At 54.3% G+C, this 57,671-nt stretch carries 45 protein-coding genes and 1 riboswitch (2 of these 46 only partly in view); of the genes, 21 read left to right on the top strand and 24 right to left on the bottom strand.

Annotation, left to right across the window (positions count from 1 at the left end; translation table 11 throughout):
- The 5 genes from ACPXSQ_RS09445 to metG all read right to left on the bottom strand — a co-directional run.
- On the bottom strand, positions 1 to 1,211 hold the 5' portion of the coding sequence (locus tag ACPXSQ_RS09445) for an NAD-dependent malic enzyme (RefSeq protein ID WP_014594107.1). It extends 487 nt beyond the left edge of the window; only the first 1,211 of its 1,698 coding nucleotides appear in the window; the start codon lies at positions 1,209 to 1,211; its stop codon lies beyond the left edge, outside the window.
- Between the two features lie 168 nt (positions 1,212 to 1,379).
- A complete protein-coding gene (cdd, locus tag ACPXSQ_RS09440) occupies positions 1,380 to 2,270 on the bottom strand; it encodes a cytidine deaminase (RefSeq protein WP_041457725.1) in 891 nt (296 codons plus the stop codon).
- Positions 2,271 to 2,389: 119 nt separating this feature from the next.
- Entirely contained in the window at positions 2,390 to 3,082 is a 693-nt protein-coding gene (locus ACPXSQ_RS09435; RefSeq protein ID WP_014594105.1) for a CidB/LrgB family autolysis modulator, read from the bottom strand.
- Positions 3,075 to 3,467: a CidA/LrgA family protein gene (locus ACPXSQ_RS09430; RefSeq protein WP_013026413.1), complete on the bottom strand. Its 393-nt coding sequence runs from the start codon at positions 3,465 to 3,467 to the stop codon at positions 3,075 to 3,077. Before ACPXSQ_RS09430 ends, ACPXSQ_RS09435 begins: the two co-directional genes overlap by 8 nt.
- A 119-nt stretch (positions 3,468 to 3,586) precedes the next feature.
- Entirely contained in the window at positions 3,587 to 5,620 is a 2,034-nt protein-coding gene (gene metG / locus ACPXSQ_RS09425) for a methionine--tRNA ligase (RefSeq protein WP_013026412.1), read from the bottom strand.
- 176 nt (positions 5,621 to 5,796) lie between these two features.
- Here metG and apbC point away from each other — a divergent pair, with 176 nt between their 5' ends.
- Positions 5,797 to 6,909: an iron-sulfur cluster carrier protein ApbC gene (gene apbC, locus ACPXSQ_RS09420; RefSeq protein WP_015699915.1), complete on the top strand. Its 1,113-nt coding sequence runs from the start codon at positions 5,797 to 5,799 to the stop codon at positions 6,907 to 6,909.
- On the opposite strand, the gene ACPXSQ_RS09415 is transcribed toward apbC, so the two are convergent.
- Positions 6,906 to 7,373 carry a GNAT family N-acetyltransferase gene (locus ACPXSQ_RS09415; protein WP_014594101.1) on the bottom strand — a complete coding sequence of 156 codons (468 nt, stop codon included), beginning with the start codon at positions 7,371 to 7,373 and terminating at the stop codon, positions 6,906 to 6,908. The two genes, apbC and ACPXSQ_RS09415, sit on opposite strands and share 4 nt — an antisense overlap.
- A 322-nt stretch (positions 7,374 to 7,695) precedes the next feature.
- On the opposite strand from ACPXSQ_RS09415, the gene ahpC reads away from it, so the two are divergent.
- Together ahpC and ahpF are read left to right on the top strand one after the other, a co-directional pair.
- A complete protein-coding gene (gene ahpC, locus ACPXSQ_RS09410; protein ID WP_013026408.1) occupies positions 7,696 to 8,259 on the top strand; it encodes an alkyl hydroperoxide reductase subunit C in 564 nt (187 codons plus the stop codon).
- Positions 8,260 to 8,330: 71 nt separating this feature from the next.
- Complete coding sequence (gene ahpF / locus ACPXSQ_RS09405; RefSeq protein WP_014594100.1) at positions 8,331 to 9,899, top strand: alkyl hydroperoxide reductase subunit F; 1,569 nt, start codon at positions 8,331 to 8,333, stop codon at positions 9,897 to 9,899.
- 47 nt (positions 9,900 to 9,946) lie between these two features.
- On the opposite strand, the gene ACPXSQ_RS09400 is transcribed toward ahpF, so the two are convergent.
- The 4 genes from ACPXSQ_RS09400 to ACPXSQ_RS09385 form a co-directional block, all read right to left on the bottom strand.
- Positions 9,947 to 10,906: an AEC family transporter gene (locus ACPXSQ_RS09400; RefSeq protein WP_014605433.1), complete on the bottom strand. Its 960-nt coding sequence runs from the start codon at positions 10,904 to 10,906 to the stop codon at positions 9,947 to 9,949.
- 92 nt (positions 10,907 to 10,998) lie between these two features.
- Complete coding sequence (locus ACPXSQ_RS09395; RefSeq protein ID WP_072138160.1) at positions 10,999 to 11,196, bottom strand: hypothetical protein; 198 nt, start codon at positions 11,194 to 11,196, stop codon at positions 10,999 to 11,001.
- 362 nt (positions 11,197 to 11,558) lie between these two features.
- Positions 11,559 to 11,963 carry a hypothetical protein gene (locus ACPXSQ_RS09390; protein ID WP_228225630.1) on the bottom strand — a complete coding sequence of 135 codons (405 nt, stop codon included), beginning with the start codon at positions 11,961 to 11,963 and terminating at the stop codon, positions 11,559 to 11,561.
- 91 nt (positions 11,964 to 12,054) lie between these two features.
- Positions 12,055 to 13,125: a lysozyme inhibitor LprI family protein gene (locus ACPXSQ_RS09385; protein WP_024471933.1), complete on the bottom strand. Its 1,071-nt coding sequence runs from the start codon at positions 13,123 to 13,125 to the stop codon at positions 12,055 to 12,057.
- Positions 13,126 to 13,276: 151 nt separating this feature from the next.
- A riboswitch (TPP riboswitch) is annotated at positions 13,277 to 13,373 on the top strand.
- 31 nt (positions 13,374 to 13,404) lie between these two features.
- Here ACPXSQ_RS09385 and thiM point away from each other — a divergent pair.
- Both thiM and thiD read left to right on the top strand, forming a co-directional pair.
- Positions 13,405 to 14,205: a hydroxyethylthiazole kinase gene (gene thiM, locus ACPXSQ_RS09380; protein WP_238493190.1), complete on the top strand. Its 801-nt coding sequence runs from the start codon at positions 13,405 to 13,407 to the stop codon at positions 14,203 to 14,205.
- On the top strand, positions 14,192 to 14,992 hold the full coding sequence (gene thiD, locus ACPXSQ_RS09375) for a bifunctional hydroxymethylpyrimidine kinase/phosphomethylpyrimidine kinase (RefSeq protein WP_426143493.1): 801 nt from the start codon (positions 14,192 to 14,194) through the stop codon (positions 14,990 to 14,992). Before thiM ends, thiD begins: the two co-directional genes overlap by 14 nt.
- A 34-nt stretch (positions 14,993 to 15,026) precedes the next feature.
- Here the strand turns inward: thiD and ACPXSQ_RS09370 are convergent, their stop codons facing one another.
- The 3 genes from ACPXSQ_RS09370 to yegS form a co-directional block, all read right to left on the bottom strand.
- Positions 15,027 to 15,713 carry a GntR family transcriptional regulator gene (locus ACPXSQ_RS09370; RefSeq protein WP_015699924.1) on the bottom strand — a complete coding sequence of 229 codons (687 nt, stop codon included), beginning with the start codon at positions 15,711 to 15,713 and terminating at the stop codon, positions 15,027 to 15,029.
- A gap of 43 nt (positions 15,714 to 15,756) precedes the next feature.
- Positions 15,757 to 17,223, bottom strand: coding sequence for a mannitol dehydrogenase family protein (locus tag ACPXSQ_RS09365; protein WP_105087433.1), 1,467 nt, complete (start codon positions 17,221 to 17,223; stop codon positions 15,757 to 15,759).
- 156 nt (positions 17,224 to 17,379) lie between these two features.
- Positions 17,380 to 18,282: a lipid kinase YegS gene (gene yegS / locus ACPXSQ_RS09360; RefSeq protein ID WP_014594093.1), complete on the bottom strand. Its 903-nt coding sequence runs from the start codon at positions 18,280 to 18,282 to the stop codon at positions 17,380 to 17,382.
- A gap of 60 nt (positions 18,283 to 18,342) precedes the next feature.
- Between yegS and ACPXSQ_RS09355 the strand changes: the two genes are divergently transcribed.
- Positions 18,343 to 18,474: a hypothetical protein gene (locus tag ACPXSQ_RS09355; RefSeq protein ID WP_019106532.1), complete on the top strand. Its 132-nt coding sequence runs from the start codon at positions 18,343 to 18,345 to the stop codon at positions 18,472 to 18,474.
- A 38-nt stretch (positions 18,475 to 18,512) separates the two neighbouring features.
- Here ACPXSQ_RS09355 and yegQ read toward each other — a convergent pair whose 3' ends face one another.
- From yegQ to ACPXSQ_RS09305, 10 genes are all read right to left on the bottom strand, one after another.
- Entirely contained in the window at positions 18,513 to 19,889 is a 1,377-nt protein-coding gene (gene yegQ, locus ACPXSQ_RS09350) for a tRNA 5-hydroxyuridine modification protein YegQ (protein ID WP_026021076.1), read from the bottom strand.
- Between the two features lie 116 nt (positions 19,890 to 20,005).
- A complete protein-coding gene (gene baeR, locus ACPXSQ_RS09345; protein ID WP_013026399.1) occupies positions 20,006 to 20,713 on the bottom strand; it encodes a two-component system response regulator BaeR in 708 nt (235 codons plus the stop codon).
- A 6-nt stretch (positions 20,714 to 20,719) separates the two neighbouring features.
- On the bottom strand, positions 20,720 to 22,108 hold the full coding sequence (gene baeS, locus ACPXSQ_RS09340; protein ID WP_014594091.1) for a two-component system sensor histidine kinase BaeS: 1,389 nt from the start codon (positions 22,106 to 22,108) through the stop codon (positions 20,720 to 20,722).
- On the bottom strand, positions 22,105 to 23,505 hold the full coding sequence (locus tag ACPXSQ_RS09335) for an MFS transporter (RefSeq protein ID WP_300964300.1): 1,401 nt from the start codon (positions 23,503 to 23,505) through the stop codon (positions 22,105 to 22,107). The genes baeS and ACPXSQ_RS09335 overlap by 4 nt, the downstream gene beginning before the upstream one ends.
- 12 nt (positions 23,506 to 23,517) lie before the next feature.
- Positions 23,518 to 26,595: a multidrug efflux RND transporter permease subunit MdtC gene (gene mdtC / locus ACPXSQ_RS09330; protein WP_013026396.1), complete on the bottom strand. Its 3,078-nt coding sequence runs from the start codon at positions 26,593 to 26,595 to the stop codon at positions 23,518 to 23,520.
- Positions 26,592 to 29,714: an MdtB/MuxB family multidrug efflux RND transporter permease subunit gene (locus ACPXSQ_RS09325; protein WP_426143489.1), complete on the bottom strand. Its 3,123-nt coding sequence runs from the start codon at positions 29,712 to 29,714 to the stop codon at positions 26,592 to 26,594. The genes mdtC and ACPXSQ_RS09325 overlap by 4 nt, the downstream gene beginning before the upstream one ends.
- Positions 29,714 to 30,946 carry an MdtA/MuxA family multidrug efflux RND transporter periplasmic adaptor subunit gene (locus ACPXSQ_RS09320; protein ID WP_013026394.1) on the bottom strand — a complete coding sequence of 411 codons (1,233 nt, stop codon included), beginning with the start codon at positions 30,944 to 30,946 and terminating at the stop codon, positions 29,714 to 29,716. The genes ACPXSQ_RS09325 and ACPXSQ_RS09320 overlap by 1 nt, the downstream gene beginning before the upstream one ends.
- A 401-nt stretch (positions 30,947 to 31,347) precedes the next feature.
- On the bottom strand, positions 31,348 to 32,700 hold the full coding sequence (gene yegD, locus ACPXSQ_RS09315; protein ID WP_014605443.1) for a molecular chaperone: 1,353 nt from the start codon (positions 32,698 to 32,700) through the stop codon (positions 31,348 to 31,350).
- 76 nt (positions 32,701 to 32,776) lie between these two features.
- Entirely contained in the window at positions 32,777 to 36,115 is a 3,339-nt protein-coding gene (locus tag ACPXSQ_RS09310; protein WP_426143486.1) for a diguanylate cyclase, read from the bottom strand.
- A 163-nt stretch (positions 36,116 to 36,278) separates the two neighbouring features.
- Positions 36,279 to 36,893 (bottom strand): phosphatase PAP2 family protein, encoded by a 615-nt coding sequence (locus ACPXSQ_RS09305; protein WP_028715327.1) that lies wholly within the window; start codon positions 36,891 to 36,893, stop codon positions 36,279 to 36,281.
- Between the two features lie 280 nt (positions 36,894 to 37,173).
- Here ACPXSQ_RS09305 and udk point away from each other — a divergent pair, with 280 nt between their 5' ends.
- The 3 genes from udk to asmA all read left to right on the top strand — a co-directional run bounded on the left by udk (position 37,174) and on the right by asmA (position 40,319).
- Positions 37,174 to 37,815 (top strand): uridine kinase, encoded by a 642-nt coding sequence (udk, locus tag ACPXSQ_RS09300; protein ID WP_013026389.1) that lies wholly within the window; start codon positions 37,174 to 37,176, stop codon positions 37,813 to 37,815.
- A gap of 84 nt (positions 37,816 to 37,899) precedes the next feature.
- Positions 37,900 to 38,481 carry a dCTP deaminase gene (gene dcd / locus ACPXSQ_RS09295; protein WP_013026388.1) on the top strand — a complete coding sequence of 194 codons (582 nt, stop codon included), beginning with the start codon at positions 37,900 to 37,902 and terminating at the stop codon, positions 38,479 to 38,481.
- A gap of 14 nt (positions 38,482 to 38,495) precedes the next feature.
- Positions 38,496 to 40,319 carry an outer membrane assembly protein AsmA gene (asmA, locus tag ACPXSQ_RS09290; RefSeq protein WP_028715326.1) on the top strand — a complete coding sequence of 608 codons (1,824 nt, stop codon included), beginning with the start codon at positions 38,496 to 38,498 and terminating at the stop codon, positions 40,317 to 40,319.
- On the opposite strand, the gene ACPXSQ_RS09285 is transcribed toward asmA, so the two are convergent.
- Complete coding sequence (locus ACPXSQ_RS09285; protein ID WP_014605448.1) at positions 40,316 to 41,893, bottom strand: TerC family protein; 1,578 nt, start codon at positions 41,891 to 41,893, stop codon at positions 40,316 to 40,318. The two genes, asmA and ACPXSQ_RS09285, sit on opposite strands and share 4 nt — an antisense overlap.
- Positions 41,894 to 42,670: 777 nt before the next feature.
- Here ACPXSQ_RS09285 and wbaP point away from each other — a divergent pair.
- The 12 genes from wbaP to ACPXSQ_RS09225 all read left to right on the top strand — a co-directional run.
- On the top strand, positions 42,671 to 44,104 hold the full coding sequence (gene wbaP / locus ACPXSQ_RS09280; protein WP_013026385.1) for an undecaprenyl-phosphate galactose phosphotransferase WbaP: 1,434 nt from the start codon (positions 42,671 to 42,673) through the stop codon (positions 44,102 to 44,104).
- Between the two features lie 273 nt (positions 44,105 to 44,377).
- Positions 44,378 to 45,517: a polysaccharide export protein gene (locus tag ACPXSQ_RS09275; RefSeq protein ID WP_013026384.1), complete on the top strand. Its 1,140-nt coding sequence runs from the start codon at positions 44,378 to 44,380 to the stop codon at positions 45,515 to 45,517.
- 9 nt (positions 45,518 to 45,526) lie between these two features.
- Complete coding sequence (locus ACPXSQ_RS09270) at positions 45,527 to 45,961, top strand: protein-tyrosine-phosphatase (protein WP_013026383.1); 435 nt, start codon at positions 45,527 to 45,529, stop codon at positions 45,959 to 45,961.
- Positions 45,962 to 45,973: 12 nt separating this feature from the next.
- Positions 45,974 to 48,151 (top strand): tyrosine-protein kinase Wzc, encoded by a 2,178-nt coding sequence (gene wzc, locus ACPXSQ_RS09265; RefSeq protein WP_014594083.1) that lies wholly within the window; start codon positions 45,974 to 45,976, stop codon positions 48,149 to 48,151.
- 255 nt (positions 48,152 to 48,406) lie between these two features.
- Positions 48,407 to 49,543 carry an EpsG family protein gene (locus ACPXSQ_RS09260; RefSeq protein WP_014594082.1) on the top strand — a complete coding sequence of 379 codons (1,137 nt, stop codon included), beginning with the start codon at positions 48,407 to 48,409 and terminating at the stop codon, positions 49,541 to 49,543.
- A 129-nt stretch (positions 49,544 to 49,672) separates the two neighbouring features.
- A complete protein-coding gene (locus tag ACPXSQ_RS09255; RefSeq protein WP_014594081.1) occupies positions 49,673 to 50,590 on the top strand; it encodes a glycosyltransferase family 2 protein in 918 nt (305 codons plus the stop codon).
- A gap of 81 nt (positions 50,591 to 50,671) precedes the next feature.
- Positions 50,672 to 51,424, top strand: coding sequence for a glycosyltransferase family 2 protein (locus tag ACPXSQ_RS09250; protein ID WP_014605450.1), 753 nt, complete (start codon positions 50,672 to 50,674; stop codon positions 51,422 to 51,424).
- Positions 51,425 to 51,469: 45 nt separating this feature from the next.
- Complete coding sequence (locus tag ACPXSQ_RS09245; protein ID WP_014605451.1) at positions 51,470 to 52,504, top strand: glycosyltransferase family 4 protein; 1,035 nt, start codon at positions 51,470 to 51,472, stop codon at positions 52,502 to 52,504.
- An 86-nt stretch (positions 52,505 to 52,590) separates the two neighbouring features.
- Positions 52,591 to 54,801: a phage tailspike protein gene (locus ACPXSQ_RS09240; RefSeq protein ID WP_029570273.1), complete on the top strand. Its 2,211-nt coding sequence runs from the start codon at positions 52,591 to 52,593 to the stop codon at positions 54,799 to 54,801.
- A gap of 150 nt (positions 54,802 to 54,951) precedes the next feature.
- Entirely contained in the window at positions 54,952 to 56,214 is a 1,263-nt protein-coding gene (gene wcaK, locus ACPXSQ_RS09235) for a colanic acid biosynthesis pyruvyl transferase WcaK (RefSeq protein WP_013026376.1), read from the top strand.
- A 4-nt stretch (positions 56,215 to 56,218) separates the two neighbouring features.
- Positions 56,219 to 57,442: a glycosyltransferase gene (locus ACPXSQ_RS09230; protein WP_014594078.1), complete on the top strand. Its 1,224-nt coding sequence runs from the start codon at positions 56,219 to 56,221 to the stop codon at positions 57,440 to 57,442.
- A protein-coding gene (locus tag ACPXSQ_RS09225) for a lipopolysaccharide biosynthesis protein (protein ID WP_013026374.1) crosses the window boundary here: on the top strand, positions 57,439 to 57,671 show its start. The gene runs 1,108 nt beyond the window's last position; the window shows 233 of its 1,341 coding nt (coding positions 1-233); the start codon lies at positions 57,439 to 57,441; its stop codon lies off the right edge, out of view. The genes ACPXSQ_RS09230 and ACPXSQ_RS09225 overlap by 4 nt, the downstream gene beginning before the upstream one ends.

Genomic DNA, 57,671 nt, shown 5'->3' with positions numbered 1-57,671 from the left:
ATCTCACGGATGATTTCTTCTGTGAACAGCCCAGGCTGACCTGACACACCGATTAAGATGTCTGGCTGTGCGTTACGCACCACGTCCAGCAGTGAGATCGCATCATTTGAGGTATCCCAGTCTTTCAGGTTGTCGCTTTTCTGCACCAGCTTGCTCTGGAAATCGAGCAGGTTAGGCAGTTTGTCGGTCAGCAAACCAAAGCGATCCACCATCATGACGCGACGACGGGCTTCGTCGTCGCTCAGACCTTCCGATTTCATCTGTGCGATGATCTGTTCGGCAATACCACAACCGGCTGAACCCGCGCCCAGGAAGACAACCTTCTGCTCGCACAGGCGGCTGCCTGCTGCACGGCTCGCGGCAATCAGGGTGCCAACGGTGACCGCAGCGGTACCCTGAATGTCATCATTGAAGCAGCACACTTCGTCACGATAGCGCTCCAGCAGTGGCATGGCGTTTTTCTGTGCAAAATCTTCGAACTGCAACAGCACTTTTGGCCAGCGGCGTTTCACGGCCTGAATAAACTCGTTTACAAACTCGTCATATTCTTCGCCCGTGATACGGGGATGGCGCCAGCCCATGTACAGCGGATCGTTGAGCAGCTGCTGGTTATTGGTGCCCACATCCAGCACCACCGGCAGGGTATAAGCCGGGCTGATGCCGCCACAGGCGGTGTACAGTGACAGCTTACCGATTGGAATGCCCATGCCACCGATGCCCTGATCGCCCAGGCCAAGGATGCGCTCACCGTCAGTGACCACAATCACTTTCACATTTTGTTTGGTGGCGTTTTGCAGCATGTCTTCGATGTGCGCACGGTTGGGATAGGAGATGAACACGCCACGCGCGCGGCGATAAATTTCTGAGAAGTGTTCGCAGGCGGCACCGACGGTTGGCGTGTAGATAATCGGCATCATCTCTTCGAGATGGTTGTCCAGCAAACGATAAAACAGCGTTTCGTTGGTATCCTGAATGTTGCGCAGGTAGACATGTTTATCGTTGTTGTTTTTGAAGTCCTGAAACTGACGCCATGCGCGTTTTGCCTGCTCTTCGATGGATTCTACCGCTTCTGGCAGTAAGCCATTGAGGTTAAATTCATTGCGCTCTTCGATGCTGAAGGCACTGCCTTTATTCAGCAGCGGAAATTCCAGCAATATAGGGCCAGCATAAGGAATATATAGCGGGCGTTTACTTTCGTATTCGAGTTCCATGCAGTCATGCTCCGGTTGCAAGTTTTCCTGGCGCAATAATCAAAGAGTAGGGTGACGCCAGTTTTATTGTGATGACGAAGACCTGGCGCCAGATCCTATGAAATTTCTGGCCGATGTACAGCTTTTGTAAATAAAAGATTTAGAAACTGTTTAAAACCGTGCCTCACCTTACGCTTTTGCCAGCGTAAGGTGCGTCAGGTTATCGCAACCCAGGGCGTGCAGGGTGGCCTGAGTTGCAGAGAACTGATCCAGGGCTGGCTGCGGCGTCTGGGCTAATGCGGCGGCCTGAATATCGTGGCAGGATTCCCCCGCCATATTCAGTAGAATCAGCGCGGCCTGCAAAGGGGGCAGGCTGGGATTGAAGGCGGCGTTTTCTGCATAGCGTCCGCTGAAAATCCGGCCGGAGGCGGTCTGTAACGCCACCCCGCTGAACGCCCGACTGTAAGGCGCATGGCTGCGATTAGCCGCCTTAACGGCGGCCTGAGACAGCGCATCTCCCGTTGCAACATAACCCTGGTCCACATCATCCATCAGGCGTTCGGTGATATTCAGATCGCCTGGGCCGAATGCGTCAGGCAGATAGTGCGCCAACGTATGCACCGCGCGCTGCGGCAGGCTAATGCGAATATCTGTGCCGCTGTTAAGTTCATTCATAAACTGGCGACAGTGACCGCAGGGGGTGTAATTGACAGTAATGGTCTCCAGACGGGATTCACCGCGCAGCCAGGCATGGGTGACGGCGCTCTGTTCAGCATGAACGGTTTGCTGCATGGTCGCGCCGACAAATTCCATATTGGCGCCGAAATACCAGTTGCCGCTGACGCCGCGCGCAATCGCGCCGACGTTAAAATGTGAAAGCGTGGCAACCGCGCAGGCAGCGGCAACCGGCAGCAGCGCCAGCGCCAGCGCATCGGCATCCAGTTGAGTTTGCTCTTGCAACAAGGTGACCTGATCGGCCTGCAGCATCGCGTCAAATCCCGGCTCGCTCAGCACCGGACGCAGCGCGGTTTGCAGAGTGGCTGGAAGTACTTCAAAGGCAGAGTGGAAACGTGGATGCATGGAAGCCTCATTCAATCATCAGGGCAATGTGCCAGACATCGGTTTATATGTGATCTCTGTCTCTCTGACAATGCAACATGTCTTACAGTTTTCAACTTTGCGAGATCTCTCCCAAAGTTTTAGCCAAACCAGTGCAGCAGCAGCGGGAAAATAAAGGGGGCGAGCAACGAGGTGATGATGCCGCAGATCACCAGCGCCAGCGAGCTGAAGGCACCTTCCTGAAAATCAAGTTCCGCTGCCCTGGCCGTTCCCAACGCATGCGAGGCATTGCCAATCGCCAGCCCGCGTGCGGCTTTGCTTTTCACTCCCAGCAGATTAAGCAACATATGACCAAACACGGCGCCCAGCACGCCCGCAATCAGGACACAAATTGCGCTGATGGCGGGAATGCCGTGCAGTGAGGCTGAAACCGCCATGGCGATCGGCGTGGTAACTGATTTCGGCAAAATCGTGGCGGCGATTTCTGGTGTGGCGCCCATCCACAGCGCGATGGCGGTGCCTGAAATCATCGCCGTCAGGCTGCCGATCACGCAGACGCCAATAATGGATTTCCAGCGGGCGCGAATTTGATGCATCTGCTCATACAGCGGCAGTGCCAGGGCCACGACGGCGGGCTGCAACAGTTGATTCAGTATCTCGCTGCCTGCGAAGTAGCGGGCATAAGGCATGTGCAGTAACAGCAGAAGGGGAATAATCACCGCCATGGAGACCAGAAGCGGGTTCAGCAAGGGAATTTTCAGCGTTGCCGCCAGCTTGCGCGCCAGCAAAAAAGCCCCGACAGTGAGGGGCAATGACCACCAGATATCACTCATCGTTGCCCCCTTTGATCACGGGGCGCGAATGCAGCTTATGCGCGCTTAACCCTACAATGGCCAGGACAGAGAAGGTACTGACAAGACAGGAGACCACAACAGGACCGAACTGCGCGGTAAGAATATCGGTGTAATTCATGACGCCAACGCTGATGGGCACAAACAGCAGCGCCATATAGCGAATAATCAGATGGCAACCCGGTTTGACCCAACGCACGGGCAGGATTTGCGATGCAAGCAGCGCAAACAGAATCAGCATGCCAATAATGCTGCCGGGCAGGGTGATGGGCAGCAGCAGGGCCACGCCGTTTCCGGCATATAAGCAAAGATAGATAATGATAAAAGCGCGCAGATAACGCCAACTCATCGTTAGCACGGTGTGCATGACAGGCTCCTGTTTTTAACGGGGTTTATCATACGCACTAACGGTCAGGCCCGCCAGCAATCAGCGGTGTGGCTGAAGCCGCCATCCTCGGCGGTAAACTGCAGAGGATGGCCAACGGACTATTTCACCGGCATGCCGGGCACCGCGCCGCTGTCTACGGACAGGACAAACAGATCTTTGCCGCCGGGACCGGCAGACAGCACCATGCCTTCTGACACGCCAAACCGCATTTTACGCGGCGCAAGGTTAGCCACGATAATGGTCATTTTGCCAACCAGTACCGCCGGATCGGGATAGGCCGCACGAATACCGGAGAAAATCTGGCGCTTCTCGCCGCCCAGATCCAGTTCAAGACGCAGCAGCTTGTCCGAGCCTTCGACGAATTCCGCTTTCTCAATCAGCGCCACGCGCATATCGACTTTGGCAAAATCATCAATGGTAATGGTATCGCCAATCGGCGCATCGGCCAGCGGGCCGGTCGCCGCGGGTTTATTGGCGTCTGCCGCATCCGCTTTTGACGCCTCAATCAGGCCGTCGACCTTCGCCATTTCGATTCGGCCATACAGGGCCTTGAACGGCGCAACCTGATGGTTCAGCAGCGGTTGCTGAATGGCATCCCAGTGCAGCTCAGTGTTCAGGAACGCTTCGGCGCGCGCGCTCAGCGAAGGCATGACCGGTTTCAGCCAGGTCATCAGCACCCGGAACAGGTTAATGCCCATCGAGCAAATGGCCTGCAGGTCTGCATCGCGGCCTTCCTGCTTCGCCACCACCCACGGCGCCTGCTCATCCACATAGCGGTTAGCCAGATCGGCCAACGCCATGATTTCACGAATGGCACGGCCAAATTCACGGCTGGCCCAGGCCTCACCAATCTTCTCAGATGCGTCCAGGAAGGTTTGATACAGCGCCGGATCGGCCAGCTCAGCTGACAGCTTGCCGTCAAAGCGTTTGGTGATAAAACCGGCATTACGTGAGGCCAGGTTGACGACTTTGTTAACAATGTCGGCGTTAACGCGCTGAACAAAATCTTCCAGATTCAGGTCGATGTCATCAATGCGTGAAGAGAGCTTGGCCGCATAGTAGTAGCGCAGGCTGTCGGCATCCAGGTGCTGTAACCAGGTGCTGGCTTTGATAAAGGTTCCACGCGACTTCGACATTTTTGCACCGTTGACGGTGACGTAGCCGTGCACGAACAGGTTAGTCGGCTTGCGGAAACCGCTGCCTTCCAGCATGGCCGGCCAGAACAGGCTGTGGAAGTAGACAATGTCTTTACCGATGAAGTGATACAGCTCCGTGGTGGAATCCTGCTGCCAGAATTCGTCAAAGTTAATATCGCCACGTTTGTCACACAGGTTCTTAAAGGATCCCATGTAGCCGATAGGCGCATCCAGCCAGACGTAGAAATATTTGCCCGGCGCGCCAGGGATTTCGAAGCCAAAATACGGCGCATCGCGCGAGATATCCCACTGTTGCAAACCGGATTCGAACCACTCCTGCATTTTGTTCGCGACCTGCTCCTGCAGTGCGCCAGAACGGGTCCAGGCACGCAACATCTCACTGAACGAGGGGAGATCGAAGAAGAAATGCTCGGAATCACGCAGCACGGGTGTTGCACCCGACACCACAGATTTCGGATCGATCAGTTCAGTCGGGCTGTAGGTCGCGCTGCACACTTCGCAGTTATCGCCGTACTGGTCAGGTGACTTACATTTTGGGCAGGTTCCCTTAACAAAACGGTCAGGCAGGAACATGCCTTTTTCCGGATCGTACAGCTGAGAGATGGTCCGGTTTTTAATGAAACCGTTCTCTTTCAGGCGGCCGTAAATCAGCCCGGCGAGCTCACGGTTCTCATCGCCATGCGTGGAATGGTAATTGTCATAGCTGATGTTGAAACCGGCGAAATCTGTTTCATGCTCCTGCTTCATTTCAGCAATCATCTGCTCCGGCGCAATACCCAACTGCTGGGCTTTCAGCATGATCGGCGTACCGTGAGCGTCATCGGCGCAGATGAAATAAACCTGATTGCCACGCATTCGCTGATAACGCACCCAAATGTCCGCCTGGATATGCTCGAGCATGTGGCCGAGATGAATTGAGCCGTTTGCGTAAGGCAGGGCGCAGGTTACCAGAATTTTTTTAGCGACTTGAGTCATAGTTTGCGTAGCTTTCAGTTAAGTAAAAAAACGGGCTTAGATGGTAACCGATGGGCACAGCCGCGTAAACATAAGGGATTTCCCGTGCGCGACAGCCCGCGAAACGATCGGCATCTGATAGTATTGTTAGTACATCGCTGAAACACAGCGCAGGCCTAGCAGAAAAAGGAGTGGGGATGACAGCGCAATCCCGGGAACCGCATACACCAGAAGCTTTACGCGCCGTTGTGGCCGGCGTACTGAACGGCTTTGAACATCCGACGCTTCAACGCAACCTCATTGCTCTCAAGGCGTTACACCACGTGGCCCTGCTGGACGGCACGCTGCACATTGAACTCCTGATGCCGTTCGCCTGGAACGGGGCGTTTGAAGAGGTGAAAGCTGAAACCAGTGCTGAGCTGCTGCGCCTCAGTGGCGCGCAGGCTATCGACTGGCGTCTCAGTCATGATATCGCCACACTGAAGCGGGTTAAAAATCATCCCGGCGTTAACGGCGTGAAGAACATTATTGCCGTCAGCTCTGGCAAAGGCGGCGTGGGTAAATCGAGCACGGCAGTTAATCTGGCCCTGGCGTTAATCGCAGAAGGGGCACGCGTAGGCATTCTGGACGCCGACATTTATGGCCCGTCCGTGCCCAACATGCTGGGGTGTGAAAAAGAGCGGCCAACGTCGCCAGACGGTAAGCATATGGCCCCTGTTATGTCGCACGGGCTGGCAACCAACTCCATCGGTTATCTGGTAACAGATGATAATGCGATGGTCTGGCGCGGCCCGATGGCCAGTAAAGCGCTCATGCAGCTGCTTACCGAAACCCAGTGGCCAGAGCTGGATTATCTGGTGCTGGATATGCCGCCGGGCACCGGCGACATTCAGCTTACGCTGGCGCAAAGCGTACCGGTCACCGGCGCGCTGGTGGTCACCACGCCGCAGGATATTGCGCTTATCGACGCGCGTAAGGGGATGGTAATGTTTGAGAAGGTGAACGTGCCGGTACTGGGCGTTGTGGAAAATATGAGTATCCATATTTGCAGCGAGTGCGGCCATCACGAGCCAATCTTTGGCACCGGCGGCGCGCAACGGCTGGTGGATGACTATGGTACCCGGCTGCTGGCGCAGCTACCGTTGCATATTCACCTGCGTGAAGACCTCGACGATGGCGAACCCACTGTGATCCGTCGTCCACACAGCGAGTTCGCGGCACTTTATCGCCAGCTTGCCGGCCGGGTGGCGGCTCAGCTCTACTGGCAGGGCGAGGTGATTCCGGGCGATATCGCGTTTCGCGCGCTTTAACGCCCGCTGGCCTCGCTGGTGTAGAGCGATGGCTGAGGATAGTGCATCAGCACATAATTCCCCTGTTCGCTCTCACCCTGCGAAATGATTTTCCAGCCGCGCTGCAAATAAAATGTTTGTGCGGCTTTGTTCATTTCCAGGCACTTTAGCGCGCCCGTCGAGGTGAAGCGCCCCTGAACCTCATTAAGCAGCGCGCTGCCCACGCCACGGCCCTGATAAGCCGGATCGACATACAGGCTGTGCAGAAAATTATCGTTTTCCATCAGCCCGGCAAACCCCACCCGATGACCGTCCAGTTCTGCAACCAGAACCGTCTCGCCGGGGATGATCTGATCGAAATCTTCAAGCTGCCAGTCCTCGTTTTCAATCCAGTCCCAGTTATGGCGGCGCGCCGCCAGATACAAGGTTCGCAAAAAAGGGCGGTCGGCCTCAGTAAACAGTCGAATATGCACATCGCGCTCCATTAATCCTTTTTAACAAACATGGCAGGGATTGCCAAAAAAGCAAAAGCAGAACAAATGTCATCTCTTTCACTGTACACTGCTGGGCGGTGCCTTTCGGGGAGACAGGAACGGGTGGTGAATTTCAGGCGCTGGATTTCACGCATAAGCAAGTAAAACGTGATTTCGCAGCGAGCGTTGCCGCCGTAAAGTCGGTTTTTTCCCTGAAAGATCAAGACGATCGGCGTTTGATAGCTTTCGTTTATTTTATTGATAACGAGGGCTTATTAGATGTTGGCCCGAAAAATTTGTAATCTGCATCACATATTCTAAAGGAGGCCATCACATGTCCATTATCAATACCAAAATTAAGCCGTTCAAAAACAGCGCATTCAAAAACGGCGAATTCATTGATGTAACCGAGAAAGACGTTGAAGGTAAATGGAGTGTTTTCTTCTTCTATCCTGCTGACTTCACTTTCGTTTGCCCAACCGAACTGGGCGACGTAGCGGATCACTACGAAGAGTTCCAGAAAATGGGCGTGGACATCTATTCCGTGTCTACCGATACCCACTTTACCCACAAAGCCTGGCACGGTTCTTCCGACACCATCGCGAAAATCAAATATGCGATGATTGGTGACCCAACTGGCGCGCTGACCCGCAACTTCGACATCATGCGCGAAGACGAAGGTCTGGCGGATCGTGGTACGTTCATCGTTGATCCACAGGGCGTGATCCAGGCAGTAGAAATCACTGCTGAAGGTATCGGCCGTGACGCGTCTGATCTGCTGCGCAAAGTGAAAGCGGCACAGTATGTGGCGTCTCACCCAGGTGAAGTGTGCCCGGCGAAATGGAAAGAAGGTGATGCCACTCTGGCACCGTCTCTGGACCTGGTTGGCAAAATCTAATTTCGCATCGATACGTCGATCATTTTCTCATCGGGTGCTGCGGCACCCGATTTTTTGACCAGGAACTCACTATGCTTGATACCAATTTAAAAACACAGCTCAAAGCCTATCTTGAGAAACTCACCAAGCCTGTGGAGTTGATTGCGACGCTGGATGATGGCGCGAAATCAACGGAGATTCGCAATTTGTTGGTCGATATCGCGAGCCTGTCTGACAAGGTCAGCTTTCGTGAAGAGAACGATCGTCAGGTGCGTAAGCCCTCGTTTTTAATCACTAATCCAGGCGCTGATCAGGGGCCGCGTTTTGCCGGTTCGCCGCTGGGTCATGAATTTACCTCACTGGTACTGGCACTGCTACAGACCGGTGGGCATCCCTCTAAAGAAGCGCAAAGCCTGCTCGACCAGATTGCGGCGCTGGATGGGGATTTCCATTTCGAAACCTATTATTCACTGTCGTGCCACAACTGTCCGGATGTGGTGCAGGCATTAAACCTGATGGCGGTGTTAAACCCACGTATCAGTCACACCGCCATTGACGGTGGCCTGTTCCAGAATGAAATTCAGGAACGCAATGTGATGGGCGTGCCCGCTGTCTATCTGAATGGCAAAGAATTCGGTCAGGGCCGCATGAGCCTGGCGGAGATTGTCAGCAAAGTCGACACCAATGCAGATAAGCGTGCCGCAGAAGAGCTGAACAAGCGTGAGGCTTACGAGGTTCTGATCGTGGGCAGCGGTCCGGCGGGTGCCGCCGCGGCTATCTACTCCGCACGTAAAGGGATTCGCACCGCGTTACTGGGCGAGCGCTTTGGTGGACAGGTGTTGGATACAGTCGATATTGAAAACTACATTTCCGTACAGAAAACGGAAGGGGCCAAACTGGCCGGTGCCCTGCGCGCTCACGTGGATGATTACAACGTTGACATCATTGACAGCCAGAGCGCGATTAAACTGATTCCCTCAGCGGTGAAAGGCGGCCTGCACGCTATTGAAACGGCCTCCGGCGCGGTGCTGAAATCGCGCAGTATCATTCTTGCCACCGGTGCGCGCTGGCGCAACATGGGCGTGCCTGGCGAAGAGCAATATCGCACCAAAGGCGTGACGTACTGCCCACACTGCGACGGCCCGCTGTTTAAAGGCAAACGCACGGCGGTCATTGGCGGCGGTAACTCCGGCGTAGAAGCCGCAATCGATCTGGCGGGCATTGTTGAACACGTGACGCTGCTGGAGTTCGCCAGTGAAATGCGTGCAGATAAAGTGCTGCAGGACAAACTGCGCAGCCTGAAAAACGTGGATGTGATTCTGAATGCACAAACCACGGAAGTGAAAGGCGATGGCAGTAAGGTGACGGGCCTGCAATATCTGGATCGCACTAACCAGACTACTCATGAGCTGGCGCTGTCGGGCATTTTCGTGCAGATCGGTCTGCTGCCTAACACCAACTGGCTGGAAGGCGCGGTTGAGCGCAACAAGATGGGCGAAATCATGATCGATGCGAAATGCGAAACCAGCCTGAAAGGCGTTTTCGCCGCAGGGGACTGCACCACCGTTCCTTATAAGCAGATCATCATCGCCAGCGGTGAAGGAGCAAAAGCCTCACTGAGCGCGTTTGATTACCTGATTCGCACCCAGCCTGCGCACTAAGTTTTACGCGTAAGACGAAAGCCCTGTAACCTGTGTTGCGGGGCTTTTTAATATCCGGCCAGCGTCATCAGCATCATCCATAACGGTGTAGTAATGGCAGCAAAAAGCGTGGAAAACAGCATGCTCGCGGCCGTCGGTCCGGTTATCACATTAAATTTCTGCGACATCAGATAGACGTTCACGCCCACCGCCATGGATCCCAGCAGCACCACCACTTTGCTTTCCAGCGCGGGTAACCCGGTAAGCCAGGCAATAGCCCAGACGCACAGCGGTTGCAGAATCAGTTTCAACGCACAGATGGTGTAACTCTCTTTTAAGCCTTCCCGAATCCGGTAGTGCGCCAGGCTCATGCCAAGGGTAATCAGGGACAGAGGCGCGGCAATCGATGCCAGCATGCGTAGGGGTTCAGCGGCAATAACGGGAAGCGGCCGCTGTAGCAGACTCCAGGTCGTGCCGGACAAAATACCAATGATTAATGGGTTTTTCAGCACGCTGATCAAGGTTCGTTTAAACCCCCCCAGTGAGAAACTGCCCTGTTTGGACCACTCCACCGATACCGTCAGCAAGGTCCAGAGAATCAGGCTGTTAAACACCAGCACCAGCGCGACGGAGGGGAGTGCCGCTTGACCAAGCAGGACGGTAGCAACCGGAATCCCCAGCATCACGTTGTTCGAGAACACGCCGCCCAGGGCAAAAACCGATCCGGCTACGCCATCCAACTGAAACAGGCGCGATGCGACAATCCGTCCCACAATGAAGACCAACAGGCAACTGCCAAAAAACGCCAGCAGCAGGCGTACATCGACCGGTGGACTGTTATAAAAATCACTCATGATGCGAAACAGCATGCAGGGCAGGGCGACATTGAACACAAAACGGTTCATGCCTTCGCTGACGGTAACGGGCCATCTGCCAAACCGGATAAGGCAGAATCCCAGAAAAATCAGGATAAACAACGGGGCGGAAAGGTAGATCTGGTGTCCTAGTGTATCCAGCAGGAATGGCATAAGTGTAAGCAATCCAGTGACTCAGTAACCGCAAGACTATCAAATTGCTTCAACCACGTAACCTGGCAAAACAGGGCGCGCGGTCAGCCAGATCATCCCAGCCAGCGACGCGCCTGATCATCACTGATATCGCGGTAATAAACCCGATGGATAACCGTATCGCAACATTGGCAGCGGGCAGAAAGATAGGTGGAATAATAATATCGGCCAGAAGGAGAAACCGCACCCTGACGGGTGATACTAATGTCGGTCCATCGGTGACGATGAGGAATAAGCGCTAAGAATCGCATCATGCTTCCTGTAAAGGATGAAGTGTTCTGGTAATTTTTAACTATATTATTTGAATATTTATTGTTGCGATGTTGTAGGCAGGCTTGTTAATTTCCGGGCGATGTAATAATGGTGAAAAATATTACTTAATAGTGTTAATAACTCTACTGCTATTACTTGAGAATTTTTAGCCCGCAGCATTAAGCCTTTTTTTGTAGGGAAGGGAGTTGATCCAGATCATGCAAAAGGTTGCAGAGAATTTTTCATATCAACGCAAAGCTTTGCAGAGAGAAACCATAAGGTGATGACGACCCTGATCAGTTGAACAGGCGTTAACGCCATAACGTATCCTGAAGATAGAAGTGGCCAATCAACGGTTGGGTCACGATACTAAGCTCGGGATCACGTTTTTTGAACAGCGGTCAAAAATGCACTCGGCTTGCCACTGACCTTCAGGTGCATAGACGAGATCGGTAAATCCCTCATTAAACTCATCCCATTTTATGATGACTGGCTGATGAGTGTAGTATTGTGCAATATCAAAAAGGGGATAATAACTGGGGTAAATAAAAAAGAGCTTGATATAGTTAATTTCTGTGAGAGAAAGGAACAGTAAGCCAGCGAAAATGAATGGCAGGGAAATAACTTTCGCGACATCTTTCCAACGGCGTTCCCAAATAGATGCAACAAGTTCGCATATTAACCACATTGCCCAACTTATTAATATTAAAGTGCCCCCTATTAAAGAAAAGATAAATGTACCAGAAGACACAGATGTATAAGCCATAATTATCAGAAGTGCAATAATCCACAATCAGCGGTAAGCTAATTAAGCCTTTGATATTAGATGGCGCTTCATCGCTTTTTTGCATTTTTTATTACTCATCATCGGTAATGTTATTCAGCAGGATCGTGATTGAACGTCTGGCTTCGCTATTCGCCGTATCCGCCGGCATGTTAAACGCATGTTGGTAGTAGTGTTCCAGCTCAATAAGGCTATTCTGGTAGCCTTCAGTATGCTGCTTGATAAACTGCTGTGCGTCGTCAGATAAGCTATTTTTTCCGTATTGGATGGACTTTAAATACTTCATGCTGTGACTTAACGTGGCCGACATTTCCGCCCGCGTAATGGCATAAATTGTAAAACGAATGGTCCCTGTGCTAACAGGGGTGGCATCTTCCGCCAGATGAATAAATTGCTTAAACAACGGCAGTGTGGGTTGAGTTTGTTCGCAGTCACTGATGGGGGTTCGGCTGTCAATTGCACCACCGGCCAGCGGTTCCAGCCAGACGATATTTTGTGGATGCCGTAAAAATGCCTCGCAGGGGATAATAAGTGATTCTGGATTATTTTCGGCAATGAGCCAGAGAAACATGCCGAAGTTGTTGGTATTTTCTGCTGCGCTTTCTGCATCAGGAATTTTATCTTCGAATATGTGGTTATCTGTTACTTCGAAAGCGGGTCGAATGAGTTCGGTGACCTTATTATGCCTGGTTGAACCTGCTGGAAGAGAAGTAAACTGATAAATCGCTTCGTATATGTTCACTAACTCGGGATTTGTTTTACGGATTTGCTTAATGGCTTCGCCATGATGGGTATAAAGAACCATGACAGCGAGTTCAAAAAGCCGTTGATCGTAGTATCCTTCAATGCGTTTTTCTTGAGGGTCAGTGAGACACATTTTAGTCAGGTTTTTTAACCATTGCCGTTGTGCGGTAATGAGCCCCGAAGGTCCGGCCGTGGCGTTTTTTTTCGCGAGATCAAAAAAATGCGCCATTAACCGATCTTTTGCCGATAACGTCTGGCTCTGACAAATCACCTTTTCGATTGCGCTGGGATGCGCACATGAAAAACTGGGGGCGGCACTCGCCTGAAATGCCAGCATCAATCCTGACATGAGTAACGCCAGTTTTATAAAATATGCGACCAGGCTGAAGCCAGTTTTCATCAGGATACTCTGAGTAAATAATTGTTATCTCGAGAATAAGCCCAAGAAGGCGTGTTGAATATAAACCCGGATTAAACGATCTGATTTGATGCGGGCAAGGTTGCTTTGCCAGTGGCTCAACCTTATGCTGATGACGGGTAAAGTGAATTTACCTGACGACTCGGGGTGCCCTTCTTTGTGAAGGCTGAGAAAAACCCGTATTACCTGATCTGGATAATGCCAGCGTAGGGAAGTCTGATGCCTGACCGCATTCGCCTTCTTGTCCGCCGGTTGGGAGTTATGATGACACATCAACCGCAACACATTTCTGATGCGCAATGCGCGCCCATTCTGCAACAGTTTCGCCGTCAGTCACCGCTGGTGCACTGTATGACCAACGATGTGGTGCAAACGCTAACGGCTAACGTTTTACTCGCCCTTAATGCCTCTCCGGCCATGGTCATCGACGCTGAAGAAGCGGCGCAGTTTAGCGCGATTGCCGATGCGCTGCTTATCAATGTCGGTACGCTAACCCACGATCGTAAGCAAGCGATGCAGGCTGCGGTGCTTGCAGCAAATCAGGCGGGCACGCCATGGACACTGGATCCGGTGGCGGTCGGCGCGCTGACGCTGCGCACCGCGTTTTGCAAGCAGCTACTCGCGCAGTCGCCTGCAGTGGTTCGCGGCAATGCCTCAGAGATTCTGGCACTGGCGCAGCAGGCAGAAGGCGGACGCGGTGTTGACAGCCTGCATTCGGCCGAAGCCGCACTGCAGGCAGCCCAACAGCTGGCAAAAGCCTCTCATACCTGTGTCGTCGTGACCGGCGAAGTAGACTATGTCACCGATGGGCAGCGCACCTGGGCGATTACGGGCGGCTCGCCGTTAATGACGCGGGTGGTCGGCACCGGCTGTGCGCTTTCAGCGGTGGTTGCGGCCTTTGCCTGTTTGCAAGGTGACCGACTGATCAACATCGCCTGCGCCTGTCGGGTGATGGCGCTGGCTGGAGAAAAGGCCGCGCAGGATGCAGATGGACCGGGTAGCTTTGCGCCTGCTTTCCTGGATGCACTCTGGACGCTGGAGGCACCTGATGAAACGCATTAATGCCCTGACGATTGCGGGGACCGATCCCAGCGGCGGGGCCGGTATCCAGGCCGATCTGAAAACCTTCTCTGCACTGGGCGCTTACGGTACCAGTGTGATCACGGCGCTGGTGGCGCAGAATACCTGCGGCGTGCAGTCGGTATACCCTGTTGCGCCAGAGTTTGTGACCGCCCAGCTGGACTCGGTGCTGGATGATGTGCGCATCGACAGTGCGAAGATTGGCATGCTGTCTGAAACAGAAATTGTCGAGCGGGTGGCCCATGGCCTGCAGCGGCGGGAAATTCCCTTTGTGGTGCTGGATACGGTGATGGTGGCTAAAAGCGGCGATGCCCTGCTGAATCCGGATGCGATTGCCTGTGTGCGAGAGCGTTTATTGCCAAAGGTGTCATTGATTACGCCAAACCTGCCCGAAGCCGCTGCACTGCTGGGATGCCAGGTTGCCCTCAATGAAGATGAGATGCTCACCCAGGGCGAAGCGCTACTGGCGCTGGGCTGCCAGGCAGTGCTGATGAAAGGCGGTCATCTCGATGGTGATGAAAGCCCGGACTGGCTGCTGACCCGGGCAGGGCGTCAGCGCTTTAGCAGCGTGCGGGTAAACACGCGTCATACGCACGGCACTGGCTGTACGCTGTCCGCCGCGCTCGCGGCCTTACGTCCCCGGCATGACAGCTGGGAAGCGACGATCAGTGAAGCGAAAGCCTGGCTGCAGCAGGCATTACTGGCGGCAGATTCGCTGGAAGTGGGCAACGGGATTGGGCCGGTGCACCATTTCCATCAGTGGTGGTAGCCCATCGTGTTTCGCCTTGCAGACTGGCAAGGCGTTAATCCTCTTCAAACCAGGCGCTGTTTTGCTTGATGACTGGGGTGATCGAAAACATCATGGCCTGCAAATGATGGCGCAACGCCGCCTCAGCCTTGACGGGATCGTTTGCCTTCAGCGCCGCAAAAATAGCATCATGCTGTTCTATCAGGGTTTCGGCGGGCGCAACGTCATTCAGGGTTAAATAGCGTACCCGATCCATGGTGGCTTTGATGTTTTCAACCGTTTCCCACGCCAGCGGACAGCCGATGCTCTCAGCGATGAGGCGATGAAACTCATCGTCCAGGCTTAAGAACATCTGGCTATCGCCACGGGCAGCGGTGATGCGTTGCAGTTGCAGGTTATGCTCCAGCGCCATCAGCCCTGACTCTTCGATTTCCTCAGCAGCGCGACGGACCACGGCAATCTCCACGGCCTCACGAATGAAACGACCATCTTCGACCCGTTTAGCCGAGATCCTGCGCACAAAGGTGCCGCGCTGCGGCAGGATCTGAACCAGACCGGCCTCCGCGAGCTTGATAAAGGCTTCCCGCACCGGCTGACGTGAGAGGTTGAACCGGGCGGAAACCTCTTTTTCCGAGAGCAGTGCGCCCGGCTGAATTACGCACGTCACGATATCGCGGCGCAGATAGCGATAAACCTGCTGATTCACCGGTTCGCTGGTGGTAATGGTGTAAGAAAGTGTCATATCGCTGTCCGTTTTATCTTCGGCCTGGCATCAGGCGATCGTATCAGACCTCAGGACCGGCAATGGCCTGCTGAACGCTGGCACGGGCTCCCTGAGCGGCAAGCTGCAGGTAACAGGCGGTAAGTTGTTTCACCAGCGCATCGTTTTTAGCAAGATCGTCGCCAAATACCCTGCTGATGTTGAGTAACGCCCGCACGCGAGCTTCACCGTCATCACTTTCCGCTACGCAAGTGGCCAGTTGTGCGTTCAGCGGATCGCGGATCTCGATGGGCTCGCCTTTTTCGTCCACTGCGCTGACATAGCGCATCCAGGCCGCGATGCCCAGCAGCAGCAAGGGACACGGCGTGCCGTGGTCCAGATGCCAACGCAGGCTGTCGAGAAAGCGCTGGGGCAGCTTCTGGGTCCCGTCGGTCGCAATCTGATAAGTCCGATGCTTAATCGCCCGATTGGCAAAGCGGGCGATAAGCGCATCGGCATAGGCGGATAAATCGACATCCTGAATGGTCAGCGTAGGTGCCTGCTCATTGACCATCAGCGCCCGTGCCGCTGCGCGAAACGCGTCATCAGCCATACAGTCGCTGATGTGTTCGTAACCGGCAAGATAGCCAAGGTAAGCTAAAAACGAATGGCTGCCATTGAGCATGCGCAACTTCATCTGCTCAAACGGCAGAACATCCTGCACCAGTTGAGCGCCCGCTTTATCCCAGTCCGGTCGGCCGCTGACAAAATGGTCCTCGATCACCCACTGGAAAAAAGGTTCAGCTTCAACGGCGACCGGATCCCGTGAACCGATGCGCTGTTGCAGGGCGTCAAATGCCGCGTCATTCATGGCGGGCACGATACGATCCACCATGGTGGAGGGAAAGGTGAGGTTCTGTTGGATATAGTCAGCCAGGGAGGCATCGTAGTGCCGGGCCAGCTGCATCACGACATTACGGGTTACGCGGCCGTTTTCTGGCATATTGTCGCAGGACATCACGCTAAATGGCGCGACTCCCCGTTCACGGCGGCGGCGGATTGCCGCGACAATCAGACCCGGCAGAGAGTGCGGCTGGTCCGGCTGCGCCAGATCGTGCTGAATATCCGCGTGCTGAACGTCAAGGTCGCCGCTGGCGGGCAGATGACAGTAGCCTTTCTCTGTCACGGTCATTGATACAATCGCCACGTCAGGCTGACACAGCGCCTCAATGACGGCCTCGATACCGTCCGTTTTGCCATGCAACGCGGACGTGATAATGCCGATTACACGGGTTTCTACAGCATCGTCGCTCTTTTCTGTCAGCGTGTAGAGCAGGTCCTGTTCCCGCAGCGCCTGAATAAGAGCGCCGCTGTTCAAATTCACCTCGCAGTAACCCCAGTCGCTGCCCAATTCAGCCAGCTTATCGCTACATAACGCCTGGTGGGCGCGATGAAAGGCACCAAACCCGATGTGTATCATTCGGGTCTTAAGCTGGCTACGGTCGTAGGCGGGGCGCTTAACATCAGCGGGAAGGTGGTCAGTTTGCAGCATCATGCATCCTTGTGGCGGAGGGAGCGACAGGCCATTCCGGCGGTAAGGATGAAAAATTACGCGCCCCGCGACTACCATACAAGTTGGCGTGACGAAATTGTGAATGCAATCACGAACTGTTTACATCTAAGCCGGGAGTCTTCACTCCCGGTTAACTTAGCTCAGCAACGCGCACTGCGGTGGCAGGCGACAGCTTAGCGCACCTGGCATAACATCAATCGTAAACTCCTGTCCGGACAGCGGTTCGCCATCCAGATTAAACGTCATCTCATGCGATGAGCGGATCGTCAGGGACGATAGACGGGTGGAAATAATGCTGGGATTGTCCTCATCGCCGCCGGTCAGTGAGTGCAGCAGGGTAGGCAGTAACTCCTGCGCGGTGACCACGCTGATGTCGAGCAGGCCGTCGTTGATCAACGCAGCGGGACACAAACGCTGACCGCCGCCAGCCTGACGGCCGTTACCAATGCCAATGACCAGCGCATCACCCTGCCAGCTAAAATCAGGTCCGGTGATTTCACAGCTGTCGGGCTTGAGCGTGTCCATGCGCATCAGCCCGTGAATGAAGTAAGAAACGCCACCCAAGGCCGACTTCAGTTTTTCCGGCGTTTCAGTGGTAATACGTGTACCGAAGCCGCCGGTCGCCATATTGATAAAGTAGTGATGCTGATTTACCCGGGCCAGGTCGATATCGTAGGCTTTGCCCTGAATCGCCAGACGCAGCGCAGGCTCGATTTCTTCAGGAATGCCGACGCTGGTCGCAAAATCGTTGGCCGTCCCCAGGGGAATAATGCCTAAGACAGGACGGTCGGCGACGTTGACGGACGCCAGGGCGGTGGCGATTTCATTGACGGTGCCATCGCCGCCGCCTGCCACCACGGTTTCAGCCTGTAATTCCAGGGCTTCTTCGACGTAGCGCTCGCCGTCGCCTTTTTCATACGTCACGCGCACGGCAATGTTGTAGCCCTCATCGCGTAGCTTAGTGACCGCTTCACGTAGATCATCATTGCCTGCGCCTTTACCGTTCAGGATCAGCAGCGTAAGCGATTGTTTGTCCATTATCTGTTCCTTGGAGATCTAAAGCGTAGTGAGTGGTTATAGCATAGCCGGAGAAGAAAAATGATTGGCGAAAAGGAGAAAAAAGAAAACCCGCACGGGGGAGCCGGGCGGGTGAATGAGGTGGATCCAGTTACAGCTGCTGATAATTGTTACTCATTGGTAGCAGGCAGCACTATAGAACAGCAAAATTAAGCCGTCTGTGATCCTACTCTTGCTTTTGTCAAAATGTGTCAAGCTGGCACGCGCGTGGCGTGCGGATCGCGTGTATCCTGACCCGCAGTAAAGTTGCGCAGCAGCAACGCAAATTGCAGGTCAACATCAGGCGGCACCTTCATCCAGACGCGATGTCCGTCTCCCGGCGCCACCTCCGTCGGCTCGCCCCGGCTGTTTTGCAGGGCATCCAGCGTACAAATCAGGTTGCCGGCGGGCGTCATGATCTCCAGGCTGTCGTGCAGGGCAAATTTATTTTTCACCACCACTTCCGCCCAGCCATCACGCAGCTCGCCGCTGAATTCGCCGACAAACTGCTGACGTTCCGAGATGGAATAGCCGTTCTGGTAATTCTGGTAGCTGTCATGGGTATGACGGCGTAAAAAGCCTTCGGTGTAGCCGCGATGCGCCAGGCCCTCCAGCGTTTCCAGCAGAGCGGGATTAAAGGGTTTGCCCTCGGCGGCATCGTCAATGGCTTTGCGATAGACCTGAGCGGTGCGAGCGCAGTAATAGTAGGATTTGGTCCGGCCTTCAATTTTTAATGAGTGAACGCCCATCTGGCTGAGCCGTTCAACATGCGCCACGGCACGCAAGTCTTTCGAATTCATAATGTAGGTGCCGTGCTCATCCTCAAAGGCACTCATCATCTCACCGGGTTTCATCTTCTCTTCCAGCAGAAACACCTTGTCGCTGGGTTGGCCGATGCCCAGGGTTGGCGTGACGTCCTGCACGGTAACCGGCTGATGGATTTCAACAATATTCCCCACCTCATCCTGCTTAGCCTCCTGCAACTGGTATTCCCAGCGGCAGGCATTGGTACAGGTTCCCTGGTTAGGATCGCGCTTATTCATGTAACCGGAAAGCAGGCAGCGCCCGGAATAGGCCATACACAGCGCACCGTGTACGAACACTTCCAGCTCCATTTCAGGCACCTGCTGGCGAATCTCGGCGATCTCTTCCAGCGACAGTTCACGTGACAAAATCACCCGACTTAGCCCCATTTGCTGCCAGAACTTCACCGTTGCCCAGTTAACGGCATTGGCCTGAACGGATAAGTGAATGGGCATGGACGGAAACGCCTCACGCACCAGCATGATTAATCCGGGATCGGACATAATCAACGCGTCCGGCTGCATCTCAATCACCGGCGTTAAGTCGCGGATAAAGGTTTTCAGCTTGGCGTTATGCGGGGCAATATTCACAACGACGTAAAACTTTTTACCCAGTTCATGGGCTTCATTAATGCCCTTCGCCAGGTTTTCATGGCTGAACTCGTTGTTACGCACGCGCAGGCTGTAGCGCGGCTGGCCGGCGTACACGGCGTCCGCGCCGTAGGCAAAGGCGTAACGCATATTCTTCAGCGTCCCGGCTGGAGAAAGCAATTCTGGTTTCATGATGAACTCACTGATATCAGGTCAGCATGCCGCCTGGGCGGCACGTGCAGGGCTAAACCCTGCAAAAGATGCGGAATTGTAGGCAGTGAGAAAAAGGAAGTAAATTGATCTGAATCAATCTAAATCAAATGACAGATATCGGCTTCCCAGCGATAGCCCATGCCGTACACGGCGCGGATAAAGGGCTGCTCGCTGTCCAGATTTTCCAGCTTCCTGCGCAGGTTCTTGATATGGCTGTCGATGGTGCGGTCGGTGACCACGCGATAATCATCATAAAGATGGTTTAACAGTTGCTCACGGGAAAAGACTTTCCCCGGCTCAAGGGACAGCGTTTTTAACAAACGAAATTCCGCAGGGGTTAAATCGAGCGGCTCATCGCGCCAGCTGGCCTGAAAGCGGCTTTCGTGCACTTTCAGCAGCGATGCGACCGGCGCGTCTTCTGGCGAGCGTTTGACGCGACGCAAAATGGTTTTGACGCGCGCAACCACTTCCCGCGGGCTGAACGGCTTACAGACATAGTCGTCTGCGCCAATTTCAAGGCCGAGAAGGCGATCGATCTCTTCCGTACGCGCGGTCACCATAATAATCGGCAGTTCAGAGTCGCGCCGGATTTCACGGCACAGCGTCAGCCCGTCTTTACCTGGCAGCATCAAATCCAGCAGGATAAGATCGGGCGGCGTCTGGTTAACATAATCCAGTACTTCATTGCCGTGCGCCAGGTGATGAGTCCGGTAGTTAGATGCCTGTAAATAATCAATCATCAGTTGTGCCAGCTTGGGTTCATCTTCAACCACAAGGATCAGCGGATACGCGTTTTCCTGATTCATAGTCTTCTAAACGGGAGGAACATAACGCAATTGTAGCGCGATTTTCAGTCCACCTAAATCAGCGTGCGTCGCGGTTATCGTGCCGCCATGCGCATCAACGATGTTTTTACAGATAGCCAGGCCCAGCCCCGAGCCGCCGCTGGCGCGATTGCGTGAACCTTCGGTACGGAAAAAACGCTCAAAAATTTTGGCCTGCTGCTCGCCATCCACCCCGGGTGCGCTGTCTTCAATGATGACTCGCCAGTCGGGCGCGTCATACCAAAGACGTACCCGGACCTCGCCACCGGCATCGGTGTAACGCAGGCTGTTTTCCAGCAGGTTGATAAACAACTGCATCAGGCGATCGGGATCGCCAAAGAAAGGAGCTTCTTCAGGCATGTCCAGATGCAGCGTTAACTCATGAGCCCGGTAGCGCTCAGTAAAGTTGCCTGCGCTGACCTCAATAAGCTGCACCAGATCCGTCGCCTGCTTGCGGTAGGCCAGCGCGCCGACGTCAGAAAGAGAAAGCTGATGTAAATCGTCAACCAGCTTGGTTAACAGGGCAACCTCACTTTGCAATGAGGTAATGGCGTCGGGCGTCAGCTTACGAACGCCATCCTGCATGGCTTCCAGTTCACCGCGTAAAATAGCCAGCGGCGTGCGTAACTCATGGGAGATATCGGCCATAAATGCCCGGCGCATACTCTCATTTTTTTCCAGCGAACGGGCTAACAGGTTAAAGTCATGGGCCAACTGACCCAGCTCATCCTGACTGCTGACCTCAACCCGGGTGGCTAAATTACCTTCGGCAAGATGATGGGTGCCGTCCACCAGCCTTTTGACCGGCGCCAGTAGGCCCCGCGCCATCAGCCAGGTCACCAGCGCGGCAAGCAGGGTAGAGAGGCCAACGATATACCAACTGGTTCGTCGCTGTTGCTGGTCAAAATTAATATCGGTACTGCGCGTCAGGCGTTCAGGCGGGGAGCTGATTATCCAGCCCACGATTTTGCCGTTGCTGGTGGTGATGTTATGACGTATGCCTTCTGGCGGCACCTGTGAACGTGGGCCTACCATCACTTTGTACTGCTGATCGAGCACCCAGAACTGGGTTCGCCAGCCGTGCGGCGGAAGCTGATTACTGCTGTCGGGATTTTGTTCCAGCGATCGCAGCATGGTAAAAATCAGTCGGTCATTATTACGCAGAAAGTCCCAGTTACCATGCTGCTCGTACTGATCGGCCAGCGCTGCACCCAGCAAATTCAGTCGCTGTTCATTACCACGTTTAATGTAGTCCACGAAGCCATGCTCAAAACTCAGCCTGACGCCCCAGTGCATGGTGATCAGCACCAGCATGCAGGTGGAAAAAATAGCCATAAACAGCTTGGCACCAATGCCAACGCGCAGAAACGATCTCATTCACTTCTCCGGCGCCGCAGATCGACGCTTTTACTCTCTTCTTTCGGAACGCGCCAGAACACCAACGCAGGCAGAATAATAATCAGGGCCATACAGAGATAAACGTAGATAAAGGCCTGATGGCTTAGCCCGTGGTGCCCCAGCGCCGACTGGCCGAAGGCGCCCAGCAGCAGGCCCGCAACGGTAACGCCGATACTCATGGATAGCTGCATGATCATGGATAACAGACTGTTGCCGCTGGAGGCCAGTTCGTCCGGCAGCTCCTTTAGCGTCAGCGTATTCATTGAGGAGAAGCGAATGGCATTCACCATGCCCTGCAGAAACAACACCAGCGGCAACATGGCCGTCCAGCCCAGCATCGCCACCAGCGGAAACAGTAAGACCACCAGCGCCAGGCCCACCGTCGATCCCACCAGCACGTTGCGGTAGCCAAACAGGTTAACGATACGGACCACGATGCGTTTCATGCCCATATTTCCCAGCACCATCGCAATCATCATCAAACCGGCATGAAACGGGCTGAAACCCATGCCGATCTGTAAAAAAAGCGGCGTCATAAACGGCAACATTCCGCTGCCGATGCGGCCCGCCAGGCTACCGAGTAAGCCAATAGAGAACACCCGATTATCAAACAGCTTCAGGCTAAACAGCGCATCGTCGTTATGGCGCGCATGTAACAGGTAAAACAGCAGTGACCCCATTCCTGTCAGAATCATCGCCGCCAGCAACAACGCAGAGCCGCCGCTGCTGCGCTGACCATCAAGGGCCAGCGTCAGGGTTGCCATACCGACTGCCAGCAGGATAAAACCCAGAAAATCGAAGCGTCGTGGCGGCATGGCGTAGTTGGGTAACAGCTTTAAGGTGGCGATGGCGCCGATCACACCAACCGGGATGTTAATCAGGAAAATCCAGTGCCAGCTGGCATATTCCACCAGCACTCCGCCAAGCGCCGGACCCAGTAGCGGACCCACCTGGCCGGGCAGGGTGACGAATGTCATTGCAGACATATATTGATCGCGCGGCACAATGCGCATCACCGTCAGGCGACCCACCGGCACCATCATGGCGCCGCCGATGCCCTGCAGTACCCGCGCGACGAGCAACTGATCCAGCGTGTTCGATAACCCGCACATCAGCGACCCCAGGCTAAACAGAACGATGGCGCTAAAGAAGATATTTCTGACGCCAAACCGATCGGCCAGCCAGCCGCTCAGCGGCAGCGTCACCGCCACCGTTAACACATACGCGACAATGACCGAATGCATATGCAGCGGGCTCACGCCCAGCTCCTGAGCCATTGACGGGATCGCCGTGTTGACGATCGTGGTATCCAGCGCCTGCATAAAGAAGCCAAAGGCGACAATCCATAACTGCCAGCGGACAGTTACGCTCTGCATGATAGTGACCCCTTAATGCTGAGTGGCATTGATCGTCTGGGTGCGCTTTTTACGACGCAGTTTATCCATCATTAAGTACACCACCGGCGTGGTATACAGGGTGAGCAACTGACTCATGATCAGGCCACCCGCAATAGTAATGCCTAACGGCTGGCGCAGTTCCGCGCCATCTCCGCTGGTCAGCACCAGCGGGAGTGCGCCAAACAACGCTGCCAGAGTGGTCATTAAAATAGGGCGGAAACGCAGCAGGCAGGCCTGAAAAATGGCATCGCGCGGACTCAGGTTACCGTTGCGCTCTGCCTCAAGAGCAAAGTCCACCATCATGATGGCGTTCTTTTTCACGATCCCGATCAATAACAGAATACCGATCAGGGCAATCAGGCTGAACGGCGTATCAAACAGCGCCAGTGCCAGCAGCGCACCGACGCCCGCCGAAGGCAGGGTTGAAAGGATGGTTAACGGGTGCACATAGCTTTCATAAAGAATGCCCAGCACAATGTAGACCGCCGCAATGGCGGCCAGCATCAGCCACAGCTGGCTGCTCTGTGACTGCTGGAAAGCCTGCGCGGTACCAGCGAAGCTGCCACGCACGCTGGAGGGTACGCCCAGCGCGGTCATGGTGCGCTCAATGGCCTCCGACGCCTGCGACAGCGACACGCCTTCTGGCAGGTTAAAGGAAATGGTCGATGCGGCAGACAGCCCCTCGTGGTTGACCGACAAAGGTGCGTTAGCCGGTTGCCACTTGGCGAACCAGGCGAGCGGAATCGGTTTGCCCTCGCTGTTGATCACAAACATCTGATTCAGGGCGCTAATGTCCTGGGTGTAACGGGGATCCACTTCCATGACGACCTTGTACTGGTTCAGCGGCTGATAAATAGTGGAAATCTGCCGCTGCCCAAAGGCATCATTTAACAGGGCGTTGGCTTCTGAAACGTTGATCCCCAGCCGGGCCATGCTGGCGCGGTCATAGGTCAGGGCCATTTCACTGCCCTTATCCTGTTGGTCGGAGTTGACGTCAGCCAGTTCCGGCAGGGCAGTAAAGGCCTGACGGATTTTAGGTTCCCAGGTGCGCAGCGCAGCAAGGTCGTCTGACAGCAGCGAGTACTGATAGCTGGCATTGGCTTCGCGACCGCCCACTCGGATATCCTGCACCGCATTAAGATACAGATTGGCACCGGGTTCGTTCGCCAGTTTGGCACGCAGGCGGGCAATCACCGCCTGCGCCGTGTCTTTCCGTTCAGACAGGGGTTTCAGAGAAATAAACATCAACCCCATGTTGGTGCGCATGCCGCCGGTAAAGCCTACCACGCTGGAAACGTCCGGATCGGCGCCAACAATTTTCATGAAATCTTCCAGCTTGCCGCGCATCGCCTGGAACGAAATACTTTGGTCGGCCGAAATAAAGCCAGACAGGCGGCCGGTGTCCTGCTCGGGCAGGAAGGTTTTGGGAATACTGATAAACAGCCATACCGTCAGAGCCACGGTGCCCACCAGCAGGAGCAGCACCCAGCGGGCATGATTGAGCACAACGGTCAGCGAGCGGGCATAACCGCGCTGAACCGCCAGCAGCAGCCGTCCAACGCCCCGTCGCTGAGGTTGACTGCGCGGCGCGTGGGGTTTGAGCAGATAAGCACACATCATTGGCGTGAGCGTGACCGAGACAAACAGGGAAATCAGAATGGCGACCGACAGGGTGATTGAGAATTCGGCAAAAAAGCGACCAATCAATCCGCCTGTCATGAGCAGCGGCAGGAAGACCGCGATTAAGGAGAGGCTCATCGACAGCACGGTAAAGCCGACTTCACGCACCCCTTTCAGTGCGGCCGCCATCGGTTTCATCCCGGCTTCCACATGGCGGGCGATGTTTTCCAGCACCACAATCGCATCATCCACCACAAAACCCGTGGCGATCGTCAGGGCCATCAGCGACAGGTTATTCAGGCTAAAGCCGCACAAATACATTGCGGCGAAGGTGCCGATCAGGGATACCGGCACGGCAACGGCGGGGATCAGCGTGGCGCGGCCGGAGCGTAAAAACACGAACACCACCAGAATGACCAACGCAACGGCAATCATCAGCGACTGCTCCACTTCCTCAAGAGAGGCGCGGATGGTAGGGGAGCGGTCCTGAGCCACCTCAAGGTTGATGGCAGCCGGAATGATCTCGTGCAGTTCGGGCAGTTCGGCACGAATGCGATCCACCGTTTCAATCACGTTCGCATCGGCGGTTTTTCGTATCACCAGTAACACTGCCGGTTTACCGCGCGACATCCCGGCGTTGCGCACGTCCTGGACTGAATCCTGCACCGTGGCAACATCCGACAGGCGCACCGCCGCGCCGTTGTTGTAGTGCACCACCAGCGGCTGATATTCACTGGCAGTTTGTAGCGCATCGTTAGTGCGCAGCTGCCAGCGCTGCTGGCCGTCTTCCACCGCGCCCTGTGGGCGGCGCTGGTTGGCGTTGGAAATCGTCTGCCGTACTGCATCCAGCGAAACGCCCTGGTTAAACAGCGCCTGCGGATTCAACGCCACGCGCACCGCGGGCAAAGAGCTGCCGCCCACGGTCACATCGCCCACGCCGTTAATCTGCGACAGCTTCTGCGCCAGCTGTGTGGACGCGTAATCGTAAAGCTGAGCCGGGCTGTACAGGTCTGAGGTCAGCGTCATGATCATGATCGGTGCATCAGACGGGTTCGCTTTGCGGTAGGTCGGGCGCGAAGGCATTCCCGTGGGAAGCAGACTCTGCGCGGCATTGATCGCCGCCTGCACATCCCGCGCCGCGCCATTGATGTCACGATCGAAATCGAAAACCATAATGATGCGGGTCGATCCCAGGGAGCTGGTGGAGGTCATCTCACTCACGCCCGCGATGCGGCCCAGCGAGCGCTCCAGCGGCGTGGCAACCGAGGAGGCCATGGTTTCCGGCGAGGCTCCGGGCAGAGAAGCCGACACCATTATGACCGGAAAATCCACCTGCGGCAGCGGCGCGACCGGCAGCAGGCGGAACCCCAGTATCCCCGCCAGCGCAATCGCCAGCGTGAGCAGCGTGGTGGCTACCGGCCGATGGATGAACAGCGCAAAGAACTTCACGACGGTTCCTCCGTGTGACCGATGCGGCGACGCAGATTGTGCGCCAGACGGTCAAACAGCAGATAAATCACCGGTGTGGTAAACAGGGTCAGAACCTGGCTCAGTATCAGGCCGCCGACCATGGCAATCCCCAGCGGTTGCCGTAATTCTGCGCCAACGCCGGTGCTGAGCATCAGCGGTAACGCCCCCAGCAGCGCCGCCAGGGTGGTCATCAGAATGGGGCGGAAGCGCAGCAAACAGGCCTGGTAAATGGCATCATAGGGCTTCATGCCCTGTTCCCGCTCGGCGGCCAGGGCGAAGTCAATCATCATGATGGCGTTCTTTTTCACGATACCAATCAGCAAAATGATGCCGATGATCGCCACAATATCCAGCTCGTTACCGCTTATCATCAGGGCCAGCAGCGCACCTACGCCCGCAGTAGGTAGCGTTGAAAGAATGGTAATGGGATGGATAAAACTCTCATACAGGACGCCCAGGACGATGTACATCGCCACGACCGCCGCCACAATCAGCCACACCGTGCTGGTCAATGCGGCCTCAAAGGCCAGCGTGCTGCCCTGGAACTGGGTCATCACCTCTGACGGCATGCCAAGCTGTTCCTCGGCCTGGATGATGGCTTTTGTTGCGTCTTCCAGAGAGTAGCCTTTTGCCACATCAAACGAGAAAGTGGCAGACGGAAACTGGCTCAGGTGATTGATCGTTAAGGGCGCATGGCGTTGCTCAATACTGGCGATAGCATTAAGGGGAACGCTGCCGCCATCGGTACTGGTCAGGCGAATGCCATCCAGACTTTGCAGGCCCTGGATCGCGCTGTTGTCCTGTTCCAACACCACGCGGTACTGATTTGCTTGGGTATAAATGGTGGAGATCAGCCGCTGACCAAAGGCGTCGTAGAGCGCATTGTCCACATCTGCCATGCTGATGCCCAACCGGCTGGCGCTGTCGCGATCGACCTTGATATAGGCTTCCAGGCCCTGATCCTGCCAGTCGCTGCTGACATCACGCAGCGCGGGCAGTTTCTGCAAGGCACTTACCAGCGCGGGCACCCAGGTGCTGAGTGAGTCCAGCGACCCGGACTGCAGCGTGAACTGATAGGGCGTTCGGCTGGCCTGGGTATCGATTGTCAAATCCTGAACCGCCTGCAGCCATAACGTCACGCCGGGGATTTTGTTGACTTGCTGTTGCAGGCGTTGCTGAATCTCAGGAATACGTTCGCTGCGCGCATCCAGCGGTTTAAGGTTTATCTGCAACCGGGCACTGTTAAGGGATGGATTGGTGCCGTCCACGCCCACAAACGAGGTGAGACTTTGCACCGCCGGATCTTTCATAATCACCGAGGCGACGTCGCGGGTGCGTTCCGCCATACTGGCATAGGACACCGACTGCGGGGCCTGCAGGGTGCCCTGAATAATGCCGTTGTCCTGCTGCGGGAAAAACCCTTTGGGAATGGCGATCCATAACAGCACGGTAAGCAGCAGGGTTCCCAGCGCCACGGACAGCGTCAGCCAGGGATGATTGAGCACCCGGCTCAGCCCCCGGCCGTAAACCGCGATGATACGATCAAACATCGCTTCGCTGGCGCGGGAAAAGCGGTTCTGCCTGCGCAGTGATTCGGCGCTGAGCATTCGTGCACACATCATCGGCGTCAGGGTGAGCGACACCACGGCCGAAATCAGAATCGCCACCGCCAGCGTAACCGCAAACTCCCGGAACAGACGACCAATCACATCGCCCATAAACAGTAACGGGATCAATACCGCAATCAGTGAAAAGGTCAGCGAGATAATGGTAAAGCCGATTTCGCCGGCGCCCTTCAGGGCGGCGGTCATGGGTTTTTCGCCTTTCTCGATATAGCGTGAAATGTTCTCGATCACGACGATGGCATCATCCACCACAAAGCCTGTGGCGATGGTGAGCGCCATCAGCGTCAGGTTGTTGATCGAAAACCCCAGGAAGTACATCGCGGCGAAGGTGCCGATCAGCGACAGCGGCACCGCCACGGCCGGAATAATGGTTGCAGGGACGTTGCGAAGAAACAGGTAGATAATCATCACCACCAGCCCCATCGCCAGCATCAGTTCATGCTGTGTGTCAGTGACCGACGCGCGAATATTGGTGGTGCGGTCTGTCACCAGCTTCACGTCTACGGATTTAGGCAGGCTGGCAATCAGCGACGGCAGCATGGCACGAATGTTATCGGCCGTGGCGATAATGTTGGCACCGGGTTGGCGCTGCACATTCAGCACGATAGCCGGTTCACGATTAGACCAGGCCCCCAGCCAGCTGTTTTCTGCGCCCTGATCGATGGTCGCCACGTCGGCCAGCCGCACCGGGGCGCCATTTTTATAACTGACGATCAGCTGGCGATAATCCTCCACGGATTTCATCTGATCATTGGCGGAAAGGGTGACCGAGCGGGTAGGGCCATCCAGGCTGCCTTTCGCGGAGTTAACGTTAGCATTCGTGATGGCCGTACGTACCGCTTCACTGGTCAGCCCCATAGCGGCCAGCGCCTGGGTGTTCATTTTCACGCGCACGGCGGGACGTTGACCGCCCGTCAGCGTGACCAGACCAACGCCCGTGACCTGGGATATTTTCTGTGCCACGCGCGTTTCCACCATATCCTGCACCTGGGTTAATGGCATGCTGGTGGTGGTGACGGCCAGGGTCATGATCGGCGGATCGGCCGGGTTCACTTTGCTGTAAACCGGCGGGTTAGGCAGATCGTTGGGCAGCAGGTTGCTGGCGGAGTTGATCGCCGCCTGCACTTCCTGCTCTGCCACGTCGAGCGGCAGGGTCAGCTGAAACTGCAGAGTAACGATGGAGGCGCCGCCAGAACTTTGTGATGCCATCTGCTTGAGTCCGGACATCTGGCCGAACTGACGTTCAAGGGGCGCGGTAATCGAAGAGGTCACCACATCCGGGCTGGCCCCGGGATAGAGGGTAACGACCTGAATGGTGGGATAGTCCACTTCGGGCAGGGCGGAGACCGGCAAAAAGCGGTAACCCAAAATCCCAGCCAGAAGAATGGCGATCATCAGTAAGGTCGTTGCGACCGGACGCAGGATAAACTGGCGTGACGGCCCTCCGCTGTGGTCAGGAGGCATAACCTGCATTACTCAGATTCCCCTTTTGACGGCAAGCTGGCACGGGTCTCTTTTGTGGCGCGACTCTGCGCGGCAACCACTTCGACTTTTGCCCCTTCCGTCAGGCGGTCCAGCCCGTCGGTAACAACGCGGTCGCCTGCGTTGAGTCCGGCGCTGATTACCACTTTTTGGCTGTCCTGCAGTCCGGCGGTTACGCTTTTCTTACTGACCTTGTCTTCATTGTTGATCACCCAGACAAAGTGGCCTTCATTGCCCATTTGCAGCGCAGCGGCAGGAATAACCACTGCATCCTGCAAGGTATTCACCTTCAGCCGGGCGTTAACGAACTGGTTCGGGAAGAGCAGGTCATCCTGATTATCAAAGCGCGCTTTGATTTTGATCGTACCGGTCGTGGCGTCGATCTGGTTATCCAGACTGAGCAGCTTACCGCGGGTGATTAAATGTTGATTGCTGCGATCCCAGGCTTCTACCAGCAAGGGTTCACCACTTTTCTGCGCCTGCATGATCTGACTAATATTATTCTCAGCGACGCTGAACACCACGTCCACCGGATGCGTTTGCGTAATCACCACTAAGCCATTGGTATCGCCGCTGGTAATGTAGTTGCCAATATCAACCTGCTTCAGGCCTACACGGCCATCAATCGGCGAGGTGATGCGGCTGTAAGTCAGATTCAGTTGGGCGCTGGCAACACTGCCTTCGTCGGCTTTAATGGTGCCCAGGGTTTCACTGACCAGGGCGTTCTGCGTGTCCAGATCCTGCTGAGACACCAGCGACGTTTTCGCCAGTTTTTGATAACGGGCTAAATCGCGGCGTGCGTTAGCCAGAGTTGCCTGATCGCGTGCCAACTGGCCCTGCGCCTGCATGAGCGCAACCTGATAGGGGCGCGGGTCAATCTCCGCTAACAACTGCCCGGCTTTGACCTGCTGACCTTCCGTGAAGTGGATGGACATCAGGTTTCCATCAACCCTGCTGCGGACCGTCACGGTATTGGCGGCCGTCACGGTGCCTAACCCGTTAAGGTATTGCGGCACACTTTCTGTCACCGCGCTGGCCGCCTGAACGGGAGCCAGCGGTTTGTGCGCGCCATTGCCTCTTTTGCCATGTGCTGACTGACCAGACAGGTCACCGTCGCTGCTGGGCTGTGCCGGATGTTTCCACCAGTAATAGCCGCCTGCGGCTACGGCAATGACCACCAGCACAATCAGACCTTTTTTCATAACAGGGTATCGGTTGTTCATTGTTGTTGTTGCTCTCCAGCCATGTCTTTCCAGGGCGCGGGCTTAAACGGTAGCCTGCAAACCACGAATTGTAGTCGTCCCTGACGGTAAAAATTTGAAGGAATTAAGGATATCTGTCAGCACAGCGTAATTATGTTCTTTTTCTGAACAGACGTGGCCGTTTAATTGCCGTCCGTCAACAGAATGCGTTTCATAAAGTTTGCCACAGGATAACGGGTGATGAGCCGCTGTTGTCAGGAAATAACACGTTGAAATTTGATGAAGGGCAACACGGGTAAACGTCAGAGAGGCAATGTTCGCCAGGCGATAGTGATGCGCGGGGGCATCCGCCTGCCTTTTGCCCGCAGGGAGGCGGGCAAAAGGCATGGCTGGCAGAGGACGGTTCCGCCTGTGCCGGTAGGTCAGGCAAACATAACCTCTGCCCAGCGCGCCAGGCCAGCGGTCACTGAGGCAAAGTCGTCTCCTCCCGCTATCGGTGTGTCTGGCAGGGCCTGCTGGAGCGCCGCGCGCAAAAGTGGGGAACGGGCACTGCCGCCGGTGAGATAAATCACCTCGGGTTTGATATGGCTGGTCGCCAGCGCCAGATGAACCTGCTCCAGAATCTTCTCCAGCGGCTGGCCGATCGCCTCCTGCAGGGTCGCGACGCTGATCTCGGCCTGTAAGCCGGAGGTAACAAAATCCAGTGACGCCGCAAACGCAGGGCGCTCAGACAGCGCGATCTTGCTCTCTTCCGCCGTACGGACCAGGCGATAACTCAGCTTCTGTTGCCAGACTTTAAGCAGGTGAGCCACGGCGGCAGGATTTTCTGCATCGCGCACTAAATCACGCAGCAGCTTGCCGCAGGCGGCGCTGTAGAAATCGCTTTGTGCCGGCACGTCGTTCACCGCCACCGCATTCCACCAGGGCAGGGCAGGCAGGGCGGTGCCTTTTTGGGTGTTGCCGCCCGCGCCGAGCAGGGGCATCAGGGCTTTAAACGCCAGCATAATATCTAAATCGTTACCGCCAACGCGGCAGCCGCTGTGACCCAGCAGGCTTTCACGCCGGTCTGACAGGTTGCGCCATTGCGGGCCCATCAGCAGCATTGAGCAGTCGGTGGTGCCCCCGCCAATATCGACAACCAGTACGCGGGTCTCTTTTTCCAGTGTCGCTTCAAAATCCAGGCCCGCCGCGACCGGCTCGAACTGAAATTCGACATCCCGAAAGCCGGCGCGTTTGGCCGCACGAAGCAGAATGCCCTGTGCCTGTTGATTCGCGTCTTCGCTGCCTAATCCCTGAAAGTTGACCGGACGGCCGATGACCGCCTGGTCGATAGGCTGCTGGGTCTGCGCTTCACCCTGCTGGCGAATGTGCAGCATCATGGCGCACACCAGATCCTCAAAAAAGGCAATCTGCTGCGGTTTCAGGCCGGTTGCGCCCAGAAAGGATTTGGGGGATTTAACAAACCAGACATCTTCTGGATCGACCATGTAATGCTGAAGTGCGGTCAGGCCGAACTGCACGCTGTCAGGTAAGACATCAATATCTTCTTCACGATTGTAGCGCAGGGCCCGCTGCAGCAGCGCGGTGCTTTCCTGTTCCGGTGTTGCAACCTGATGATGGCGGTGAAGCCATTCCGTCACCGCTTCACGCGTTGGGGAGCAAATCATGGACGGCAGCAGGCGTTGGCCATTCTCCAGCGCTAACAAACGCGGCGCGCCTTTTTCACTGACTGCAATTGAGCAGTTAGCCGTACCGTAATCAAATCCAATGAACATTTTTCGCCCCCAGGCCGGAAAAAAGGGGGCGACTTTAGCGCAGCTGATCGGTCGTGGCAAGCGGTGAGCGGCAGAATTAGCGAATAGCGAAAAGGGGGGCTTCCGCAAGTCTGCTCATTGGCTGGCGTTCCGCAACGGCACTGCCCCAAACGCCGTCCACTTCAAGGCTGGTCAGCGTGGTGAGCACCGCGGGAACGGACACCGGGCCGGCAAGCAGGGTGATATCACGCTGGCTGGTCTGGCTCTGAATAATGGAGATTAGCATCTCATCCATCAAATTGTTGTGCAGGTTAGCCACCAGTTCCGGGGACAGGATCAGGCAGTCCACCACTTTACCGGTCAACTGGTTAAAGGCATCCAGATTGCGGCCGAAATGCTGCAACACGATGCGGCAGCCCGCCTGGCGCAGTTTCATCAATGCACCGATCAGGCCATCGCCGCTGGAAAGCACGCTGGAGGCGTTAAGCGCGATCCCGCTATGGCTGCGGGCAAGACCGGATTCGGCGAAGCGCAGGCAGAGATTGTCAACGAAAGCCGGATCGTACAGTGCGTGCACATCGAGAGGCAAAATCAGTGCGATACCTTTTTGGCTCATCGTTGCAATCTGCTGGCGGAAGAAGGCATTAACAATATTGTCTTCAAGCCGGCGTTTCAGCATATCGTCAGTCAGGTTATTACGTAGCAGATGCTCATCAATGAGTAACCCTTCTGGCGAAAATAGCTGAACCTCAACCAGCCAGACGCTGGCGGAATGCGGCTTGCCAGGCGGCGCAACGGCCCATACCTGCATGTCCACTTGTAAGACATCCAGGGTCGCGAGATCCACGGAGTGATGGCTTCCCATGAGCGCCAGCGCATGCTGCTCATACACCTTATACCGACCCCGCCCACTCCGCTTGGCGTTGTAACAGGCAATATCTGCCTGAGACAGCACATCGCTACTCTGACAGTTCTGCGCGTTGATTTGGGTTATGCCTGCGCTGGCACCGACCTGATAGGCGCGCCCCAGCCATTCAAAACAGTAGTCACCGACCGCGCGAACGATGTCCTGCACCACGTCGCGAGCCTGATCCAACGAACATTCGGGCATCAACACGGCAAATTCATCCCCGCCCAGGCGGGCCAGGAAATCGCTCCCGCGCAGGCGATGGCGCATTAAATCCGACAGTTCGCTCAACAGGGCGTCCCCGGCTGCGTGGCCAGCGCTGTCGTTCACCGCCTTAAATTTATCCAGATCGATAAAGACCAGAACGTGCTGATTCTGATGCTCGACGGCGTCGGACAGTAACCGCTTGAGCTGCAGTTCAAAGCTGGCACGATTAGGTAACCGGGTCAGCGTATCGTGCAGTGCGCTGTAGCTCAGACGCTTCATCACTTTACGTGACTCACTGACGTCCTGAATCACCATCACCGCTCCACGCTCGGTACCTGATTCAGATTTCAGCGGCGTTATACTGTAATGAATATCAATATGCTCGCCATTGAGCGTGTGCAGCACCCACTCCTCAGAGAGATAGGGCGCGGTTTTTTCAGACGGCACATGGCACAGCAGCAGATTATCGACTTCAGGGCCATGACGACCGTGCGTGATATGCAGCAGTTCGTTTACCGGTTTGCCCGCCGCCGCCTCTTGTGACCAGCCTGTCATTTTTTCCGCGACCGGGTTCATAAAGGTCACGCACATGTCCTGATCGGTACTGATAACGGCCTCTCCGATCGAGTCGAGCGTGATCATCATGCGCTCTTTTTCCTGAAACAGCGCCTCATTCAGGTTCCGTAATGAGGTGATGTCCTGAGAGATCCCCAAAATGCGTTCGATACGGCCTTCTTTACTTAGCAGGCGGTTTGCCTGAGAACGGATCCAGTGCTGCCCGTCCTCCCGTACCACCCGGTACTCCATCTGGAAGGAACTGCTTTTCTCAATGGCACCCTGAATGGTGAGCACACAACGTTCGCGATCGTCGGGATGAACCAGCGTGACCCACAGATCGTAGCTGGGCAGTTCATGGGGCTTCATGCCAAACAGCGCATACATGCGTTTATCCCACAGAACTTCGCCGCTGGTCAGATTCCATTCCCATACGCCGATGCCGCCCGCCTCATTCGCAAGGGTAATGCGTTCCATCAGGCGTTTGTTCACCTGCTCACTCTGTTTCAGCTCAGAAATATCAATAATCTGCGCGATAAAATAGAGTGGTTGCTGCGCCTGATCGCGCACCAGGGAAAGCGTTAGCCGTACCCAGACGATTTCGCCGTCTTTGCGGAAATAACGTTTTTCCAGCGTATAAGAGTAAATCTCGCCCTGCAGCAGCTTTTCCAGTCGGCCCTGGACGTCGTAAAGATCATCCGGATGAGTGATTTGCTGGAACGTCAGTTGAGTCAGTTCATGTTCCGGATAGCCCAGCGTGTCACACAGGGATTTATTAACCTGAAGCCATCGGCCTTCAGCAGAAACCAGCGCCATGCCAATCGCGGAATACTCCATGGCATGACGGAAACGGGTTTCGCTCTCACTGATATGACGCTTCTCATGCCGAAAGGCATCCATCACTAATGCCATGATATGACAGGGAATTAAGACCATCAAAAACGGAAGCCAGCTGCTTATCACCGCATAGGTGCTGGCGGCCGTTGGCGTGACGTTAATCCAGCCCAGTGACAGCAGCAGTGCCATAAAGCTGGCGTTAACAAAAAACAGCACAAAGGCTTCCACCTTCGGCAACCGCACGGCACACCAGAACAGCACTACTAAAATAAAAGTAAAAGGCCAGGGTAAAAACCGCAGTGACAGGTAGCTGGCGGTAAGCGTCAGGGCCAGCGTGATGAGCGTCTCCACCAGAGACGCGCGTTTCAGGCCATTCTGCGACAGCGGCCAGGTCAGCAACAGTAAAACCGGCCCGAGCGCTAACATGCCGATAATTTCCGAAATGACCCAGGTGTAAAAGAAAGCAAATGAGGCCTGATCTCCAACCTGCAGTATCCACAGCGCGAGTACGCCGCCAACCAGGGGCGAAATCAGGCCGGTAGCGATAACAAAGCGGATCCAGTCATTGAGCGAAACCAGCGGCGCCTCACGGTCAAGCAACGCGCGCAATAACAGCCCGCCCAGTATGGCCTGCAGCAGATTAAGCAGGGCAAATTTTAAATTAGAGAGGGCGGGACCGATAATGAAGGCATTCGCCAGTGCCGTACCGATAAGGCAGGCGATGAGTAACAGGGGGAGCTGGCGAGACGTGCTGCGAAACACCACGATGGTCATCAGTGCCGTCGAGAACCAGAGCGGTGAAATTTTACCGCTAACCACAATCAGCTCAAGGCAAAATAGCGTCAGGACGAAGGAAGCCAGGCCAAGCCAGCAGGCGTTTAGCCACTTTTTAGGTGATTTATCTGACGAGGCCAGTGTCTCAACGATCATTAATCGATCCAGCAGAGGGCAAAATAGTGCAATGGCATGCGCTGCATCGCCATTGTCATTCGAAGAATGCTAGCACATTTGATAGAAAAAACAGGGGGGAAATCATTAAATTGCGTTATTCGTTGGATTGAATGGCTCGCGGAAGCACGAGCCACCATGTGCATTATTCCCGGAAAAGATCGGCCCGGGTGTAAGGTTTTTCCATGCCAGCCAGACGGGCAGAAAACTGCGCCAGGAACTGTTGTGTGGTGGCAATCCGACCGTGACCCAGCAGCAGAACCGGCACCAGCAGCGCAGCGGCGATTTGCGGCAAGCTGAACCCTTTAAGTGCCGTCTCGCGCTGGGAAAGTAAAAACGCGGTACTCAGCGTAAAGCCCAGCAGCAGACCGGTAATGACCTCGCTGACGGAATGCGCATGGATAACCAGGCGCGAAACGCCAACCATTAAGGGAATCACATAGCCCACGCCAATCGCCAGGCCGCGCCACAGGCTTGAGCAGCGCCCTGAAATTAACCAAAGCATAACCGGCCACAGGGTCGCTGACATCGCGCTGTGGCCGCTAAATCCCGTGAAGTTAAAGCGTGCGCTGCCAATACCAAAGCCAAGAAACAGTATTTTTGACACGCTGACCACCAGCCCGGCCAGGCCAAAGGCCAGAAGCCAGTACCACAGGGCGCGATGGTTATCGCTTTTCCACGGTAAAATCAGGGCAATAATCACCGCCGTGGGAATCAATAACATGCTGTCACCAAAATAGGTGAGGGTCTTCCAGAGCATAATCTTCCTTTCTTCTTCTTGAGCAAAATGCCCTTATTCATCGGCTATACCGAGCCCGACAGGTGCTGTGCGGCGTTGTTCTGTGTGAAGCGGCTAGTTTATCGGTGAAACCTTTCAGGTTAAAAGGGGAAAGTCTGAAAAGGGGGGCGGTGCCATTTCTCTGGCATCAAAAGGCCGAAATCCCTATACTGAGCGCCAACTCACCCTCTCCGTTCAGCCCCATTAACTGGGTGCGCAGTTTGCGTACAGTTTCTGGCTCCAGTATCAGGTTTTTAAAAGTATGACTGACAAGTCCCATCAGTGCGTGATCGTTGGCATTGCAGGTGCATCTGCATCCGGTAAAAGTTTAATCGCCAGTACGCTCTATCGTGAAATTCGCGACCAGGTCGGCGATGAGCACATCGGCGTTATCCCTGAAGATGCCTATTACAAAGATCAAAGTCACCTCACCATGGAAGAGAGGGTTAAAACCAATTATGACCATCCCAGCGCGATGGATCATGATTTGTTATTGCAGCACTTACGTGCGGTAAAGGCAGGGCAGGACATTGAGTTGCCCGTTTACAGCTATGTTGAGCACACGCGTACTCAGGAAACGCTGCAAATTAAGCCTAAAAAAGTCATTATTCTTGAAGGCATTCTCCTGTTAACCGATGCGCGTCTGCGCCAGGAACTGAACTTCTCCATCTTCGTGGACACGCCGCTCGACATTTGCCTGATGCGACGTATGAAACGTGATGTCAATGAACGGGGGCGTTCAATGGATTCCGTCATGAGTCAGTATCAGAAAACGGTCCGCCCCATGTTTTTGCAGTTCATTGAACCCTCTAAACAGTACGCAGATATCATTGTGCCGCGCGGTGGTAAAAACCGTATTGCTATTGATATTCTTAAAGCCAAAATTAACCAGTTCTTCGAGTAGTTTACGTCTCAAAGGACGTGACGCGAGCAGGTTAAAAGCACAGATGCCGCCTGTTCGCTACACTTACTTCATGGAGTTACCGTAATGAGATTATGCGACCGCGATATTGAAGCCTGGCTGGATAGCGGGAAACTGGCGATCACGCCACGGCCACCGGTGGAACGGATCAACGGTGCAACGGTCGACGTACGTTTAGGCAATCAGTTCCGGACATTCAGCGGACATACCGCCGCGTTTATTGATCTGAGCGGGCCGAAGCACGAAGTGAGCGCGGCCCTGGATCGCGTGATGAGTGATGAGATCGTTCTCCCCGAGGGAGAAGCATTCTTTCTCCATCCCGGCGAGCTGGCCCTGGCGGTAACGCTGGAATCTGTGACCATTCCCGACGATCTGGTTGGCTGGCTGGACGGGCGCTCCTCGCTTGCCCGCCTGGGCCTGATGGTCCACGTGACCGCGCATCGTATCGATCCGGGCTGGCAGGGCCGTATCGTGCTGGAGTTCTATAATTCTGGCAAACTGCCTCTGGCACTGCGCCCGGGAATGCTGATTGGTGCGCTAAGCTTTGAACCGCTTTCGGGACCTGCCGCGCGTCCTTATAATCGCCGTGAAAATGCTAAATATCGTGGCCAGCAGGGTGCTGATGCCAGTCGTATCGACAAAGATTAATTCATGAGGATGTGATGAGAAGAGTGATAACCACGCTGGCCATCTTACTGGTGGTGGTCGTAGCGGGATTAACAGCCCTGGTTATGCTGGTCAACCCCAACGACTTTCGCAGCTATATGGTGCAACAGGTCGAACAGCGCAGCGGTTATCAACTCACTATCAATGGCGATTTGCGTTGGCACGTCTGGCCTAAACTCAGCATTCTGGCCGGGCGCATGAGCCTGACCGCGCCCGGTGCAGCCCAGCCCGTGGTCTCTGCAGACAATATGCGGCTGGATGTGAATCTTCTGCCCTTGCTATCACATCAGCTGAGCGTGAGCCAGGTGATGCTGAAAAACGCGGTGGTGCGGGTCACGCCAGACAGCACGGCGCAGGTACCGCAAAATGCCCCGCGCGGTCCGCACAACAGCGAGCCTGCATCTTCAGACCGATGGTCTTTCGATATCGGCAAACTCCAGCTGATGGACAGCCTGTTTATCTGGCAACAGCCTGGCGGCGATGCGTTCACCTTCCGTAATCTCAACCTGAATATGGAGCAGGATCAGTCGAGCCTGGCAACTGTCAATCTCAGCACCAGCCTGACACGCAACCAGCGCACGGCGATGATCAATCTGAAGGGGCAATTTGATAAATCGCAGTATCCCCATCAGCTCAGTGGTCAGCTCGAACAACTGGATTACGCGTTGTCCGGGGCCAGCCTGCCACCGCAGGGCATTAAAGGTACGCTGAGCTTCCAGGGAAACTGGAATGGCGACAGAAATACCGTTGCCCTGTCCGATCTTAAGCTTAACGCCAACGACAGTGTTCTCAGCGGCAGCGCGCAGGGCGATCTTACGGCTCCGCAAAAGCTGTCTCTGGATCTTCATGCGACCTCACTGGATATGGATAACCTGCTTTTTATCTCTTCGTTAACTCAGCAGGTGAGTGGACAAAGCAGCCAGATTGCCCCTGCGCCGGTGATTGCAGACCAGCGCGAACCCACCAATGCGGACTCGCCGCTCAACGATATCGATCTGGACATAAAACTGCAGGCGGACAGCGCGGTCTGGCGAGGTCTTACGCTCTCAAAACTGGCTGTGGATGCGGTTAACCAACAGGGACTGATGACATTTAATACCTTGTCAGGAACGGTGGGGCAGGGGCGTTTCTCCGTTCCCGGCAGCATTGATATTCGTCAGCCCGTTACGCACGTCAGTTTCAAACCCGTGTTGAGTCAGGTTGATCTTCAGCCTTTACTGAAGGCGTTGGCACTGCCTCAGTCGCTGCAGGGAACCCTTGATCTTAACGGCGAGTTGGCCGGTGATAACCTCACCCTTGAGGATGCGAAACAGAGCTGGCAGGGCAAGGCGGATGTCCGTGTGAGCCATCTGAAACTGGCGCAAATCGACTTACAGCAGATGGTCCGTCGCGCGGTGGCGCGCGTGAGCGATCGCGTTAGCAGCGACGATCAGGTATTGGGACAGGGAATCGATCACATCAGCGGTCAGCTTGCGCTGAAGAACGGCCTCCTGTCCTTTAACCATCTCAGCGGCGAAAGCAAGCAGCTGACGTTACGTGGCGATGGGAGCGTCAACATGGTGCAGCAGCAATTAGACGTTACATTGGGCCTGACGCTGAGCGGCTGGCACGGGGATGAAAAACTGGTTGCGGCCTTATCCGATCAGGTGATCCCGTTTCGCCTTTACGGCAGTTGGGAGAATCCGCAATATACGCTGCCGGTTGACGATATGCTGCGCGAGAAGCTGCAGAATGAGGCGAAATCGCGCCTGAATCAATGGCTTGATCGTCAGCAATTAAAAGGAAATAACGCCACGCAGCCAGATTCGGCACGCCCTTAAGGCGCGGCATGCTGTTGCATGTCAGGCTGCGGCAGAATTTCAACCTTCTGAACCCGGTGCTGTTCAACCTGCAGAGTACGTAAGCGGTAATCCCCCAGGAGGATCTCTTCACCTTCCTGGGGAATATTCTGCAGGCGATCCATCACTAATCCGGCCAGCGTATGATAATTACGCTTCTCATCCAGCGGTAACGTCACGTACATCGCCAGATCCTCCAGCGGCATTTGGCCATTGGCAATCCAGCCACCCGACCCATTAGGCTGGATATCATAGCGGGCATCGGTTTCGCCTGCTTCATTTGGCAGATTTCCCGCAATGGTTTCCATTAAGTCGCTCAACGTGACCACGCCCTCTACCGAACCAAACTCATCGACCACAAATGCAAAATGTGTGTGACCCTGACGAAACAGCTCCAGCGCTTGTAACAAGGTGATGTGCTCGTGGAACACCAGGGGCTGACGAATCAGGCTGCGTAAATCAAGGGAGTGGTGATGCAGTGACTGATGGAGCAGATCGTTAACATGCACAATGCCGAGCGGCTCTTTGCTGTTGTCCGTAATAACGATGCGCGTATGCTGATTACGATCAAGGTTAGCCATGATCTCCGCCGGATCGTCGCTTAAATCAATGTGCTGAACATCGTGACGCGTCGTCATGATGGTGTTGACATGACGCTGCCCAAGCCCCATCACTCTGGCGATCATCACGCGCTCCTGGCGATTAAACAGCGCGACAGCCTCTCCATCGGCAATCATTGACGAGGTTTTTGCATCCAGTTCCGCCTGTTCGGCTTCGCCGCGTAACAGACGTAATACCGCTTCGGCGGTGCGCTGGCGTAACGGACGACCCGCCGACAGCACCTTGCGCCGGTTAAACTGTGCCAGCTGGTTCAGGGCTTCGATTAGCACGGAGAAACCGATCGCCGCATAGAGATAGCCTTTAGGAATAACAAAGCCAAAGCCTTCAGCCACCAGACTAAAGCCAATCATCAGTAAAAAGCTCAGGCACAGAATAACGATGGTCGGGTGACTGTTGACGAAACGGGTAAGGGGTTTACTGGCGAGCAGCATCAATAAAATCGCCACGGTAACTGCCACCATCATGACCGGCAGGTCGTTGACCATACCCACGGCAGTAATCACCGCATCCAGCGAAAAAATCGCGTCCAGCACCACGATCTGCGCCACGACAGGCCAGAATTTAGCGCCGCCTTTTTGTTGAGCGTTCTCCTCGTCCTGGCCTTCGAGCCGTTCGTTCAATTCGGTTGTCGCTTTGAACAGCAAAAACAGTCCGCCAAACAGCAGCAGCAGGTCGCGCGCGCTGAAAGCGTGATTAGCCAGCGTAATCAATGGCTGCGTCAGCGTGACCAACCAGGACAGGGAGGCTAACAGCAGCAGTCGGCACACCAGCGCCATCAGCAGGCCAATCACCCGCGCGCGGTCGCGTGCGGCTGCCGGCAGCTTCTCGACCAGAATAGCGATAAAGACCAGGTTATCGATACCCAGTACCAGTTCAAGAACGATTAGCGTTACTAATCCTGCCCATAGCGAGGGATCGGCCAATACCTCCAGCATGCTTTATTCACCTGAATGTCTAAAAATAAGCTTTGTCTGATGATAGTGGAGAGATGGCCTTGGGACAAATAGCGAGCTTACAGGGTCTTTACGATTTAATTGAATAGCCCATACATTAATTACAGGATAATTCTTCAGCAGATTGATTAATGCGGCAGTGAAGGTAGCGCATAAAGGTTGCAGATTAATGTCACCGTATTTCTCATTCAGAGGAATTTCTTATGCGATTATTCCTGGTGCGAACATGGAATAAATCTGATTTTTTCCTACCTGAAAGCTGAAAATGAGCGGCTTCAATACTTATTACTGGTAGTCTTTTTCCTAAAATAGTCCGGGGATGGCGGGGTCTACTTGTAAACATGCCAGTAATAACTAGTATAGCAACGAGTTAGACAACGCCTGCGCCCGAATCTGTAATTTGCGCAATCAACCGCCTCGGTACGCAGCAGAATGTCAACGCATTCTGCACAAGGACGCTTTGTGCGCAATCGCGCGCGGCGCAGGGAGAAACAGAGGTTATCAGGGCGGTATTGGCAGCGACAGCCAAGGGCGGTAGCGTGTCTGCGTCACCGCTTCGGTTTGATATTTAATCAGCACATTGCTGATAAAGTCAGAGTAATCTGTTGGTATTGTGCACGGTATTATTGGTTTCATAGTCAATGACAATGGCGTAAATGCCGCAGGAGCTCCCCTCAGAAACGCTCGGGCTTAAGAGACAATGCTGGTTACTTAAGCGTCTGGTGTGGTGGGTTAAGGAAATAAAATAAAGAGTTAAATATGCGCGATAATGAATTTACGTTTAAAAGTCTTATCACCAAATTATTATTGGCTTGTTCTGATTTAATATGTTTCAACGCGGCATTATTTATCGCGATGATGCTAATTAATATGACATCTCCTTCACTGTTATCGGATATGTCTGATCGGGAATTTAATTTAAAAGTTGCTACACACATCTGTCTGTCAGTAATTTGCGTGGGCTGGTTTTGGGTCAGACTGCGCCATTACACCTACCGCAAACCGTTTTGGTTCGAATTAAAAGAAATTTTTCGTACCATTCTCATTTTTTCCGTCATTGAACTGTCGATCACGGCCCTGTCTCAATGGCAGATGTCGCGCTTTGTCTGGCTGTTAACGTGGCTTATCGCCCTGGTGGCAATGCCGGTGTGCCGCGCACTGTCCAAACGCCTGCTGAATAAATACGGCCTGTGGAAGAAGCAGACCATCATTATTGGCAGCAATAAAAATGCCCAGGAAGCGTGGGAGGCTCTGCAAAGCGAAGAGGTTATGGGCTTTGAGGTTATTGCCTTCTATGACGTGGACGGATCCTGCCCACAAGAGCTGATTTCGGGTATTCCGGTGCTGCGCGACGAGCAGGCGCTGTGGAGGCTCACTAACAGTGAAACCCAGTTCATTGTGGCGGTTGAGTTTGAGCAAAGTCAGTATCGTGACATGTGGCTGAAATCGCTGGCGATGCATAACTGCCGCTCTGTTTCAGTGATTCCTACCTTACGTGGGGTGCCGCTGTACGGCACTGACATGGCTTATATCTTCAGCCATGAAGTCATGATCCTGCGTGTTCAGAATAACCTGGCCAAACGTACCTCACGCTTCCTGAAGCGCACGTTCGATATCTTCGGGGCACTCTCCATCATTTTGATGCTGTTACCGGCGCTGCTAGTGCTGGGATTCCTGGTGGGACGTGATGGCGGGCCGCCTATTTATGGTCACGAACGCGTCGGCCTGAACGGGCGTAAATTTAAATGCCTTAAGTTCCGTTCAATGGTGATCAACTCGAAAGAAGTGCTTGAGGAAGTCTTGCGAACCGATCCGGTTGCCCGTGCTGAATGGGATAAAGATTTTAAACTCAAAAACGATCCCCGTATTACTAAAGTCGGTCACTTTATTCGTAAAACCAGCCTTGATGAGCTGCCGCAGTTGTGGAACGTCGTACGCGGCGACATGAGCCTGGTCGGGCCGCGCCCGGTTATTGAAGACGAACTGGCGCGTTATGCGGGCGATGTCGATTACTACCTGATGGCAAAACCGGGTATGACCGGATTGTGGCAGGTGAGCGGCCGTAACGATGTGGATTATGAAACGCGCGTCTACTTCGACTCATGGTATGTAAAAAACTGGTCGCTGTGGAACGACATTGCAATTTTGTTCAAAACCGTGGGTGTGGTTTTGAAACGTGATGGTGCTTACTAGCCGCAAAAGAGCTTCTGTCAGCCGCGCGCCGAAGTGCCACTTCAGGTTCCGGCGGGCAGATTTCTCTAAAAAAAATCGGTACGGCATTGATAAACCGAAATGTTCTGCTTTGCTTTATTCCGTTCCGGGTAAAGCGCGTGATGGGTACAAGACAGGAGCTAAGAATAATGAACGACATGTTCAGGGCCTGAGTCAGGATAGCTTACTTTTTTCGAGCGCTTACACAGCGGCGTATTCGCCTCTATCAAACATTAACTGATAGCGAAGATCTAAATGATTACAATGAAAATGAAGATGATACCTGTTCTGGTATCTGCAACTTTTATGGCCGGGTGTACTGTCGTGCCGGGGCAAAATTTATCCACTTCGGGAAAAGATGTCATTGAGCAGCAGGACAGCAATTTTGACATCGACAAGTACGTTAACGTTTATCCGTTAACGCCAGGCCTGGTGGAGAAAATGCGTCCTAAGCCACTTGTGGCACAGGCTAATCCGTCGTTACAAACCGAAATTCAGAACTACGAATACCGCATCGGCATCGGTGATGTTCTCACCGTCACCGTGTGGGATCACCCCGAACTCACCACGCCTGCCGGTCAGTACCGTAGCGCCAGTGACACCGGTAACTGGGTCCATTCTGACGGCACGATTTTCTATCCTTACATCGGCCGCGTCCGTGTTGCCGGCCGTACCGTAGGTGACGTGCGTAATGAAGTGGCGCGTCGTCTGGCGCAGTACATCGAAAGCCCCCAGGTTGACGTCAGCATTGCCTCGTTTAAGTCACAGAAGACTTACGTGACCGGTGCCGTGACGACCTCAGGCCAGCAGCCTATCACCAACGTACCGCTGACCATCCTGGATGCGATTAACGCAGCGGGCGGCTTAGCGGCGGACGCAGACTGGCGCAACGTTATCCTGACCCACAACGGCCGTGAGCAGCGCGTGTCACTGCAGGCCCTGATGCAGAACGGCGATCTGAGCCAGAACCACCTGCTTTATCCGGGTGACATCCTGTATGTGCCGCGTAATGACGACCTGAAAGTGTTTGTCATGGGCGAAGTGAAACAGCAGGCCACCCTGAAAATGGACCGCAGCGGTATGACCCTGGCTGAAGCGCTGGGTAATGCGGCAGGCATGGATCAAACCACGTCCGACGCGACCGGGGTCTTTGTTATCCGACCGACGCGCGGCTCCGATCGCAGCAAAATCGCCAATATCTACCAGCTGAATACCAAAGATGCGGCATCCATGGTGATGGGTACCGAATTCCAACTTGAACCTTACGATATCGTCTACGTGACATCGACGCCGCTGACGCGTTGGAACCGCGTGATATCGCAGTTGATACCAACCATAGCCGGTGTTAACGATGCGACGCAGGCTGCACAGCGCATCCGCAACTGGTCGAACTAAGGTTTCGCCATGATTAAGTCCGTGTTAGTCGTCTGCGTAGGCAACATCTGCCGCTCTCCTACGGGAGAGCGCCTGTTCAAACGCGCGCTGCCGCACCTGCCTGTGGCCTCCGCCGGACTCGGCGCCCTGGTTGGGCACGCGGCGGATAAAACGGCGACGGAGGTGGCAGCCGAAAAAGGCTTATCGCTGGAAGGTCATGAGGCTCAGCAGCTAACGGCCAGCCTGTGCCGGGAGTATGACCTGATTCTGGTGATGGAAAAGCGCCACATTGAACAGGTAAACCGCATCGATCCGGCTGCACGCGGCAAAACGATGCTGCTTGGGCACTGGCTCAATCAGAAGGAAATTGCGGATCCGTACAGAAAAAGCCGTGAGGCCTTTGAAGAGGTTTACGGGTTACTGGAACACGCCACTCAGAAATGGGTCAGCGTACTAAGCCGATAGTTGGGATTATCCATGAATATAAAAAACAAAGTCATGACCGCGCCGCGCGAGGAATCGAATGGGTGGGATCTGGCGCATCTTGTGGGACAGCTTATTGATCACCGTTGGGTTATCGTCGCTGTCACCGCTTTTTTCATGCTGGTAGCAACGCTCTACACACTGTTTGCGACGCCTATTTATAGCGCCGATGCCATGGTTCAGGTGGAGCAGAAGAATACCAGCACCGTCCTGAATGAATTACAGACGCTGATGCCCACGACGCCAGCATCGGATACCGAAATCCAGATTCTTGAATCACGCATGGTGCTGGGAAAAACCGTTCAGGATCTTGGCCTGGATGCAGTGGTTTCACAGAACTATTTCCCGGTTATCGGCAAAGGTCTGTCGCGCCTGATGGGCAACAAGCCTGGCAATGTTGCGATCTCCCGTCTGGAGATTCCGCGTACGATCGAGAAGCGCAGTGTTGAGCTCGAGGTTACGGGTAAAGACAGCTATACCGTTTCTGCCGATGGCGATGAGCTGTTCAAAGGCAAAGTGGGGCAGTTCGAAAAACACGGCGATGTGAGCATGCTGGTCAGCGATATCAATGCGGAGCCGGGCACCACGTTTACCGTCACCAAACTCAACGATCTGCAGGCAATTAACAGCATCCTGTCTAACCTGACCGTTGCAGACAAAGGGAAAGACACCGGCGTACTGGGACTGCAGTATGTGGGTGAAGATCAGGAGCAGATCAGCAAAGTTCTGAACCAGATCGTGAATAACTACCTGTTGCAGAACGTGCAGCGTAAATCCGAACAGGCCGAGAAAAGCCTGGAGTTCCTGAAACAGCAACTGCCGGAAGTGCGTGGCAAACTGGATCAGGCGGAAGACAAACTTAACGCCTTCCGCCGTGAGAACGAGTCCGTTGACCTGTCGCTTGAAGCTAAGTCTGCGTTGGATTCATCCGTTAGCGTGCAGAGCCAGCTTAACGAGCTGACGTTCCGCGAAGCCGAAGTTTCGCAGCTGTTCACCAAAGATCACCCTACCTATCGAGCCCTGTTAGAAAAGCGTAAAACGCTGGAAGATGAGCAGGCGCAGCTGAACAAGAAAATTGCGCAGATGCCGAAAACTCAGCAGGAGATTCTGCGTCTGACCCGCGATGTGCAGTCAGGCCAGGAAATCTACATGCAGTTACTGAATCGTCAGCAAGAGCTGAGCATCAGTAAGGCCAGCACCGTAGGTGATGTTCGCATCATCGATCAGGCCGCCACGGCAAACTCGCCGGTTGCGCCGAAAAAGCTGCTGATCATCGCAGCCAGCCTGATTCTGGGGCTGATGGTGTCCGTCGGTGTGGTTCTGCTTAAAGCGCTGTTGCATCACGGAATCGAAAACCCGGAACAGCTGGAAGAGCTGGGCATGAACGTCTATGCCAGCGTACCGCTCTCTGAGTGGCAGCGTAAGAAGGATACCGAAGCACTGGCGCGTCGCGGTCACAAAGGCAAAACCGATCCGCATGAGACGCTGTTGGCTCTGGGTAATCCAACCGACCTCTCTATTGAAGCGATTCGTAGCCTGCGTACCAGCCTGCACTTCGCCATGATGGAAGCGAAAAACAACATTCTGATGATCACCGGCGCCAGCCCGGGTATTGGTAAAACCTTTATCTGCGTTAACCTCGCTACCCTGGTGGCCAAGGCCGGTCAGAAGGTGTTGTTTATCGATGGTGACATGCGCCGCGGTTACACCCACGAACTGCTGGGGGCGGACAATAAATCCGGTCTGTCTAACGTCCTGTCTGGCAAAACCGAGTTTACGCCGACCATGATTCAGCAAGGGCCATACGGTTTTGATTTCCTGCCGCGCGGACAGGTTCCACCGAACCCGTCAGAGCTGTTGATGCACCGCCGCATGGGTGAGCTGCTGGAGTGGGCAAGCAAAAACTATGATTTAGTCCTGATTGATACACCGCCGATTCTGGCCGTAACGGATGCGTCCATCATCGGTAAGTTGGCCGGTACCTCGCTGATGGTGGCGCGTTTTGAAACCAACACCACAAAAGAAGTGGATGTCAGCTTCAAACGCTTCGCGCAGAACGGTATCGAAATCAAAGGGGTTATCCTGAACGCCGTGGTACGTAAAGCGGCTAACTCGTACGGTTATGGTTATGACTACTACGACTACGAGTACGGTAAACCAACGAAAAGCTAAGAGCTGAAAGAAAAGGGGCGGGTTTGACCGCCCCTTTTGATCCCTGGCTCAAGATAACGACACGTAACGATTTGCACAGGTGATTCTGGATACAACGCACAATAAGCGACGATCTAACGTCAATCATCAGAATTCATCATCAACACGCTTTTGTCTGTCGCGATGTCGGCGCAGACCTGCTGAGAGATCAACCCGGAAGGTAATCAGCACTGGCCACTGTTGGCATGAGAACTTGTGGATTTAAGGAATCACACCATGGCTCCATATTGGTATATATCAGGGTTTTTGCTGCTGATTTCGCTGTTCGAAATCCTGGTGAAAAAAGACGAACGCACAAATTATATTTTGACCTGGCTGCTGTGCTTTGCGGCTATTATTCTGATCGTATTCGGGGGGATTCGTGGCCTCGGCACCGGCATGGATGACTTCCAGTACCGCAGTTTCTTTGAGGACTTTGTACGGCGCATTCAGATCAACGGTTTTTTCAATACCGTCGCGTTTTTCCGCTACGAACCGCTGATTTTTGCGATGGCGTGGATAACGAGTCTGTTTTCGCATAACGCCAGCGTGTTTCTGTTCGTCTTCTGTGCGATTGCGGTATCCATTAACGCCTTCTTTTTCAGAAAGATGTCGCCTTATCCGGTACTGGCGCTGGCGCTGTATTCGGCGCACATCTTTATTAACAAAGACATCAACCAGATACGTTTTGGCTTAAGCTCCGCCCTGTTCCTCGGCGTGCTGTGGACGATCTACCTGAAGCGTTACTGGTGGGCCTTTACCTTTTTTATCCTGTCGTTCATGAGTCACAACACCGCCGTTATGGTGATAACGCTGGTGCCTTTCCTGTTTATTCGTGACTGGCGCTGGTGGCCGGTGGTGATCATCGTTGTCAGCCTGCCGCTCTCGGTCGTCGGGGGTTCAAGCTTCATCGCCCTGATTGCCGGACACCTCGGATCGCTGGGGGAAAGGGCATCGGGCTATAACAACGATCCCTCCTATGCAATGGATGGCAGCATCCTGTCAGTCTCGAACCTGAAGAACATCATGCTGGTGTTTATTTTCTTCTATTTCATGCTGACTGAAGAACTGAAGCGCGAAAACTATGCCCAGTATCGTCTGAACTACTTGCTGATTTTAAGTTTTGCTATCGGCGGGGCGATCCGCATCTTCCTGTATAACTTCCCGTCAGGTTCGCGTCTTTCCAACTATTTGCAACAGGTTGAACCCATCATTCTGACCTCGCTTATCTATCAGGCCAGACGCGTCTGGAAGCCGGCGCTGTTTGGCATGCTGTTTTTCTTCCTGCTCTATTACCTCTACTACAACACCATCTCAACCAAGCAGGCGGTTGTAGGGTACGAAGTGGCCCAGGAGTTCTGGCTGATTCGGTAACGGACCCGGCGGCGCGCCCCCAGTGAACGGCTTCACTTCGCGGGGCGGTCGCCTGTAACAACACAGGTTTTTCTTCGGCGTTTGTCGATTGAATTGTTTATTTTTGAATACTTTAATGAGGTGCTGGCAATGAAGGACATTCGTTTCTCCATCGTAATTCCGGCTTATAACGCGTCAGAATCGATTGTCACGACGCTGGATTGCGTTAAAGCACAAACGTATCGCCATTTCGAAGTCATCATCGTGGATGACAAATCTGCCGATGCCGCCGCGCTGGCGGAAGTGGTGCGCAGTGAGCGCTATCAGGACCTGGACATCAATCTGGTCTTGTCTGAGGTTAAACTCAACGGTGCCGGCGCGCGTAACAAAGGCATTGAGCTGGCAACGGGCGACTATGTCAGTTTTCTGGATGCCGATGACGAGTGGCATGCCGACAAGCTTCTGCAGGTCAGTGAAAAGATTGCGGAGCTAGAGGCGCAGGGTCAGCACAATACCATTATCTTCAGCCAGGTAAATATCTATCAGGACGGTGCGTTCCTGAAGGTTATGCCGATGCAGCCTCCGGCAAAAAATGAAACTGTCGCAGAGTATCTGTTTGGCTGTTATGGCTTTATTCAAACCAGCACCATCGTGCTGAAGCGCGAAGATGCCGCTAAAATTCAGTTCGATGCGCGTTTTATCCGCCATCAGGACTATGACTTCTGCATCCGTGCCGACCGCATGGGTTACCGGTTTGAAATGATCGCCGCCCCGCTGGCCAACTACCACCTGGTGACGAAGTTTGGCTCCAAACACAAAGGTGAATCGGTCAAGTACTCCCTGTTCTGGCTGGATACGATGAAACCGCACCTTACCGCACGAGATATTCACACCTACAAAGCATTCAAGCTGCCCCTGCGCTACAAAATGGACGGTAACTCGCTGATGGCGAGCGTCAGCTTCGCGCGCTACTTCCTGCTCACCAATAAAGATAATCGCACTTACTTCCTGAACCGCGTGAAAGACAAACTGAAAGCGCGGTTGGGTGGCGAAAAGGCACTCTCCTGATTCTATTGAATGTCGTGACGTTTTAACGCTACCGGAAGGTTATCTGGTGGCCCCGTCTATTTTATTTATTCAGGTATGAAAATGAATAATCACTCTGGTACCGTCGGCATTGTCATGCCTATGTATAATGCCCGCGAGACGGTATTACGCGCTGTACAGTCCGTCATCAATCAAACCTATCAGGACTGGCACCTGTATCTGATCAACGATAAATCCACCGATGATTCACTCGCGTGGGTGCGCGAGCAGTGCCAGGATCCGCGTATTACGATTCTCGACAATGCGGTCAATATGGGCGCGGCCGAAACCCGCAATGTGGGATTACGTGCTTCGCAAGAAGAGGTGATCGCTTTTCTTGACAGCGATGACGAATGGCACAGTGATAAGCTTCGCCAGCAGATGCAGGCTATCGCCGATGGGGACAATCTGGTCATCACGGAATACCATTACAAAACCCGCAAAGCTGACCACGATATTCGCTATACAAAGCCTTACCTTAAGCAGGACAGCTATGTCAAAAAGCAGTATCGGGTGTGCTTCTCATCCGTCTGTTTCCGCCGTCCGCCAGGCGGGATTTTATTTGAGCGAAAAGGTCACGAAGACTTCCTTTTCCTCTACGAACTCTTTAATCGCTACAAACAGGCCCGCGTAATTCAGAGTATTCTGGTGAATTATTACGAGTTAGGGAATTCCCTGTCGCGTAATAAAAACAAAGCCGCCAAATGGCACCTCGAACTATTAAGAATTATCTATAAAAACAATCCGTTAAAAATCTATTACTATTACGCTTGGTATATGGTGAATGGTGTGCTGTTTAGCCTGAAACACCGTTAAGCCGATCGGCAGGATTGTGTATAAATTTGAGGTGGATAACGTTTCATGAAAAAAATCGTCCTGGTGATCAAAGACGCTTACTCGTATGCGGGCACCGAAAATATCTGTAACTTTATGTCGGAATGTCTTGGTGATGCACATGAGGTCACCATCTACTCACTGGAGGGGCACGGCGAACCCTTTTACCCTTTCGACAAGGTCAAGCAGATCGTCAGCTTCGAAGGTGAAAGTAACCCCATCAAACGTGCCGTGGCGCGTATTCAGCAGGAAGGCTTCGACACCGTGTTTTTAATCAGCATGGGCCGTCTGAGCGTGATGTTTGCTTTCTGGAACCTGATGACGCTGAAAAAGAAGCGCTTCAAGGCCTATGCCTGTGAGCACGTTGCCATCAACTCCTTCAGTAAACCCATTAAGTTCCTCAAGTTCCTGCTACTGCGCTTCTACGACCGCGTCATTGTCCTGACGGATAAAGATCATCAGGTCTTTCAGCGCTGGCACATCCCCAGTCAGGCCATTCCTAATCCGGTGGTGTACAAATCCTGGCACCGTACCACGCGCCATCGTCAGGCGCTGGCGGTGGGCCGTCTGGACAATCAGAAAGGGTTCGACCTGTTACTGGATATCTGGCGTGACTTTTCCAGAGCACATCCTGACTGGACGCTGGTGATTGCCGGCGACGGTGAGTTGCGCCAGCAACTACAGGATCAGGCAGCCGTGCTGGGCATTACCTCCAGCGTGAAGTTCGTCGGTAAGGTCAGCAATATCAACGATTACTACCGCGACAGCGATATGGCGCTGATGACCTCCCGTTACGAAGGTTTGCCGCTGGTGCTGCTGGAAGCCAAATCCTGGTCGCTGCCGGTGGTGGCCTACGACTGTCCGACAGGTCCACAGGAGATTATTAATCACGGCGAAGACGGTTTCCTGGTGCCGATGAACAAGAAAAGCGAATTTCTGGCGCGGATGGAACAACTGGCCAGCGACGATGCACTGTTCTATGCCATGAGCGAAAAAACCCAGCAAACCGCGCTGAAGTTTGACGGTAAACAGATTAAACAAAGCTGGCTGGCGTTGGTGTAAGGGCTGAAGACGCTCACTTTTGATGTGCCTCATGGGACACCTTTTATGGCTGAGTTTATGGCCTTCATGACGACGGGATTAATTGCATGAAAAGAAGAGAAGTCTTGCAAACCGCAGCCTCCGCCCTTGTCGGCGCGCTCTCCGTGAGCACCTTTTCCAGCTACGCGGCCAAAAACACTGGCCTGGCGCTCAAGTCGGTTGATGCAAGCGCGGTACCCAAAGGCGATGTTCCGATTCTGACGCCTGAAAATGTCTACGCGATGCCGCCGCAGTTCTGGCAAAACTTCCAGGGAAAACTGTGGATCGGTAAGTCGGGAAGCGATGCCAGCCAGGCGGGTAACCAGATCCCCGTGTTCCTGCGCGATGCCAGCGGCAAGCTGGCACAAATCACCCAGCCGATTACCCTGAATAAGGGAAATTTTGACCAGTTTGTAAAGGATAATGCGGCGCTGATCGCGAATCCGTCTCACTCTATGGCGCTGGAAGACAGCAACGGGCAGATGGTCTTTAACATCCCGGATGTCAGCCAGCCGGGCCAGGCTGCCTTTAGTCAGCGTCTGGCACAGCCTGCGGGTTATCAGCTAATCGGTGAGATCCCCTCGGTGGACGATCTGCGCAAGACGCGACCGCTGTTTGAAGGCGCGAAGATCAAGCTCAAAAGCTGGCACCCCGGCCTGGAAGTGGGGGGCGGCGAATTCGTCGGCAGTTTCCAGCCGGCGCAGGACGATCAGGGGGTGATTTTCAGCGGCGACGGTTTTCACTGGCGTCGCGTAGTCGATGACTATAACCGACTCTCGTTGTTTGACTTTGGCGCTATCGCCGACGGCAAAACCGACAGTGCGCCGGCGATTAAAGCGATGTATCAGTGGTCGCAGCAGAGCGATCAGCCTATCTGCGTACAGTTCCCTGCGGGCACGTTCTTCGTTTCCGCCTGTAACTTCGGTGAGGAGCAGCGCCGTTTCTTCCGCATCTCCGGTGCGATGGTCAACTTTGGGTATTTCCCGGCGACCAGCATCGTCTCCGACGGCAAATCGCCGTTTGTTTTCGAGGTCAGCGCCCGCTGGGTGGAAATCTCTAACCTGATTTTTAACGGCAATACGGATACGCATCCCAATAAGCAGGGATTGTTCCGTAATACCTGCCCAGGCGGACAGTTTTTCCGTGGTGCCTGCCTGCGCTTCAACCAGGTTGGCGGCACCGCGCTCAGCCTGCTGGATACGCTGGATTGTAAGATTGACCAGTGGTACGCCTCAGCCTGTACGGGCGACGTGATTCAGGCCGGCTGGTCTGGTCAGAAAAAGGGGAACTGGGACCACAGTACCGCGATTGAGCTGTCAAACTTTAACGCCCAGCACTGTAAAGGCGGCAAAGTTCTTAACCTGCCGCGCTGCAGCCAGTCGCTGATTCACAACGGCTGGATTGAGCACTGTGATAATCCCGGCGATATCTCAAACGGTCAATGGATTATCGATGCCTTAAGCCTTGAGGACTGCAAGAACCCGCTGATTGCCTGGCACTCTCGCCTGAATACGCGTCAGACCAACCTGCAATCCGGCAGCTGGATTGACAACTCAGAGCAGGGCGATCGTTGGCTAAGCGCCTGGGAAATGGGATCGACCCGCGTTGAGTCCTACGGCGTCGCGATCGATGGCAGCCTGAAATATAACTATCTGACCTCACGCTGGCTGTTGGAAAACAACACCAATCAGGCCGTGTGGTTTGAACTGGGCAATCTTTATTCCCCCACCGTTGGCGACTCGTGGGAAATCGAAATTTTTGGACAGTCGCAGTTCAATAACGGCACGGACGGTGAGCCGCTGATGAACCTCATCAGTGGGAAAAACACCGGCGGCCGGGCGGTTATTCACGTTCAACGCAAGAAAGACCATGCTGAAGCCAGTTGGTCGGCGGAAGGCAGCAGCCCGGTAGTGGATGTACGCTACGTCGCTAAAACCGATACCGACACGCAGGTTTTCATCAGGCTGGCAGGCTGGACGCCTTCGGCAGCGGTGATGATCAAGAGCACGGCGAAAGATCGCTTTGTCACCGGCCGCTGTGCGCGGGTCGATGCCAAAATGACCCAGGCTGCGCCGGACAGCGGCAGTCATGCCGCGCCGCAGCGCTTTAGCCTGCATAACGGTAAAGCGGGCGTGGGCGCGAATGAGCAGGGGGATTTATTGCTGGCCTCCCGCGCGTTGTCTGATGACAAGGTGGATACCAGCAAACCTGAAGGATTCGTGTCTGTCGTTATTAATGGTAAGCAGGTCGCCTTACCGTATTTTGCGATTAAATCGTAGTCAGAGAGGGCTGCCCTGATACGGCAGCCAACACCAACAGCATCTGGGATGTTGGTGCAGGATTTTTATTTGCTGTTTTTCTCCCTATTCATTTTGCCCGTTTCGGAACTGGGCGGTTGCTTGAATTAGAAAAAATTATTCGGAGTTTTTATGAAGATTTTATTGGTGGGTAACCATACCTGTGGGAATCGTGGGGATGGCGCGATTCTGCGTGGACTGATTGATTCAATTCAGGCCGCGCGCAACGATGTGGATATTGATGTGATAAGCCGTTATCCAACCAGCTCCGGTTATCTGCTTCAGCAACATATTCAGCAGGATAAGCTCTTCCTGCACAACAACTCCTCGGGTAAGGGCCTGATTGGCTCTGTTAAACGCAAAGTCGCTAACCGACTGATGCCGAATATCATGATGGCGCATCTGGGCAAGGGTGGACCCTACAAATCCTTCTCCGTGCCGCCACACCTCAAAGCCTTCACGGAAAGTCTGGCGCAGTACGATGCAGTCATTCAGGTGGGCGGTTCATTCTTTGTCGATCTGTATGGCGTGACTCAGTTTGACCATGCGCTCTGCGCGCTGCTGGCTAAGAAGCCGCTTTACCTGATTGGCCACTCCGTTGGACCTTTCCAGAACGCCCGCACTAATCAACTGGCCAACTTCGTGTTTGACCGGGTTGACCGCCTTATCTTGCGTGAGTCCGTTAGCCTTGACCTGATGAAGCGCGATGGCGTGACCAGCTCAAAGGTGATGCCCGGTGTGGATACGGCCTTCCTGGTACGTGCACGTCACGTTGAAAACCCCAGCCACAGTCTGCAGCACTGGCAGAGCGTGATTCGCACCCGCAAAACCATCGCGATTACGGTCCGTGAACTGGCGCCGTTTGATAAGCGTCTGGGCGTCACGCAGCAGGAATACGAAGCCGCCTTTGGTCGCGTGATCAACGCCATGATCGCCAGCGGTTATCAGGTCGTCGCCTTATCTACCTGTACGGGCATCGACAGCTACGCCAAAGATGACCGTATGGTGGCGCTCACTTTGCGCGATCGCGTTGAGCAGCCAGAGCACTACCACGTTGTAATGGATGAATTTAATGACCTCGAATTAGGTGTCCTCCTCAGCGAGTGTCACCTGACCATCGGAACCCGTCTGCACTCTGCCATCATCTCAATGAACTTTGGTACGCCAGCGGTCGCCATCAACTATGAACACAAATCCATGGGCGTCATGAATCAGCTAGGTCTGCCGCAAATGGCTACCGATGTTCAGAGCCTGATGGACGGTTCGCTGATTGATAAAGTTCAGGCTATCCTGGCCGACTACGACACGATCAAGCAAAACGTCGAAACCGCCGTGGCGCATGAAAGGGAAGTAGGTAACAGAATCACTGAAGAGATTCTAAACGTAATAGGATGATGTGATGAAACTGACTTTTTTCACGATGCGTTTCCCGGTTGCCTCTGAAACCTTTGTTCTCAACCAGGTCACTCATTTTATTGATGCCGGTTACGACGTTGAGATTATCTCGGTATTTCCGGGAGACCTGGTCAACCGCCACGGCGCATTTGACGAATATGGTCTGGCGGCAAAGACGCATTACCTGTTACCCGAAGAAAAAATTTCCCTGACGGACAAGCTGGGACAGCGGCTGAAACTGGTTCTGCCCAAAATCACCAAAGTGTCGTTACTCCGTTCCCTAAACGTGCGCCGCTATGGCGCACAGTCCAGTAAGCTGCTGCTGCCGGCGATCGTTGCCAATGCGCGTCAGACCTATGTCGCGGATGTTTTCCTGGTGCATTTCGGCTATGCCGGGGCGCTGGCGAATAAACTGCGTGAACTGGGTATCCTGAAGGGCAAACAGGCAACGGTGTTTCACGGGGCGGATATCTCTCGTCGTCACATCCTCGACGAGCATAAGCAGGATTACCGTAATCTGTTTCAGCAGAGTGAGCTGATGTTGCCCATCAGCCATCTTTGGCAGAACAAGCTGATTGAAATGGGCTGCCCGCCTGAAAAAATTCACGTTACCCGCATGGGAATTGAACCTGAAAAATTCAATTTCCAGCCGCGTGATGCCTTCCATACGCCGTTGCGCATTGTTTCCGTTGCCCGTCTGACCGAAAAGAAAGGACTGGATGTGGCGGTGAAAGCCAGCGCCATTCTGAAACAGCGCGGTGGCCAGTTCCAGTACACCATCATCGGCAATGGCGATCAGGATCAGATGATGCGTGACTTTATTGCGCGCGAAGAGATGGACGACTGCGTGACGATGCCGGGTTTCAAACCTCAGGAAGAGATCCGTCAGGCCCTCAACGAAGCCGATATCTTTCTGCTGCCCTCTAAAACGGCTGCAGATGGCGACATGGAAGGCATTCCGGTTGCGCTGATGGAGGCGATGGCGGTAGGGCTGCCGGTGGTCTCCACCTTCCACAGCGGCATTCCGGAACTGATCGAAAATAACGTTTCTGGCTGGTTAGTGAAGGAAGATGACGCCGAGGCGCTGGCCGAGACGCTGCTGAAATTGTCAGAAGGCGCGGTGGACGTGGCACCGGTTGTTGCCGCAGCCAGACATAAAGTTGAAACCGAGTTTAATCAGCACATCGCGTATCGCGAGCTGGCACAGATTCTGGAGCAAATGGTTTGAGTGGAATAAAGTCACAGGCGATTTGGTTGTTTGGCAGTACCTGTTTCTCTGCGGTATTACAGGTTGCTCAACTGAGTATTCTCGCCCGTAAACTCGAAACCCATGAGCTGGGGCTGTTGGCGATCATCAACGCTATTTTAGCGGTGGCGGGCGTGCTGCAGGACATGGGCATGAGCAGTTATCTGGTCCATCGCCAGAATATTACCCGACGCGAACAGAGCACCATCTA

The sequence above is a fragment of the Pantoea sp. EEL5 genome, from assembly GCF_049892805.1.
GTDB lineage: Bacteria > Pseudomonadota > Gammaproteobacteria > Enterobacterales > Enterobacteriaceae > Pantoea > Pantoea ananatis.
Note: the sequence above shows the minus strand (reverse complement) of the source record. Positions and strands in the feature narration are given on the sequence as shown.

Excerpts from the sequence above, each read along its gene's own strand:
- cdd (WP_041457725.1), bottom strand. The coding sequence starts at position 2,270 with ATGCATCCACGTTTCCACTCTGCCTTTGAAGTACTTCCAGCCACTCTG.
- ACPXSQ_RS09435 (WP_014594105.1), bottom strand. The coding sequence starts at position 3,082 with ATGAGTGATATCTGGTGGTCATTGCCCCTCACTGTCGGGGCTTTTTTG.
- ACPXSQ_RS09430 (WP_013026413.1), bottom strand. The coding sequence starts at position 3,467 with ATGCACACCGTGCTAACGATGAGTTGGCGTTATCTGCGCGCTTTTATC.
- metG (WP_013026412.1), bottom strand. The coding sequence starts at position 5,620 with ATGACTCAAGTCGCTAAAAAAATTCTGGTAACCTGCGCCCTGCCTTAC.
- apbC (WP_015699915.1), top strand. The coding sequence starts at position 5,797 with ATGACAGCGCAATCCCGGGAACCGCATACACCAGAAGCTTTACGCGCC.
- ACPXSQ_RS09415 (WP_014594101.1), bottom strand. The coding sequence starts at position 7,373 with ATGGAGCGCGATGTGCATATTCGACTGTTTACTGAGGCCGACCGCCCT.
- ahpC (WP_013026408.1), top strand. The coding sequence starts at position 7,696 with ATGTCCATTATCAATACCAAAATTAAGCCGTTCAAAAACAGCGCATTC.
- ahpF (WP_014594100.1), top strand. The coding sequence starts at position 8,331 with ATGCTTGATACCAATTTAAAAACACAGCTCAAAGCCTATCTTGAGAAA.
- ACPXSQ_RS09400 (WP_014605433.1), bottom strand. The coding sequence starts at position 10,906 with ATGCCATTCCTGCTGGATACACTAGGACACCAGATCTACCTTTCCGCC.
- ACPXSQ_RS09395 (WP_072138160.1), bottom strand. The coding sequence starts at position 11,196 with ATGCGATTCTTAGCGCTTATTCCTCATCGTCACCGATGGACCGACATT.
- ACPXSQ_RS09390 (WP_228225630.1), bottom strand. The coding sequence starts at position 11,963 with ATGGCTTATACATCTGTGTCTTCTGGTACATTTATCTTTTCTTTAATA.
- ACPXSQ_RS09385 (WP_024471933.1), bottom strand. The coding sequence starts at position 13,125 with ATGAAAACTGGCTTCAGCCTGGTCGCATATTTTATAAAACTGGCGTTA.
- thiM (WP_238493190.1), top strand. The coding sequence starts at position 13,405 with ATGATGACACATCAACCGCAACACATTTCTGATGCGCAATGCGCGCCC.
- thiD (WP_426143493.1), top strand. The coding sequence starts at position 14,192 with ATGAAACGCATTAATGCCCTGACGATTGCGGGGACCGATCCCAGCGGC.
- ACPXSQ_RS09370 (WP_015699924.1), bottom strand. The coding sequence starts at position 15,713 with ATGACACTTTCTTACACCATTACCACCAGCGAACCGGTGAATCAGCAG.
- ACPXSQ_RS09365 (WP_105087433.1), bottom strand. The coding sequence starts at position 17,223 with ATGCTGCAAACTGACCACCTTCCCGCTGATGTTAAGCGCCCCGCCTAC.
- yegS (WP_014594093.1), bottom strand. The coding sequence starts at position 18,282 with ATGGACAAACAATCGCTTACGCTGCTGATCCTGAACGGTAAAGGCGCA.
- ACPXSQ_RS09355 (WP_019106532.1), top strand. The coding sequence starts at position 18,343 with ATGATTGGCGAAAAGGAGAAAAAAGAAAACCCGCACGGGGGAGCCGGG.
- baeR (WP_013026399.1), bottom strand. The coding sequence starts at position 20,713 with ATGAATCAGGAAAACGCGTATCCGCTGATCCTTGTGGTTGAAGATGAA.
- baeS (WP_014594091.1), bottom strand. The coding sequence starts at position 22,108 with ATGAGATCGTTTCTGCGCGTTGGCATTGGTGCCAAGCTGTTTATGGCT.
- ACPXSQ_RS09335 (WP_300964300.1), bottom strand. The coding sequence starts at position 23,505 with ATGCAGAGCGTAACTGTCCGCTGGCAGTTATGGATTGTCGCCTTTGGC.
- ACPXSQ_RS09325 (WP_426143489.1), bottom strand. The coding sequence starts at position 29,714 with ATGCAGGTTATGCCTCCTGACCACAGCGGAGGGCCGTCACGCCAGTTT.
- ACPXSQ_RS09320 (WP_013026394.1), bottom strand. The coding sequence starts at position 30,946 with ATGAACAACCGATACCCTGTTATGAAAAAAGGTCTGATTGTGCTGGTG.
- yegD (WP_014605443.1), bottom strand. The coding sequence starts at position 32,700 with ATGTTCATTGGATTTGATTACGGTACGGCTAACTGCTCAATTGCAGTC.
- ACPXSQ_RS09310 (WP_426143486.1), bottom strand. The coding sequence starts at position 36,115 with ATGATCGTTGAGACACTGGCCTCGTCAGATAAATCACCTAAAAAGTGG.
- ACPXSQ_RS09305 (WP_028715327.1), bottom strand. The coding sequence starts at position 36,893 with ATGCTCTGGAAGACCCTCACCTATTTTGGTGACAGCATGTTATTGATT.
- udk (WP_013026389.1), top strand. The coding sequence starts at position 37,174 with ATGACTGACAAGTCCCATCAGTGCGTGATCGTTGGCATTGCAGGTGCA.
- dcd (WP_013026388.1), top strand. The coding sequence starts at position 37,900 with ATGAGATTATGCGACCGCGATATTGAAGCCTGGCTGGATAGCGGGAAA.
- asmA (WP_028715326.1), top strand. The coding sequence starts at position 38,496 with ATGAGAAGAGTGATAACCACGCTGGCCATCTTACTGGTGGTGGTCGTA.
- ACPXSQ_RS09285 (WP_014605448.1), bottom strand. The coding sequence starts at position 41,893 with ATGCTGGAGGTATTGGCCGATCCCTCGCTATGGGCAGGATTAGTAACG.
- wbaP (WP_013026385.1), top strand. The coding sequence starts at position 42,671 with ATGCGCGATAATGAATTTACGTTTAAAAGTCTTATCACCAAATTATTA.
- ACPXSQ_RS09275 (WP_013026384.1), top strand. The coding sequence starts at position 44,378 with ATGATTACAATGAAAATGAAGATGATACCTGTTCTGGTATCTGCAACT.
- ACPXSQ_RS09270 (WP_013026383.1), top strand. The coding sequence starts at position 45,527 with ATGATTAAGTCCGTGTTAGTCGTCTGCGTAGGCAACATCTGCCGCTCT.
- wzc (WP_014594083.1), top strand. The coding sequence starts at position 45,974 with ATGAATATAAAAAACAAAGTCATGACCGCGCCGCGCGAGGAATCGAAT.
- ACPXSQ_RS09260 (WP_014594082.1), top strand. The coding sequence starts at position 48,407 with ATGGCTCCATATTGGTATATATCAGGGTTTTTGCTGCTGATTTCGCTG.
- ACPXSQ_RS09255 (WP_014594081.1), top strand. The coding sequence starts at position 49,673 with ATGAAGGACATTCGTTTCTCCATCGTAATTCCGGCTTATAACGCGTCA.
- ACPXSQ_RS09250 (WP_014605450.1), top strand. The coding sequence starts at position 50,672 with ATGAATAATCACTCTGGTACCGTCGGCATTGTCATGCCTATGTATAAT.
- ACPXSQ_RS09245 (WP_014605451.1), top strand. The coding sequence starts at position 51,470 with ATGAAAAAAATCGTCCTGGTGATCAAAGACGCTTACTCGTATGCGGGC.
- ACPXSQ_RS09240 (WP_029570273.1), top strand. The coding sequence starts at position 52,591 with ATGAAAAGAAGAGAAGTCTTGCAAACCGCAGCCTCCGCCCTTGTCGGC.
- wcaK (WP_013026376.1), top strand. The coding sequence starts at position 54,952 with ATGAAGATTTTATTGGTGGGTAACCATACCTGTGGGAATCGTGGGGAT.
- ACPXSQ_RS09230 (WP_014594078.1), top strand. The coding sequence starts at position 56,219 with ATGAAACTGACTTTTTTCACGATGCGTTTCCCGGTTGCCTCTGAAACC.